The organism is Pseudomonas sp. rhizo25 (genome assembly GCF_031931935.1).
GTDB lineage: Bacteria > Pseudomonadota > Gammaproteobacteria > Pseudomonadales > Pseudomonadaceae > Aquipseudomonas > Aquipseudomonas synxantha.
Genome location: NZ_JAUJXA010000011.1, coordinates 1 through 55771, shown reverse-complemented (window position 1 = coordinate 55771; position 55771 = coordinate 1). Strand labels below are relative to the sequence as shown.

Below are 55771 nucleotides of genomic sequence, written 5' to 3'. Positions count from 1 at the left end.
CGAGCAGAAAGTCTTCGGGGCCCAGGAGTTCGGCCTTGAAGTGCTGGCATTGCGTCCGCGTTTCGTTACCGGTGCCGGCGACATGAGCATCTTCCCGCGCTTGTTGAAGATGCAGCGCAAAAATCGCCTGGCTATCGTGGGCGACGGCCTGAACAAGGTCGACTTCACCAGTGTGCATAATCTTAATGAAGCGTTGCTCAGCAGCCTGCTCGCCCCCGGTTCGGCGTTGGGCAAGGCCTACAACATCAGCAACGGTGCGCCGGTGCCGGTGTGGGACGTGGTCAACTATGTAATGCGGCAAATGGAACTGCCCCAAGTGACCCGGTATCGATCCTACGGTTTGTCCTACAGCGTGGCAGCCTTGAATGAGGCATTTTGCGCCATGTGGCCGGGGCGGCCGGAGCCGGCGTTATCGCGCCTGGGCATGCAGGTGATGAACAAGGATTTCACCCTCGATATCAGCCGCGCCAGGCATTATCTCGACTATGAGCCCAAGGTCAGCCTGTGGGCCGCGCTCGACGAGTTCTGCAGCTGGTGGAAGGCTCAGGACCCGGGCTTCAAATAAGCTCATAACCAGCAACACACCGGGAACCGAATTCCAGGTTCCGGGTCGATCCATGCGCCGGGAGTGCGGTTTATACTCCTGCCGCTCGGCTTTGCAGCCAGCCACCTCATTGATTCAGGGTAGATTCATGCGTAACGATGCAAATGACGATCTCGACAACGTTCCCACCCTGCGGGCCGACCATGGGGACGACGATGATTTCGTGTCGACCCCCGCCACGTCGGTGCGCTCGCGCGCGACGCCCGTGGTCAAGGTCAAGAGCGCCAGCACCGGCCCATTGTGGGCATTGGTCGGCGCACTGTTGATCGCCTTTGCTGGCCTCGCCTGGTGGAGCTTCCAGCAGATTTCGCTGATGGGCCAGCAGTTGGTCGCCACCCAGGAAAGCTTTGCGCGGATCAGCGAGGAAGCGGCGGGGCGCCTGCAGGCTATTTCCGGCAAGGTGGTAGCCAGTGAAGCCAACGTGAACAACGGCAGCGAAGCGTTGAAACTGCAGATTAAGCAGTTGCAGGACCAGTTGCAGGAGCAGAACAAGCAACAGCTGGGCGTGGCTGGCCAAGCCACCGAACTGGACAGCCGTTTGGCCCAGATGACCGCCAGCACCACCGAGCTGACGGCGGCGAACGCCAAGTTGCAAGGCGAGGTGCAGGCCCTGACCGATGCCGTTGCGACGCTCAAGGCGGCGCAAGGCGAGATCAAGGACCTGTCCACCGAGGTGGCGGCCTTGAAAAAGCAGGGCAACCCAAGCGCGGCCATCGCCCGCCTCGAGCAGGACGTGCTGGTACTCAAGAGCGCCCAGGAAAACCAGCCTGCCAACCTCGATGCGCCGACCAACAAGGAGTTCGACGTGTTCCGCATCCAGACCACCCGCAATATCACCACCTTGCAAAGCCAGGTGCAGAATCTGAACCAGCGCCTGAATGCGCCTGCTGCGGCCACACCGCTGGGTCAGTGACCACCAATCGTCCTCTGTAGGAGCGAGCTTGCTAGCGAAAAACGTTAACGATTACGCAGGTTATCCTGGATAAACGCGGTGCTTGTTAGCTTTTCGCGAGCAAGCTCGCTCCTACATGGATTGTCACCAAGCGGTGACATTTCTTTTCCCCTTCGTTACTTGCCCCTCCCGCGCCCTTGTTTAGACTCCGGTCATCCCACAAAAAACAATAAGGGCTACCCATGACCACCCAACCACTGCCTGCCAGCAGTTGGCTGAACGCACCTGCCCATCACGCCTGGCTCGCCGCCGAAGGCCAGCGCCTGCTGGCGTTTGCCAAGGCATCGCGTTTGCCGGACGGTTTCGGCAACCTGGACGATAAAGGCCAACTGCCGGCCGACGCCCACGCCGAGACCATGAACACCGCCCGTATGACCCACAGTTTCGCCATGGCCCATGCCATGGGCCTGCCTGGTTATGCCGAGTTGGTGGCCCATGGTGTCGAGGCCCTTGGCGGGCCGCTGCGCGACAGTGAGCACGGTGGCTGGTTCGCCGCTCCCGACGCCCTTGATGGCAACACCGGCAAGGCAGCTTACCTGCATGCCTTCGTCGCCCTGGCCGCCAGCTCTGCCGCAGTGGCCGGCGCGCCCGGTGCACAGGCCTTATTGAACGACGCCATCCATATCATCGACCAGTTTTTCTGGAGCGAGGAGGAGGGCGTCATGCTCGAATCCTTCGCCCAGGACTGGAGCGGCGTCGAAGCCTATCGCGGCGCCAACAGCAACATGCATGCGACCGAAGCCTTCCTTGCGCTGGCTGATGTGACCGGTGACAGCCGTTGGCTGGATCGTGCACTACGTATCGTCGAGCGGGTGATCCACACCCATGCCGCCGGCAACCAGTTCATGGTGATCGAGCATTTCGACGCGCAGTGGAAGCCACTGCTCGACTACAACGAAGATAACCCTGCCGATGGCTTTCGCCCTTATGGCATCACCCCCGGCCACGGTTTCGAATGGGCCCGCCTGGTGTTGCACCTTGAAGCCTCGCGCCTGCAGGCAGGGCTCAGCACGCCAGACTGGCTGGTAAGCGACGCAAAAAACCTGTTTGCCAGTGCCTGTGAATACGCCTGGGCGGTGGATGGCGCTGCCGGCATCGTCTACACCCTGGACTGGAACCATCGCCCGGTGGTACGCGAGCGTCTGCACTGGACCCACGCCGAAGCCAGCGCCGCCGCGCAAGCCCTGCTCAAGCGTACCGGCGAGCTGCATTACGAAACCTGGTACCGCCGAATCTGGGAGTTCTGCGAAACCCACTTTATCGACCGCCACAACGGCAGCTGGCACCACGAGCTCAGCCCCCACAACCAGCCCAGCAGCAAGATCTGGGGTGGCAAACCGGACCTGTACCATGCCTGGCAAGCGGTGGTGCTGCCGGCGCTACCCTTGTCGCCCAGCATGACCAGCGCTTTAGCTCAGGGTGTTTATGTCACCAAGTGGTGACATTTGTACGTCCCTTTGTTACCTGCACCCTGCAAATCCATGTTTAAACTCCGTGCAGCGCAAGCTCTAGACTTGCATGCATAACAACAAGAAAAGGTACTCAGATGAACGCGATTAATCGCCTCGCCGTCGCTATTTCCATTGCCTCGTTGTTTCCCCTCAGTGCATTTGCCGCCGACTCCAAAGGTACGGTTGAAGTGGTGCATTGGTGGACCTCAGGCGGTGAGAAAGCGGCTGTGGATGTGCTGAAGGCCCAAGTTGAGAAAGACGGTTTCACCTGGAAAGACGGTGCCGTAGCAGGTGGCGGTGGCGCCACCGCGATGACCGTGCTGAAAAGCCGCGCGGTCGCCGGCAACCCACCAGGTGTTGCCCAGATCAAGGGCCCCGACATCCAGGAATGGGCGTCCACCGGTCTGCTCGATACCGACGTGCTCAAGGACGTCGCCAAAGCAGAAAAATGGGATTCTTTGCTCGACAAGAAAGTCTCCGACACCGTCAAGTACGACGGTGACTACGTTGCCGTACCGGTCAACATCCACCGGGTGAACTGGCTGTGGATCAACCCGGAAGTCTTCAAGAAAGCCGGCATCACCAAGAACCCCACCACCCTCGAAGAATTCTACGCAGCCGGCGACAAGCTAAAAGCTGCGGGCTTCATTGCGCTCGCCCACGGCGGCCAGCCTTGGCAGGACAGCACCGTGTTCGAAGCGGTGGTGCTGTCGGTGATGGGCGCCGATGGCTACAAGAAAGCCCTGGTCGACCTGGATAACGGCGCGCTGACCGGCCCGGAAATGGTCAAGGCCCTCACCGAGCTGAAGAAAGTCGCGACCTACATGGACGTCGACGGTAAAGGCCAGGACTGGAACCTCGAGGCCGGCAAGGTCATCAACGGCAAGGCCGGCATGCAGATCATGGGTGACTGGGCCAAGTCCGAGTGGACTGCGGCCAAGAAAGTCGCCGGCAAGGACTACGAGTGCGTAGCCTTCCCGGGCACCGACAAAGCCTTCACCTACAACATCGACTCCCTGGCGGTGTTCAAGCAGAAAGACAAAGGCACTGCCGCGGGTCAGCAGGACATCGCCAAAGTCGTGCTGGGTGAAAACTTCCAGAAGGTGTTCAGCATCAACAAGGGCTCGATCCCTGTGCGTAACGACATGCTGAACAAAATGGATTCCTACGGCTTCGACTCCTGCGCCCAGACCGCCGCCAAGGACTTCCTGACCGACGCCAAGACCGGCGGCCTGCAGCCAAGCATGGCGCACAACATGGCCACTACCCTGGCGGTGCAAGGTGCGTTCTTTGACGTGGTGACCAACTACATCAATGACCCGAAAGCCGACCCGGCCGACACCGCCAAGAAGCTTGGCGCGGCGATCAAGTCGGCCAAGTAACGCAGCTATCTGTAGGAGCGAGCTTGCGCGCGAAAAACTCAAGGTCACCGCGTTCATCCTGGATGCACGCGCTATCGTTGAAGTCCTTCGCGAGCAAGCTCGCCCCTACAGGGTTCGGTTCACCTGTTAGTCCTTTTTCCCTGTACTGGATTTTCCCATGAGTTCTGTTGCTGTATTCAGCAAGGCCTCGCCGTTCGATGCACTGCAACGCTGGCTGCCTAAACTGGTGCTGGCGCCGAGCATGTTCATCGTGCTGGTGGGCTTTTACGGCTACATCCTTTGGACGTTCGTGCTGTCGTTCACCACCTCCACGTTCCTGCCCAGCTACAAGTGGGCGGGCCTGGCGCAGTATGAGCGGTTGTTCGACAACGACCGTTGGTGGGTCGCGAGCAAGAACCTGGCCGTATTCGGCGGCATGTTCATTGGCATCACCCTGGTGATCGGGGTGACGCTGGCGATCTTCCTCGACCAGAAAATCCGCCGTGAAGGTTTTATCCGCACCATTTACCTGTACCCGATGGCGCTCTCGATGATCGTCACCGGTACCGCCTGGAAATGGCTGCTCAACCCGGGCATGGGCCTGGACAAACTCCTGCGTGATTGGGGCTGGGAAGGCTTCCGTCTCGATTGGCTGATCGACCCGGACCGCGTGGTCTATTGCCTGGTGATTGCTGCCGTGTGGCAAGCCTCGGGCTTTATCATGGCGATGTTCCTGGCCGGCCTGCGCGGCGTCGACCAGTCGATCATCCGCGCCGCCCAGATCGACGGTGCCAGCCTGCCGCGCATCTATTGGAGCGTGGTGCTGCCCAGCCTGCGTCCGGTGTTTTTCAGTGCGGTAATGATCCTGGCGCACATTGCGATCAAGAGCTTTGACCTGGTGGCCGCCATGACTGCCGGCGGCCCGGGCTATTCGTCCGACCTGCCGGCCATGTTCATGTACTCGTTCACCTTCAGTCGTGGCCAGATGGGCATGGGCTCGGCCAGTGCAATCCTGATGCTCGGTGCGATCCTCGCGATCATCGTGCCGTACCTGTATTCCGAGCTGAGGACCAAGCGTAATGACTAGTCTCGTTGCCAAACCTGCCATCAGCCTGAGCCGCATCGCGATCTACGCGGTGCTGATCCTGGCGGTGCTGCTGTACCTGGTACCGCTGGTGGTGATGCTGCTCACCAGCTTCAAGACCCCTGAAGACATCAGCACCGGCAACCTGCTGAGCTGGCCGACCGTGGTCAGCGGCATCGGCTGGGTCAAGGCCTGGGCCACTGTGGATGGCTACTTCTGGAACTCGATCAAGATCACCGTGCCGGCGGTACTGATTTCCACCGCCATCGGTGCCTTGAACGGCTATGTGCTGTCGTTCTGGCGCTTCAAGGGGTCGCAGCTGTTCTTCGGGCTGTTGCTGTTCGGCTGCTTCCTGCCGTTCCAGACCGTGCTGCTGCCGGCGTCGTTCACCCTCGGCAAGATGGGCCTGGCCAGCACCACCACCGGCCTGGTGTTTGTGCACGTGGTCTACGGCCTGGCGTTTACCACGCTGTTTTTCCGTAACTACTACGTAAGCATCCCGGATGCGCTGATCAAGGCAGCACGCCTGGACGGTGCGGGGTTCTTCACTATCTTCCGCCAGATCATCCTGCCGATGTCGACACCGATCATCATGGTCTGCCTGATCTGGCAGTTCACCCAGATCTGGAACGACTTCCTGTTCGGCGTGGTGTTCTCCAGCGGCGACTCCCAGCCCATTACGGTGGCGCTGAACAACCTGGTCAATACCAGCACCGGGGCCAAGGAATATAACGTGGATATGGCGGCGGCGATGATCGCCGGGCTGCCGACCCTGCTGGTCTATGTGATCGCAGGCAAGTATTTCGTGCGCGGCCTTACGGCCGGCGCGGTCAAGGGGTAATCATGGCTACGCTTGAACTTCGCAATGTAAACAAGACCTATGGCGCCGGCCTGCCCGACACCTTGAAGAACATCGAACTGTCGATCAAGGAAGGCGAGTTCCTGATCCTGGTCGGTCCGTCGGGTTGCGGCAAATCCACGCTGATGAACTGCATCGCCGGCCTTGAGACCATCAGCGGCGGCGCGATCATGATCGGTGATCAAGACGTGAGCGGCATGAGCCCCAAGGACCGTGACATCGCCATGGTGTTCCAGTCCTACGCGTTGTACCCGACCATGAGCGTGCGCGAGAACATCGAGTTCGGCCTGAAAATCCGCAAGATGCCCCAGGCCGATATCGACACCGAAGTAGCACGGGTGGCCAAGCTGTTGCAGATCGAACACCTGCTCAACCGCAAGCCCGGCCAGTTGTCCGGCGGCCAGCAACAGCGTGTGGCCATGGGCCGTGCCCTGGCGCGTCGGCCGAAGATCTACCTGTTCGACGAACCACTGTCCAACCTCGACGCCAAGCTGCGCGTCGAGATGCGCACCGAAATGAAACTGATGCACCAGCGCCTGAAAACCACCACCGTCTACGTCACCCACGACCAGATCGAAGCGATGACCCTGGGCGACAAGGTGGCAGTGATGAAGGACGGCATCATCCAGCAGTTCGGTACGCCGAAAGAGATCTACAACAACCCTGCCAACCAGTTCGTTGCGAGTTTTATCGGTTCGCCGCCGATGAACTTCGTGCCTCTGCGCTTGCAACGCAAGGACGGTCGCCTGGTGGCGCTGCTCGACAGCGGCCAGGCCCGTTGCGAACTGGCGCTGAACGTGACGGACGCCGGCCTTGAAGACCGCGATGTGATCCTGGGCCTGCGCCCGGAGCAAATCATGTTGGCGGCGGGTGAGGGCAGCAGTGCATCGAGCATTCGTGCCGAAGTCCAGGTTACCGAGCCGACCGGCCCGGACACCCTGGTATTCGTGCAGCTCAACGACACCAAGGTCTGCTGCCGCCTGGCGCCGGACGTGGCGCCGCAGGTAGGCGAGACCCTGACCCTGCAATTCGACCCGGCCAAGGTGTTGCTGTTTGACGCCAAGACCGGTGAGCGACTGGGTACCGCTGCTTCACTGCCGGCACAGGGGCATGCCGACAACGTGACCCAGTTCAAGGGTCGCTGAAGCAGATAAGCAGTTGTTTTAGTTAAAAAATGTAACCCGCGTTAGATAAAAACAGTTTAATAACAATAAAGACGAGGATGTAGGGATGAAAAAGCAACACAACAACACTCGGCTGATCTGCCAACTGTCAGCAGCAGCAGCCCTTGTATTGTCCGCCAATGCGATGGCGGCCGATGCGTTCAGCGCCGATTCCAAGTGGATGACCGGCGATTGGGGCGGCGAGCGTACCAAGCTGATCGAGCAAGGTATCGACATCAAGGCCGACTACGTTGGGGAAATGGGCTACAACGCCCACGGCGGCTACAACGACGACAAGACCGGTCGCTACTCTGACCAGTTTGGTCTTGGCGTGGCACTGGACCTGCAAAAACTGTGGGGCTGGGATAACACTCAGGCCAAGATCCAGTTGACCAATCGTAATGGTCAGAACATCTCCAATGACCGTATTGGTGACCCGCGTGCCGGCACCTTGAGCTCGTCCCAGGAAGTCTACGGTCGTGGCCACATGGTACGTCTGACCCAGTTCTGGATTCAGCACCAGATGTTCGACAACAAGTTGGACGTGAAACTCGGCTACTTTGGTGAAGGCGAAGACTTCAACACCTTCCCGTGCGACTTCCAGAACCTGTCGTTCTGTGGCTCCCAGGTGGGTAACTACGTCAACACCTGGTACAACTGGCCGGTTGCCCAGGCCGCGATCCGCGTGAAGTACAACATCACGCCTGAGCTGTATGCGCAAATCGGCGCCTACAACCAGAACCCATCGCAGCTGGAGCACGGCAACGGCTTCAAACTCAGCGGTAGCGGTACCAAAGGTACTGTGATTCCGGTTGAATTGGTCTGGTCGCCGAAGGTTAATAACCTGCCGGGCGAATACCGTGTGGGCTTCTACAAGAGCGCCGCCGATGCCCCGGATGTCCGTGAAGACGTCAACGGCGGCGATGCTGTCCTTTCTGGCGCAGACTTCCGTACCCGTAGCAGCAAGAAAGGTTACTGGTTCGTTGCGCAACAGCAACTGACCACGCATAACGGCGACGCTTCCCGTGGCTTGAACATCGCTGCCAACGCGACCTTCCACGACAAGGAAACCAACCTGGTCGACAACTACCAGTCGTTGATGCTGGTGTACAAAGGCCCATTCGACGCGCGTCCAAAAGATGACGTCGGCATTGGCGTTGCTCGCCTGCATGTCAACGATGACGTGAAGAAGAACTCCCAGCTGCTCAACGCCGCCAATGGTGTCAGCGACTATGACAATCCGCTGTACACGCCCATTCGTGAGACCGAGTACAACGTCGAACTCAACTACGGTTTCCATGTCACCAACTGGCTGACCGTGCGTCCTAACCTGCAATACGTAGTCCAGCCTGGCGGCGTGGATAAAGTCGACAACGCCTTGGTCGCCGGCCTGAAAATTCAGTCTACGTTCTAACGCTGTTGCGATAAGCTCCTCTCTCTGTGCGCATTTGCGGGTAGCCATGGCTATCCGCTTTTTTTTGGGTTGCACTGTGATATTCGGGACCTGGGCACATGCATGAGCAACCGCTGCAACGCTTTTTCAAATCCCTGCGCGAACGTCCAGTGTTCGCCTGGGAACGCTTTCAGATGCGCGACGTGTTGGTGATCGACCATCCCCTGTGCCAGGCGGTGTTCAGTCGTCAGGGCGCGCAATTGCTGCACTTTCAACCCACGGGCCAGAAGCCCTGGCTGTGGTGCGCCGCCAAATGGCCGCAAGTCGGTGCCATTCGTGGTGGCGTGCCGGTGTGCTGGCCCTGGTATGGCCGCCATCCCAGCGAAAACGCCTGGCCTTCCCATGGTTGGGCGCGCTTGATCGACTGGAAGCTGCTCGACAGCAGTACCGACGACGACGGCGTGCGCCTGCACTGGCAATTGCAGCTGTGTGACTGGCAGGTTGACTTGCACGCGCACCTGGGCGAAACCCTGGACCTGCGCCTGAGCACTGAGCATCAGGACGAACTGCCGTGCCAGCTGAGCCATGCATTGCACGCCTACTGGCGTATTGGTCACGTTGATGAGGTAGCGCTGTCTGGACTCGACGGCGCGCAAGGTTATGATCAGCTCAACCGTCAGGTTTGCCAGCAGGAAGGCGAACTAAGGGTCGATGGCGGTTGCCAGCGGGTGTTCCAGCATGAGGGCGAATTGCAGCTCAAGGACCATGCCTGGCAGCGCGAACTGTGCATCGACACCGGCGACAGCGCCGACACGGTGGTGTGGCACCCAGGTAGCCGACCGCTGTTGGGCGTGAGCTTTAACGAGGCGTCGGGGTTTGTGTGCGTAGAGTCGGCGATGGCCGGGGCCAGCCTGGCGCCGGGGGAGAGGGCGCATTTGAGTTTGCAGGCCAGGGCTGGGGTTTAGGTGTATGGCTGAGGGCCCTATCGGGAGCAAGCCCCCTCCCACAGTTTGATTTGTGAATACCTTCAAATGTGGGAGGGGGCTTGCTCCCGATGAGGCCAGTGCAGCCAACACAAGTCCAGGCCTAGTTGAACTCGTCCCCCACCGGATACCGGCTGTCATTCAAGCTCTCTTTGATCTTGCGCAAATGCGGCTGGAAATCCACCCCGCGGCGCAGGGTCATGCCGGTCGCCAGCACATCCAGCACCGTCAACTGGATGATCCGCGAAGTCATCGGCATATAGATGTCGGTATCTTCGGGCAAGGGGATGTTCAGGCTCACTGTACTGGCCTTGGCCAGCGGCGAGTTCTCGGCGGTGACACCCAGTACCGAAGCACCGTTTTCCCGGGCAATACGCGCTACTTCTACCAGTTCACGGGTACGCCCGGTGTAGGAAATGATCACGAACAACTCACCGGTGTGGGCCACCGAAGCGATCATGCGCTGCATCAGCACATCCGCATGAGCGGTCACCGCCAGGTTGAAACGGAAAAACTTGTGCAGCGCATCCATCGCCACCGGTGCCGAAGCCCCGAGGCCGAAGAAGTGGATCTGCCGCGCCTGGATCAACAAGTCCACGGCCTTGCTGATCAGGGCCGGGTCCAGGGCCTGGCACGCGCTGTCCAGGGACGCAATGGCGCTGCCAAAGATCTTCTGGGTGTAGGCTTCGGGGTTATCATCAGCCTCCACGGCCCGGCTGACATACGCAGCGCCGCTGGCCAGGCTTTGCGCCAGCTGCAATTTAAGTTCAGGGTAACCGCTGACGCCGAACGAACGGCAGAAGCGGTTGACCGTCGGTTCACTGACCGAGGCGGCCTGGGCGAGGGCGGCAATCGAGAAGCGGGTGGCCTGCTGCGGGTTGAGCAGGATGACTTCAGCGACTTTGCGCTCGGCCTTGTTCAATTCTTCGAGGCGGTTCCGGATCTGTTCCAGAAGATTTCGCACGCGGTCCATTCAGTCTTTCCTTCGGGCGACGATGCAAATAAGGGGCAGTGACCAATCGATGAGTGGCCGTTTGCGGTGGCCTATCCTACTGAGGGTAGCTGAACACCACCACTCGGAATGCGTTTTTCGGGAAAATGTTGTGGTTATTACTACATTTTTCCTTGAGTGATGCCTTGAAAAAAGGTATTTGTAGCTTAACTTGATAAAAGAACAAACATCATGCCTTCGATAACCGTAGAACCCTGCACCTTTGCCCTGTTTGGCGCCTTGGGTGATCTGGCGCTGCGCAAGTTATTTCCTGCTCTCTATCAACTCGATGGTGCCGGGTTGCTGCACGACGACACGCGCATCCTGGCCCTGGCCCGTGAAGCCGGTAGCGAGCAGCAACACTTGGCCCATATCGAAACACAATTGCGTAAGTACGTCGGCAAGGAACTCGACGAAGCCGTGACCACGCGCTTCCTCGCGCGCCTGGCCTATGTGCATGTCGACTTCATGAAGGCTGACGACTACGTCGCCCTGGCCGAGAACGTTGGCAGCGAACAACGCCTGATTGCCTATTTCGCTACCCCGGCGGCGGTGTACGGCGCGATCTGCGAGAACCTGGCCAAGGTCGGCCTGGCGGACAACACCCGTGTGGTGCTGGAAAAGCCCATCGGTTCGGACCTGGAGTCCTCGCGCAAGGTCAACGACGCCGTGGCGCAGTTTTTCCCGGAAAACCGCACCTATCGCATCGACCACTACCTGGGCAAAGAGACCGTCCAGAACCTGATCGCCCTGCGTTTCGCCAATAGCCTGTTCGAAACCCAGTGGAACCAGAACTACATCTCCCATGTGGAAATTACCGTGGCCGAGCAGGTCGGCATCGAAGGCCGTTGGGGCTACTTCGACAAGGCTGGCCAGCTGCGGGACATGATCCAGAACCACTTGTTGCAACTGCTTTGCCTGATTGCCATGGACCCGCCGGCCGACCTGTCCGCCGACAGCATCCGTGACGAGAAGGTCAAGGTGCTCAAGGCCCTGGCGCCGATCAGCCCCGAGGGCCTGACCACCCAGGTGGTGCGCGGCCAGTACATCGCCGGCTACAGCGCCGGCAAAGCCGTGCCGGGCTACCTGGAAGAAGACAATTCCAACACCCAGAGCGACACCGAGACTTTCGTCGCCCTGCGTGCCGATATCCGCAACTGGCGTTGGGCCGGGGTGCCGTTCTACCTGCGCACCGGCAAGCGCATGCCGCAAAAGCTGTCGCAGATCGTCATCCATTTCAAGGAACCGTCCCACTACATCTTCGCTCCCGAGCAGCGCCTGCAGATCAGCAACAAGCTGATCATCCGCCTGCAGCCGGACGAAGGTATTTCCTTACGAGTGATGACCAAGGAGCAAGGCCTGGACAAGGGCATGCAACTGCGCAGCGGGCCACTGCAACTGAATTTTTCCGACACCTATCGCAGCGCACGGATCCCCGATGCCTACGAGCGTTTGCTGTTGGAAGTAATGCGCGGCAATCAGAACCTGTTTGTTCGCAAAGATGAAATCGAAGCCGCGTGGAAGTGGTGCGACCAGTTGATCGCCGGCTGGAAGAAGTCCGGCGATGCGCCCAAGCCGTATGCGGCGGGGTCCTGGGGGCCGATGAGCTCGATTGCACTGATCACGCGGGATGGGAGGTCGTGGTATGGCGATATCTGAATTGAAACTGCCTCAGGGCGTGACTGCCCATGAGTATCGTACGCCTGTGCTGCTGGCCGATGGCCTGGCCAATGACGTGGCCGAGCAACTGCGCGCGGCCATCAGTGCCCGTGGCGAGGCGACCTTGGTGGTGTCCGGTGGCCGCAGCCCTGTGGCGTTTTTCCAGAACCTGGCCAAGCAGGGCCTGGACTGGTCCAAGGTCACCGTCACCCTGGCTGATGAACGCTGGGTGCCGGTAGAGCACGCCGACAGCAACGCCGGCCTGTTAAAGCAACACCTGCTGCAAGGCCCGGCGGCCAAGGCCAGGTTCATCAGTCTGTACAGCGCTGCCGCTAATCTTGAAGACGCTGCCGAGCAGGCTGATCGCCTGCTGGCCGAATTGCCAGCTATTGATGTGCTGGTATTGGGCATGGGCGATGACGGCCACACCGCATCGCTGTTCCCCAACAGTCCGAACCTGGGCGAGGCGCTTAAGGCCGACGGAACCCGCCGTTGCTGGCCGATGCTGGCGCCCACCGTGCCACATCAGCGCCTGACCATGAGTCGCGCCTTGCTGGCCACGGCCAACTACACCGTGCTGTCGATTTCCGGCAGTTCGAAATTGACCACCTTGAGCGCCGCCCTGGCCAGTGACGATGTTGCTGCCATGCCGATTCGCGCGTTTTTGCAACCTACTCTAGAGATTTACTGGTGCCCATGAGCCAAGGATCAGCCGCTATGAAAAGCCCTCAACCGACCGTGTCCATGGCGGATAAAGTTGCCTTGATCGACAGCCTCTGCGCCAAGGCGCGGATCCTGCCGGTGATCACTATTGCCCGCGAACAGGACATCCTGCCGCTGGCCGACGCCCTGGCAGCCGGCGGTTTGACCGCATTGGAAGTGACCTTGCGTTCGGAATTTGGCCTCAAGGCCATTCAGGTATTGCGTGAACAGCGTCCTGAGCTGTGCACCGGCGCCGGCACCGTGCTTGACCGCCATATGCTCGAAGCGGCTGAAGTGGCCGGCTCGCAATTTATCGTTACCCCCGGCATCACCCGCGACCTGCTGGAAGCCTCGGTACACAGCCCGATCCCGCTGCTGCCTGGGATCAGCAACGCTTCGGGCATCATGGAAGGCTATGGCCTGGGTTATCGCCGCTTCAAGCTGTTCCCAGCCGAAGTCAGCGGCGGCGTCGCGGCCATCAAGGCCCTTGGCGGCCCGTTTGGCGAAGTGAAGTTCTGCCCGACCGGCGGCGTCGGCCCGGCCAATATCAAGAGCTACATGGCGTTGAAAAACGTGATGTGCGTGGGCGGTAGCTGGATGCTTGACCCTGAGTGGATCAAGAACGGCGACTGGGCGCGCATCCAGGAAGTCACCGCCGAGGCGCTGGCGCTGCTGGATTGAGTTGATTTACCGAATCGTTGTTGCTGTGCTTTAACGGCATTTTTGCGGTGCACTTGGTCGGTGCGCCGCTTTTTTTTGCCCGTAGAAAATCTTCAGGCTCACCGAAAAACTGTGGGAGGGGGCTTGCTCCCGATAGCGGTAGATCAGCCACAGCGTCTGGTAACTGACACACCGCAATCGGGAGCAAGCCCCCTCCCACAGTTTAATCTTTGCTTAGCTCGGTAATGGCGTTGACCAGTACGCCGATATCCACTGCCGACGTCAGCAACCCCGGCGTCACCCGGATACAGGTGCCAAACGCAGCCCCCGTGCGCGTGGTGACAAACAGATCGTGTTCCTTGAGCAACCTGTCCACCATCACCTGCTGATCCCGCCCGATGAACTTGAACGCTGTGATCCCGCAATACAGTCGCGGATCATCCGGCGTCAGCACTTCGATCCCCGGCAATGGCCTTACCTGGCTTACCCACAGATCGCGCAGGTAATTCACCCGTGCGCCCTTGGCGGCAGCGCCGCCCAATTGTCGATGTTCTTCAAACACTAATGGCAAGGTCATCAGCGCGGGAAAATTCGGCGTGCTGTAGGACGTACGCGCGCGCACATCTGTGGCCGGGTAGTGAAACTCGCCCATGTCCGGATCGATATCGGCCAGGCGTTCCGGGGCGATATACATAAAGCCCAGGGTCAGCGGCGCGCCGATCCATTTATGCAGGTTGAAACCGGCGAATTGAATGCCCAGTTCGGCCAGGTTGAACTCGATCTGGCCAAGCGCGTGCGCGCCGTCGAGGATCACATCGATAGCCTGTTCACGTGCAGCCCCGGCAATGGCTGCAACGGGCATTACCAGGCCGGTGCGATGGGTGACATGGGTCAGGGCCATCAGCTTGATGCGCGGGTACTGCAAGAACGCTTCGCGATAAGTCCGTACCAGGCTGTCGAAGCTGGCCGGATGGGTGTGTGATACCTCGATCACCTCCACGCCACGGACGCTTGCAAGCCAGCGCATGGCCCCCTTGACCGTGTCGTACTCCAAATCACTGATCAATACCTGATCGCCTGGTTGCAGGCGGTTGTAGTTGCGGATCAGCGATTGCAAGGCTTCGGTGGCGTTGCGGGTGAAGGCGAGCGCCTGCGGATCGACATCGATCAGTGCGGCCAATTGGCGGCGGATCTGGATATTTTCACCCTGCTCAAAGCGCTGGCGCACATACACCGAGTTGCTGCGGTTGATATAGCTGATGTGTTCAAGGTACTGCGCCTGTACTGCACGGCTCATGCGCCCGAAATAACCATTTTCCAGGTTGATCGGCCCAGGCTCCAGGTCAAAGCGCTCGGCGATGGCGCGCCAGTGGGGTTCGTTATCAGCATTCCTTGGCATGGCGAGTCTCTTAATGACGAGGGGCGGGTTTACCGTGTTTAGCACGCAGCGGTTCGAGCAGTTCAGACAAGCCGTTGTGGTCGATTTCCTGCATCAGGGCCAGCAAGCTGCCCAATTCACCGTGCGGGAAACCTTCGCGGGCGAACCAGTTCAGGTAAGGCCCGGGCAAGTCGGCGATGATCCGGCCCTTGTATTTGCCGAAGGGCATTTCACGGGTGATCAGCAATTCGAGTTTTTCGGGGTTCATAAGCATCATGCAGTTGAGGCGACGTCTTCGAAAATACAGGCATTCTGCATGAAGGCCAAATGACAGATCATGCAAATAACGTCAATACAGATGGTTCAATAAATCGTAACTTATTGAAATTTAACATTATTTTTGTTTTTAAAAACCTGGCACGGGCACTGCAATAACCAAGACAACCTTCTAACCCGTATAAGGAATTGAAAAATGACTGACATCAATAAAGAATCGATCTCCGTACTCAACGACCTGATCGAGACCAGCATCGACGGCCAAAAGGGTTTCAAGGAATGTGCTGAAGATATCAAGCATCCAGAACTCAAGGCCCTGTTCGCCAAGCGCTCCGCTGATTGCGCAACTGCCGCCGCTGAACTGAAAACTGCAGTGCGTGCCCTGGGCGGCGATCCGGAAGATTCCGGCAGCGTGGCCGGTGCTCTGCACCGTGGTTGGGTCGACGTGAAGTCGATGGTTACCGGCAAAGACGAAGAGGCCGTGCTGAACGAAGCTGAACGCGGTGAAGACCACGCACTCAAGGCTTACCGTGAAGCGATCGAGAAGATCAACAAGCACAACCTGCTGGGCATTCGTGACCTGGTAGAGCGTCAGTACCATGGCGTACAGCGCAACCACGACCAAGTGAAAGCCCTGCGTAACCAGGCTCGCGCTCAGTCGTAAGACCTGCACTGTAACGACTGTGGGAGGGGGCTTGCTCCCGATTGCGGTGAGTCAATCACTCAATAGGTGACTGATTTACCGCCATCGGGGGCAAGCCCCCTGCCACATTTTTGCATTGTGCAGATTCTAAAATTGCAGTCAGCCTCAGCCGATGCTGATCGGCGGCAACTCAGTCAGGGTCACAACCTGCTGTTTGCGCGGCGCCAGAATCTCCGCTTCGCCATCCACCACCAGTTCATCACGCTGGTTGAACACCCGAGTGGCAATGCGCACACGAAACTTTGGCAGCTTTTCGAGGATTTCCAGGCGCACGGTCAGGGTGTCGCCGATCTTGACCGGCTTTTGGAAGGTCATCTGCTGGCCGATGTAGATAGTGCCCGGCCCAGGCAGCTCGCAGGCCACGGCTGCACTGATCAACGCGCCGCTGAACATGCCGTGGGCAATACGCTCCTTGAACATGGTCGCCTTGGCGTATTCGGCATCCAGGTGCACGGGGTTGTGGTCGCCGGACATGGCGGCGAACAGCTGGATATCGCGCTCTTCTACCAACTTGCTGTAGCTGGCCGTCTGACCGACTTCGAGGGCTTCATACGGGGTGTTGGTTACCTGGGTCATCTAAAGCTGCATCCTGTGGCTAAGCGGTAATTAATTAACTGATTTTAAACGAAAAATTATTCGCAGCGGGCCGGCCTGCGCAGGGCCAGGGCCTGGTCGAGCCAGGTCAATACATCCGCTGTGACTTCAGCGCGGTTGGTTTCGTTGAACACTTCGTGCCGCGCCTGCGGGTAGAGATTCAACTGCACGTTCTGGCAGCCGGCTTCACGCAGGGCATGGGCCAGATCCTTGAGACGCTTGCCTTCGCTCACCGGATCACATTCGCCGCCTATCACCAGGATCGGCAGGCCCGGGTCGATCTGGGCGAGATTGGACGCTTTACTGATTTGCTGCAAGCCGCCGAGCAGGTCGATCCACAGCTGGTTGGTGCAACGGAAGCCGCACAGTGGGTCGTTGATGTACTTGTCGACTTCATCAGGGTCGCGGCTGAGCCAGTCGAATGCCGTGCGGGTGGGCTTGAACGCTTTGTTGAACGAGCCGAACGACAGGAACTCGATCAGCGCACTGCGGCCGCGCGCACCCTGGCGCAGGCGTTCGATACGAGCGATCAACCGCGCTGCGGTGTACAACGCCACCGGCTGGAAATTCGAACCGCTAAGAATCGCTCCATGCAGGCTGGCACTGTGGTGCAGCAGATAACCCTGGGCGATGTAGCTGCCCATGCTGTGGCCAAGCAAAATAATCGGCAGGCCAGGTTGTTGCTGGCCAATGTGCTGGTTGAGGCTGGCCAGGTCGCCCACCACCTTGTTCCAGCCATCCTTTTCGGCGTAGAGCCCCAAGGTACCCTCGTCAGCAGTACGGCCATGGCCGCGCTGGTCCAGCGCATACACGCCATAGCCTGCGCTGCACAGGGCTTCGGCCAGGCGAGCATAACGACCACTATGCTCGGCCATGCCATGGGCGAGCATCAGCACGGCCTTGGGCAGCCCGTCGGGTATCCATTGATTGACGTACAGGCGGCTGCGGTCGTTCGCGGTCAGCCAGAAGGTGCTGTGGTTCATGGCGACTCCATTTGCTCAGAATCATTGCAGTGTATCGCTCATTGGCAGAGGGACGCAGTATCTGCCTACACGTTAGCCGCAAGATTCATACAATCAATGACACGATTAAGCATATTTGCCTGTTTGGCCATAGCTGCTAACGTCCCCAAGGCTCCGCTTCTTATAAATGGATAGAGCGGCCGGACACATTCAGGTAAGAGGACAAGAATAATGCAACCTGATTTCTGGAATGACAAACGCGCGGCGGGCGTCCCCAATGCCATCGACCTCAGCACCTACAAGTCGGTGATCGAGGTCTTCGAGCGTTCCTGCAAGACTTTTGCCGACCGTCCGGCGTTCAGCAACATGGGCATTACCCTGACCTACGCTGAGCTTGAGCGCCAAAGTGCGGCGTTTGCCGGTTACCTGCAGCAGCACACCGACCTTAAGCCTGGCGAGCGTATCGCGGTGCAGATGCCCAACGTGCTGCATTACCCGGTGGCGGTATTCGGCGCTCTGCGCGCCGGGCTGATCGTGGTCAATACCAACCCGCTGTACACTCCGCGCGAAATGCGTCACCAGTTCAAGGACGCGGGCGTGCGGGCGCTGGTCTACCTCAACCTGTTCGGTTCGCGGGTACAGGAGGTTTGCACCGACACCGAGATCGACTACCTGATCGAAGCCAGGATGGGCGACTTCATGCCCGCCGCCAAGGGTTGGCTGGTCAATACCGTCGTCGACAAGGTGAAGAAGATGGTCCCGGCCTACCACCTGCCACGGGCGGTGTCGTTCAAGCGCGCCTTGCGCATGGGCGCGGGGCTTGGCGTGACGCGGCATCCGGTGAGCCTGGACGATATCGCCGTGCTGCAATACACCGGTGGCACCACTGGCCTTGCCAAGGGCGCGATGCTCACCCACGGCAACCTGGTGGCGAACATGCAGCAAGTGCGCGCATGCATGTCGCAACTGGGCGAGGACGGCCACCCGCTGGTCAAGGAAGGGCAGGAGGTGATGATTGCCCCGCTGCCGCTGTACCACATCTACGCATTCACCGCGAACTGCATGTGCATGATGGTGTCAGGCAACCACAATGTGCTGATTACCAACCCTCGAGACATTGGCGGTTTTATCAAGGAACTCAAGCAGTGGCGATTTTCTTGCCTCTTGGGGCTCAACACCCTGTTTGTGGCGCTGATGGATCACCCTGACTTCAAGAACCTGGATTTCTCCCACCTCAAGATCACCAATTCCGGCGGCACCGCCCTGGTCAAGGCCACGGCTGAACGCTGGAAGGCGTTGACCGGCTGCTCCATTGGTGAAGGCTACGGCCTCACGGAAACCTCACCGGTGGCCAGCACCAACCCCTACGGCGGCCTGGCACGCCTGGGCACCGTGGGCATTCCGGTGCCCGGTACGGCAATAAAAGTCATTGATGATGAGGGGCACGAACTGCCGCTGGGCGAACGCGGCGAGCTGTGCATCCAAGGGCCGCAGGTGATGAAGGGCTATTGGCAGCAACCGGTCGCCACCGCCGAGACCCTGGACGCCGAAGGCTGGCTCAAGACCGGCGACATTGCGGTGATCGATACCGATGGCTACGTCAGTATTGTGGATCGCAAGAAGGATTTGATCATCGTCTCGGGTTTCAACGTGTACCCCAACGAAATCGAAGACGTGGTGATGGCCCACCCGGCCGTAGCCAACTGCGCGGTGATCGGCGTGCCGGATGAGCGTACGGGTGAGGCGGTGAAATTGTTCGTGGTGGCACGGGCCCAGGGGGTGAGCCTTGAGGAGTTGAAGGCGTACTGCAAGACCAACTTCACGGGCTACAAGGTGCCCAAGCATATTGTGCTGAGGGAGTCGTTGCCGATGACGCCGGTGGGCAAGATTCTGCGGCGGGAGCTACGCGACATAGCCTGAATTGAAATAGGGTCAAAATGTGGGAGGGGGCTTGCCCCCGATTGCGCAGTGTCAGTCACCTGGTTAATTGACTGGCCCACCGCTATCGGGAGCTAGCCTCCTCCCACAATTGTTATTTGTCACCCGTGAGGCCCATTCCAGAGCGGATTTCAGCGATATAGAATCTTTGCTCTAAAAATGACCATTAGATGTTCTTGAGTCATGTTTATGACTGTAGGGCCCTCTTTTGGCTCTAGGCGGCCCTTGGCAAAGCTGCTACTCTCGGCGCGCTTTGTGACGTCTCGGCCTGCTTGAAAGCGCCAGATTCACCTTAAAAAGACATACACCAATAATAATCGCATCAAATGCGATGATGAATTCGCGTCGCTGAGGAGTGGGCTTCCATGAATGAAGACTTTTGGAAGGATAAGTACCCCGCCGGGATTGCTGCACAAATCAATCCAGACGAGTATCCGAATATTCAGGCGGTACTGAAGCAGTCCTGCCAGCGCTTCGCCAACAAACCGGCTTTCAGCAACCTGGGCAAGACAATCACCTACGGTGAACTGTACGAATTGTCCGGCGCCTTCGCCGCGTACCTGCAACAGCATACCGACTTGAAGCCCGGCGATCGAATCGCCGTGCAACTGCCCAACGTCCTGCAATACCCGGTCGCCGTGTTTGGTGCCATCCGTGCCGGCCTGATCGTGGTCAACACCAACCCGCTGTACACCGCGCGGGAAATGGAACATCAATTCAATGACTCCGGGGCCAAGGCTCTGGTCTGCCTGGCCAACATGGCGCACCTGGCTGAAAAGGTCGTGCCCAAGACCGCCGTCAAGCATGTAATCGTCACCGAAGTTGCCGACCTGCTGTCGCCGTTCAAGCGTCTGCTGATCAACAGCGTGATCAAGTACGTGAAGAAGATGGTCCCGGCCTATCACTTGCCCCAGGCGATCAAGTTCAACGACGTGCTGGCCAAGGGGCATGGCCAGGCGGTCAACGACGCCAGTCCGGCCAGCAGCGATGTGGCGGTGTTGCAATACACCGGCGGCACCACCGGCGTGGCCAAGGGCGCGATGCTGACCCATCGCAACCTCGTCGCCAACATGCTGCAGTGCAAGGCGCTGATGGGCTCGAACCTCAATGAAGGTTGCGAGATCCTGATCACGCCGCTGCCGCTGTATCACATCTATGCGTTCACCTTTCATTGCATGGCGATGATGCTGATCGGCAACCACAACATCCTGATCAGCAACCCGCGTGACCTGCCGGCGATGGTCAAGGAACTGTCGAAGTGGAAGTTCAGCGGTTTTGTCGGCCTCAACACGCTGTTTGTAGCGCTGTGCAACAACGAAGGCTTCCGCAAGCTGGATTTCTCAGCGCTGAAAGTCACCCTGTCGGGCGGCATGGCGTTGCAACTGGCAGCGGCAGAGCGCTGGAAGGCGGTGACCGGCTGCAGCATCTGCGAAGGCTACGGCATGACCGAAACCAGCCCGGTGGCCACGGTCAACCCGATCCAGAATATCCAGATCGGTACCATCGGCATTCCGGTGCCGTCCACGGTGTGCAAAGTCATCGCCGACGACGGTACCGAGCTGGCGCTGGGCGAAACCGGCGAGCTGTGCGTCAAGGGCCCGCAAGTGATGAAGGGCTACTGGCAGCGCGAAGACGCCACGGCCGAGATGCTCGACAGTGAAGGCTGGTTGAAGACTGGCGACATCGCGATCATCCAGCCCGATGGCTATATGCGCATTGTCGACCGCAAGAAAGACATGATCCTGGTCTCCGGCTTCAACGTCTACCCCAACGAGCTGGAGGACGTGCTGGCCGGTTTGCCGGGGGTACTGCAATGCGCAGCCATCGGCGTACCGGATGAGAAATCCGGGGAGCACATCAAGCTCTTCATCGTGGTCAAGCCAGGGGCCACCCTGACCAAGGACCAAGTCATGGAGCACATGCGCGCCAACGTCACCGGCTACAAGGTGCCCAAGGCCGTGGAGTTCCGCGATGCACTGCCGACCACCAACGTGGGCAAGATCCTGCGTCGCGAACTGCGTGATGAAGAGTTGAAAAAACTGGGCGTTAAAAAATAGCTCAGTCAAGCGTCCTGCCGCACTTGAACAATACCCCTCACTGAGGGGTATTTTTTTGCTTCTCTATAGGCGAAATACCCTGCTTGTTTCTCTGCGGACATCTGTGATATCGAATGGACAAGTGCGGGTTTTTAATACCCGGGTTTGCAAGATGAACCACTGATCGAGGAGTGATGATGGACTTAGGGATTCGAGGCAAATGGGCAGTCGTCTGTGCGGCCAGTAAAGGCTTGGGTTATAGCTGTGCGCAGGCGCTTGCGGACGAAGGTGTAAACATCGTGATCAACGCGCGAGGCGCGGTTGACTTGCAAGCCGCCACGCAACGCTTGAAGCAAAGAAATCCGGAGGTCGAAGTCATCTCGGTTATCGGAGATATTACGGATCCATCGATTCGCCAATCATTGGTCGATGCCGCGCCGCAAGTTGATATTTTGATTAATAATGCCGGGGGGCCCAAGCCGGGAAACTTTCGCGAATGGACAGGTGACGAGTGGCGTTCAGCAATTGACACAAATATGTTGGCGCCTATCGAGCTGATAAAGTTGGTGATCGACGCAATGGCAAGTCGAGGCTTCGGCCGCATCATTAATATAACGTCTGGTGCGGTCAAGTCGCCCCTGGATGCCTTGGGGCTTTCAACATCGGTACGGTGTGGGCTCACAGGCTTCGTTGCCGGCCTGGCACGCCAAAAGGACTTCGCTGCAAAAAACACCACGATCAATAATATTTTACCTGGAGCGTTCAAGACGCAACGCCTGGAGCACACGCTTCAAGCGACAGCAGAGCGTTCAGGAAAAACCTTCGACGCGGTGGCTGGAAGTCGTCTAGCGAGCATTCCCATGGGGCGCTTTGGTGACCCCGCTGAGTTCGCTGCATTGTGCGCATTTTTATGCAGTCATCAGGCTGCCTATATGACGGGGCAGAACCTCCTTATTGATGGTGGAGCATACCCTGGTATCTTCTAATGAACAGCAATATGTGTCGTTGTGCCATCTGCCTTATTCAAGATTTCCAATTTTAAACCGCCTGCAATGGCGGTTTTTTTATGAGTTTTGTCTTTTTTTTGTGGTTCGTAATGCCCTGAAAATAAAGAATAAAATAAAACACGTCATAGATTGGATCCAATCTTATTCCTTTTTGTTATTTGAAACGTTCCAATCCCTAGGTTAGGTTTTTAAGCGGTTGTAACAAGATGTTTCAGCCTAGCCGGTGAGTGTTATGCCCACTCGCCGATCACGTTGGATCTACTGTCTTAGGGAGCAACGCATGTCGACCCAAAAACGCTTGAAAGTCTTTCCTACTGCATCGATCGGCAACATCGCTACCATCCCCTCCTCAAAACCTGAAACGCAGCGGGCAATTATTGCCGCGAGCTTGGCATCAGGAACTTCCTATATTTACAACGACCTTCGTTGTCTCGAAACCGAAACAATGAAAAAGGCCTGTCGTAGTATCGGCGCAGTGATTGAAGAGCAACCAGGGCGGTTAGTGGTGACGGGCACCGGCGGCTTGATCAAGCCCGAAAAGAAAGTGATCGACGCGCTGGGTTCCGGGTTGGTATTTCGAGTGTTTGCCGCGCTGACCTGCTTTACAACGACCCCGGCCGTTATTACCGGGGATGATGTACTGCGCGGACGTGTCATGGAGCCCTTGTTTGTAGCGCTGGAAGGGCTGGGCGCACACATTTCATGCATCAACCACAGTGGCAAGGCGCCTATCGTCAATTGGGGTGGCTATCAGGGTGGGGAATGCACGATTGAGGGCAACATCAGTTCGCAATTCATCACCGCTATTCTTTTCTGCGCGCCTCTGGCCAAACAACCTACGGTGGTCAATATCCGTGGTGAAATTCTGTCGCTGTCGTATATCAAGCAAACCCTGGAAACACTCGGTACAGCGGGGATTGCCTTTGAGGTGAACGCGGACTATTCGCGGATCAAGGTATACCCAGGTCAGTACCAGAGTGCAAACTACACGATAGTCGGTGATTACACTTCCTCGTCCTACTTGATTGCGGCTGGAATAATATTCCCCGGTACGTTGACCCTGAAAAACATGAACAGCAAGAGTTTGCAGGGGGAGCGTGCAATTCTTAAGGTGGCCGAGGCGCTGGGGGTAAAGGTCGAATTTAATGACGCTACCAATGAAGTGCGCATTATTAATAACTTGGCCGAATTGAAAGGCGAATATCATTTTGATGCGAGTGATTATCCTAATATTGTGCCAACGCTGGCGGCGATAGGTGCTTATGTGCAAGGCGAGTTCAAGGTCACTGGCGGCTCCATTACCCGCTTGCACAAGTCGCCACGCATCGAAGCGATGGTGACTGAGCTGGTAAAAATGGGCGTGGCCATAGAGCCGTTATTTAAAAACGGCGTTTACGACGGCTTCGTTATTCGTGGAGAACCGAGTTACGCCGGTGACGCAGTGTTGTCGGCCTGGGGTGACCATCGAATCTTCATGTCGCTGTTTGTCGCCTCCCTGCGGTGCCAACAGATCAACGAGTTGGATGGCTATCAGGATGTTCACTGTTCCTTTCCGGACTTCTTCCAGGAGTTTGAACGCCTGGGCGTGTCATTTGAAGAGTCTTCGACAGCAGCCAAACATGTTGAGGTCTGATTGATCATCCATGAAATAAAGTGAGGGTGACCGGGTTACCCTCTTTATAACGGACTATAAAACATGAATTATCGAGAAAAGCTTCAACAAGAAGGGTATGTCGTTATTCCGAAAGTTCTTTCCAGCGATCAAGTGGCCACATTGCGTGAGACTTATACTCGCAGTTTGGCGCAGACTCAGCAAAGCACGCTGCTGCCAACGGCCTTTCTACAATTCAGTGACATGATCAACGCGCTGTTCGAGCCCCGAGCCGTCGACGCTATCAAGGAGATATTCCAGTCGGATTTCTCTTTGTTGCCCAATTTTACGGTGCGTGAAAGTGTTTATATACCTTGGCATAACGATGCTTATTTTCTGCCTGAAGAAGTAATTGAGCCCAGTGCATCTCCTGAGTTTTTGCAGTGTGCCTATTATCTTCAAGATAATGACTCAGTCGCGGGCGGCGGTATTACGTTATTACCCGGTTCGCATAAACTCAGCAAGGATGAAGTCAAACTCAGGCTTGCCGACCCTGCGACCTTTGAGCGCACCGTCATGAGTAAGGCTGGCGACTTGGTCATTTGGGATAATCGAGTTACTCACCGCAGCAGCGCACCCGATGAAACACCCGTGGCGACGAAGTTGGCCATTCAATGGACTGTCTCCGCGTCGACCAAGCATAACGCTTCCTATATTACCTACTTGCGCGCACGGGCAGAACGCAGTCTGCATGTGTCCGACTATTTGCCGAATAGCCCTAAGCCGTATTTTGCCGATATGCCCAATGTGCGATACCCATCCTCTTTTTCTCAGGATGCCGTATTGAAGATGAAGCGCGAAAGCATCGCTTTTATTGAAATCTGAACAGGGGATTGCAATGGACTTGCAAAGTACTGGCGAAACCGGTGCACATTACATTCTTCGCCAACTTCAGTCTTTTGGCGTCACGCACTTCTTCATGGTGCCCGGCAAACTGATCAATGCTTTTATGCGTTGTTATCCCAATGATGGTTCCGGAACGCTGGAGATTGAGCCGGTCGTCACTGCCTGCGAAACAGGTGCGTCTTATATGGCGGAAGGTTATGCCCGGGCCAGTGAAAAAATCGGGGTGTGCCTGGTCATCGGCGGCCCGGGAGTCACCAATGCGTTAACTGGGATAGTGTCTGCCTATACCGATCACCAACCGGTCTTGCTGCTGTCAGGCCAGATTGCTTCCTCCCTGGAAATGCAGAACGTGCTCCAGGACGGCAGCCAAACGGGCGTCAATCTGTGCGATGTGTTCAAACCCATCACCCGCAGTGCCCTTGAAGTCAAGGCCGGGCAACCCTTGCCGGCCTTTCTGCGCGAATCGGTCCGGCTATTGAGGGGCGTGGAAAAAGGCCCGACTTACCTGGCTGTCAGCAAAGAAGCGCTGTATGAAAAGTCCATGACTCGCGTTGATATCGCTCCAAGCGTACTGGAGTCGTGGAGCAATCAAGCGCTTGCCGTCGAAAAGATCAAAAGTGCTGCGATCAAGGCAGTCTTCAAGCGCTCGACCAATCTCGTCATTCTCGCGGGGCTGCGTTGCAAGAACGCCAAGGTGGCAGCCGCGCTCGTGGCGTTTTCCGATCGTTTTTCGATCCCGGTCGCCACCACCTTGAGCGCCAAAGGCCTGTTTCCGGAAGACCACCCCAATGCACTCGGGGTTTACGGTTATTCAGGAAATAAACGCGCCATTGAAGCCTTCAAGAACGGTGTGGATGGCGTAATTTTACTGGGGCTCGACACCACTCAATGGAGCACCATGCTGTGGTCCCATGAGTTAAGGCCGGCATGTGGTGCTATCCAGGTGGACGAGAGCCCGGATTACCTGGGGCGTTTTCTCGATATCGATCACGGCGTGGTGGCGACGGGGGATGGGTTCTTGCGCCTGGTTTGCGAGGTTCATGCAGAGGAGCTGGCCGCCACACAGGAAAGTCGTTCCAAGTGGTCGAATGATCTTCAGCGGGTGCCTTTGCATTATCCGGTCGATGCCAAGGCCACAGGCAATATCGCAGACCATCCCGCGGCCTATATCCCCGTGCTGCAGTCGTATTTCCCCAGTGATGGCGTGGTGTGTGTCGACTCGGGATCGCATCGCTCGTTCTTCGGTCACTATTGGACCGCCCGCGGCCCCAGCGCTTATTTATCGGCAACCACCCTGGGCCCGATGGGCTGGAGTATCCCTGCGGGCATAGGTGCAAGTTTCGCCCGTGCCCATGGCAAGACCATGGTGGTTACCGGTGACGGCTGCATGTTGATGCAAGGGCTTGAGCTGTCCACCGCCGCCAAACATGGGTTGAATATCGTCTTTGTCGTGTTCAACAACAGGTCGTATTCGGCAAGTTACTTCAATAACAAAGATAACTTGCCTGCGCTGACGCAAATCCCTGACTACAACTGGTGCCTGTTTGCCGAGAGCCTGGGCGTGAGCGCGACATGCGTCAGTACCCCAGAGGCATTGCACGATTGTATTGAAAGCATCATGAGCGCGGCTCGGCCTCATCTCATTGAAATCAAGTGCGACGGGCGACATGCCACGCCCAACAGCGAATACAGCTCACGCCTGAAAGATCACCCCTTACTGTGAGGAGCCTGTTGTGAATTCAAAAATGGTCATCACCAACTCCTGCCTGATCCTGGTATTGGGATTGTTTTCAATCGACCTGTACAACCCGGCCTTGCCCGAAATCGCACGGGTATTTTCGGTGACGGACGCACAGTCCCAAAGCCTGGTGGTTTTCTATCTTGCGGGCTTTGCACTGTCGCAACTGGTGTATGGGCCGATCTCCGATAGAAAAGGGCGGGTGCCGGTGATTATGGTGTCCCTGGCCCTTGGCGCCTTGGGCAATTACTTGACGTCGACGGCAGACAGTATCCAGGCGCTCTATCTATTTCGTTTGTTGACCGGCATCGGTGCTGGCGGTTGCCCCGTAATAAGCCGGGCAATCTTGAGCGATACGTTCAAGGATAAAACCGAACTGTCCAAGTCACTGACGGTTTTTTCCATGGCGTCCCAGGTTTCGCCAGCGATTGCGCCCGTGCTGGGTGGCTTTATTACTGCAGCGCTACCCTGGCAATACAACTTCTACGCCCTCACCTTGATCACGCTGCTTGGCGCGGTATTTATCAAAGCTACATTGGTTGAAACGGCTCCACTCCACGGTGTGCCTGCCAAGCGGCTCGAGGGCTTCAAGGTGCTGCTACGGGACTTCAACTTCATGGTCTACAGCCTGGTTTCCGCGGTGCTGTTTGCGATCACCATCGGCTATTTCACCGCGAGTCCGTTTATTTATCAGCTGCAGTTCCATCTGGAGAGCCAGGAGAACGGCCTGCTATTCGTTGGCTACTCTGCGGGTATTGTCCTGGGGTCTTACCTGACCAAGCGTTTCTTGAATCGCTACTCGCCTGAGCGGATCCTGATGGCGTCCCTGGTTGCGCTGACGGGGTTGGCAGCGCTTGCGCCGCTGGTGCTCCAGGCATTCAACCTGGTCACGGCGCCGGCGATAGTGGTGTACGGCTTTTTGGTCGCCCTTGGCTGTGGGTTGTCCTCACCGCTGCTGTTGGGGATCAGTTTGCATGGCCAGGCCAAACACGCCGGCACCGGGAGTGCACTGCAGGGGGCTATCAAGATGGCCGGTGCTGCATTGGCGCTGTACTTTTTCTCTGAGGGGCACACCAGCACGGCGATGGGACTGATGCTGGGAATTTTGGTCATGGCGTTGTTTTGCCTGTTCGCCATCGCCCTGGCCCAGCGTATTGCCAGCCGGTCCGTGGCAACCGCCTGAAAAGGAGCGAAGGTGCGAGGGCGTAACGCTCTCGCCCACGGCCCTTTACCTGCCAGGTTACAGCGCGAACTGCGCGAAGTTCACGCCCGCACCCGCCGGGCGCACATCCTTGAGGAACGAATCTTTGTCGGCGCTCAGCTCCAGGGTAATCTCCGGCTTGCGCTTGCCGGCATTACGTACCACCAGGCCTTCGAGTTTTTCGCGCAGGAACACGGTCGGCACCTTGAGGTGCAGCAACTGGTCGGTCTCGGCGTTGTGCATCAACAGGTGGATCCACTCGTACTGGCCCACGGCAATCCGCGCCACTGGCAGGTCGAACCACCAGATGTTGCGTTTGCGGTCCAGGTCGGTGAAGTGGCAGTTGTTGACGCCGAGTACGGCACCGCCCAGTTCCTGGTTTCTACGTGCAATGGCCTGCGCTTTATTGAGTTTCATAACCTTCCTACGGGATCTGTTATTCAGCCGTGTAGCCTGAATGTGCCGGGCATTCTCGTGGGTTGGGGGCAAAACATAAAGCCAAACCTGCGGCCTGCGATGAAATGCCTGCCGAAAATAATTGAAACTCTGCCACATGGCCCCGGGTCAACCTCTACGTAATGACCGAAACCCTCGATTGTTCCAGGAGAAATACCATGAGCAGTGCATCGGATAAGGCAAAAGGTTTGGCTAACGAAGCAGTCGGCAACGTCAAGCAAGGTGTCGGCAAAGTCACCGGCAACGACAAGTTGCGCGCTGAAGGCGTGGTTCAAGAGAAGAAAGGCGAAGTGCAGAAAGCGGTCGGCGATACCAAGGACGCGGTAAAGAAAGCCACCAAATAATCCTGTTTCGCCGGCTGGTTTCTCGCAGCCCTGCGGCCATCCACGGATGGCCGTTTTTATGTGAGCGGTTGCAACTAAACTTTGGAAATTGTTTCAAAGTCGCCAAATGGGCTACTTTGATGTAGAAAACGGCCCTTGAGTCGCCCACGAACTCAACCTCTTTGCGGCGAAAGGAGACGCTATGATTTTTCCGGTACTCGAAGGTCTCAAGCTGCACAAGGTGCTGGTACGCACCGTCAAGGAATTCGTCGATGACGAGATGCCTACCTACGCCTCGGCACTGGCTTACCAGATGCTGTTCTCACTGTTTCCCTTCCTGCTGTTCCTCATTGCCCTGATCGGTTTCCTGCACCTGCCGGACTTCTTTACCTGGCTGCGACTGCAATCGGAACTGGTGTTGCCTCCCCAGGCGCTGGAGCAGGTCAACCCGGTGATCGACCAGTTGCAGCAGTCCAAGGGCGGCCTGCTCTCGGTGGGTATTGTCATCGCGCTGTGGACCGCCTCTGCGGGCGTACGCCTGATGATGAGTGCGATGAACGCGGCCTACGACGTGGTCGAGGGGCGGCCGATCTGGAAGCGCTTCCCCCTGTCGATTTTCTACACCGTGGGTATCGCCGGCATGTTGCTGGCCGCCGCGGCGTTGATGGTGCTTGGCCCGCAGGTCATGGAATGGCTCGCCGGGCAGATCGGCATGCAGGAATTCGTGGTCACCTTGTGGACTATTCTGCGCTGGCCGTTGATCGTGATCCTGCTGATGTTCGCCGTGGCGCTTATGTACTACGTGATGCCTGACGTGGAGCAGAAGTTTCGCTTTATCACTCCAGGCTCGGTATTGGCCGTGGTGGTGTGGATCGTGGCTTCCCTTGGCTTTGGCTATTACGTCAAGACATTCGCCGACTACAACGCCATGTATGGCAGTATCGGCGCGATTATCGTCCTGCTCCTGTACTTCTATATTTCCGCCGCCGTGTTGCTGCTGGGCGCGGAGATGAATGCCGTGATCGAACACATGTCCGCCGAAGGCAAGGAGCCCGGTGAAAAGGAATTCGACGAACCCAGTGACACCAGTGAAAAACAGCACGTCTCGGGCCTAGGCCGGGACCACTCCAAGCCCACCCCTGATGAAGTGCCAGAGCGATGATCCGTGAAATCCTGAAAATGGGCGACGAGCGCCTGCTGCGTATCGCCTCGCCGGTGCCGCCGGAAATGTTCGACAGCCCGGAGCTGTGGCAACTGATCGACGACATGTTCCAGACCATGGAACATGTAGGTGGAGTTGGCCTGGCCGCGCCGCAGATTGGCGTTGACCTGCAGCTGGTGATCTTTGGTTTCGAAGCCAGCGAGCGCTACCCGGACGCGCCGCCGGTGGCGCAGACCATCCTGATCAACCCGCTGATTACCCCGTTGAGCCCGGTGCTGGAAGAGGGCTACGAAGGTTGCCTGTCTGTGCCGGGTTTACGTGGAGCGGTGGACCGTTACCAGCAAATTCGCTACGAAGGTTTCGATCCCAAAGGCGAACCGATTGTACGATTTGCCGATGGCTTCCACGCGCGAGTGGTACAGCATGAGTGCGATCATTTGATTGGCCGGTTATACCCATCGCGGATCACCGATTTCAGCAAATTCGGGTTTATCGAAGTCATGTTCCCGGAAATGGCCCCAACAGCTGACGAATAAACACCAGGCTACCTGAGATCCCAATGTGGGAGGGGGCTTGCTCCCGATAGCGGTGGACCGGTCGATATTTCAGCGACGGACACTCCGCCATCGGGAGCAAGCCCCCTCCCACATTTTTGTCCTGCATCATTCAGGTGATTGAGAACCCCATCGCAATCATCGGCTTGTTGCGTTTGTAGCGCACCAGGCGCTCACTGAGAGACTGTGGCAGGACGGTGTCCTGTGAAAAACCCATACGCTGATACAGCCCCTCCAGATCCGGATGGCACAGCAGCCACACCGTACCCTCCACTCCGGCTACCGCCTGCTCAATCAAGCGTGCCGCCAACCCCTGGCCGCGATAGGCCGGATCGACAAACACCCCCGTCAGCCACTGCCCACCCACCACCGGGCTCAAGCACAAACCGGCCACGATCTCGCCGTCGCGAGCTACCCACAAGCGTCCACCCTTGAGGGCCTTCATCGAGGAATTGTGGCTGCGGTAAAACTTGTTCAACAGTGGCCACAGGGGCTCTGCCAGCGGTTCGATGTGCAATTCGGGCATGGTCTTCTGGCCAGCATTATCAAGGGCCGGGGATTATAAGCGCCTTCTGCCGGGCAATAGGTGGTATACCCAGTGCTACATCCCCTTTCAGTTGAGCATGCATCATGGCCAAAGGTATGGATTCAAAGAAAGCCGCGAAGAAAAAACCGGCAAAGACCGCCGATGAAAAACGCGCGGACAAGAAAGCCAAGAAGTCCGAGACCGGCCTGTTCGGTCACTGAGTTACAAGCTTAGTACCAAAGGATCTGCAAGATTTGCGCGCTTCGCGGCACAGAGTGGGAAACACCTGCTCTGAGCTGCCGATGGCCAACTACCTTGACCTGACCCACCGCCGGGAAATCCAGGCCCTGGCTGCAAGTTTTACCGCGAAGACCGAATGGCCCACCTGGCTGTTGGTGCTCGGCGTGTATATCGGCTGGTTCGGTGTGTTGCTTGCCAGCCACTGGCTGGGCCTATGGTGCAGCACTCTGTTGCTGATCCCGTTGGTGACCCTTTGGCTGTCGCTGCAACACGAGTTGCTGCACGGCCATCCCACCCGTTTCCCGTTGGTGAACAAACTGCTCGGCTACGCGCCGTTTGCCGTGTGGTACCCCTACACCCTGTACCGCGACAGCCACCTGTTGCATCACCACGACGAAGACCTGACCCTGCCCGGCATCGACCCCGAAAGCCGCTACCTTAACCAACAGCAGTGGGACGCCAGCTCGCGCTTGCAACGCAGCGTGCATTGGTTGACCAAGACGGTAGTCGGTCGCTTGCTGCTGGCGGCACCCTTGGCCATCAGCCGGTTGGTGCACGATCAATGGCAACGCCTGCCAGAGGTTTGGCCGATGTGGTTGGCCCACGGCGTCGTGACCCTGTTGATGCTGGGGTTTATCACCCATTACAGCGTTCTGCCGGTGTGGCATTACCTGCTGCTGGTCAGCGTACCGGCCATGTCCTTGGCGTCGATCCGTTCCTACTATGAACACCGCCCGCATCCCCGGCCGGAACAACGCACGGTGCTCAACGAAGCGTCCTGGCCCTGGCGTTGGTTGTTCCTCAACAACAATCTGCACCTGGTGCACCACGACCTGCCCAAACTTCCCTGGTACCTGCTACCCACGGTATATCGCGCCCGTCGCGAGCAATGGCTGGCGCGTAGCGGTGGGTTCCTGGTGCAAGGCTACGGCCAGTTGATCAGTCGCCACGGCCTCAAGGCCATCGACAGCCCTCGGCACCCCTTTGCCTGAGATATGCCCATGAGTAAGCACTACGCCGAGTTGCGCATGTATGTCGCGCCGGAGCCCATCGAGCGGGCCAATCAACAGTGGCTTGCGCGCATCCTTGAACGCCTGGGCCTGCGTCGTCTCAACGCCGACCACCTCGACTTGCCAAGCCTGTGGCTGGCGCCTGAATTGCTGGTCGCCCAAACCTGCGGCTACCCGCTGATGACCCAACTGCGCGGCCAGGTACGCGTTATCGGTCGCCCCCGCTACGAGCTACCCCATAGCAGCAATGGCGAACACTGCAGCCTGTTGCTGAGCCGCGCTGACAACCCACGTACTATGCTGGCGCAGTTTTACAACAGCCGCGGGGTGATCAACGGCCACGACTCCAACAGTGGCATGAACCTACTGCGCCACTGCCTGGCACCGTTGCAGCGCGATGGGCGTTTCTTCGCCAGCATCGCCATCAGCGGCGCCCACCGTGAGAGCCTGCGCTGGCTGCGCGAAGACCGCGCTGACCTCGCCGCCATCGACAGCATTACCTATGACTACCTGGCGCGTTTCGCGCCCGAAGAGGTCGCGGGTTTGCGCATCGTTACCCGCAGCGCGTCGAGCCCGACCTTGCCCTATATCGGCCCGCTGGGCTTGAGCGATGCGCAGCAGGAGCAGGTTCGCGAAGCCATGAACCTGGCGTTGCAAGACCTGCCGCAGGTGGTGCAAACCCTCGGTGTGCAAGCCGTGCTCCCCGCCAGCGAGGACGACTATCAGGTGTTGTTGGATTACCAACGGCAAGCCGCAAGCCTTGGTTACACGAATATTCAATAAAGCTATATTAAAATGCATTTTTAATATTATTAAAGAATAAGCGGCTTTGCTAGGATTGCTCCACCGGAACACCGGACATAACGCGCAACCTACTCGACAGGAGCCACTATGTCCGGCGCCGACACCTCTCACCGCGACTACGTGGGCGCACTGTTCCGCAGCCATTACGCCTGGCTGTGCAGCCGCCTGTATCGTCAACTCGATTCCCGTGCACACGCCGAAGACATCGCCGCCGACACCTTTGTCCAGCTCCTGAGCGCACTCGACGTCGCCCCGATCCGCCAGCCTCGCGCCTTGCTCACTACCATTGCCCAGCGCCTGATGTATCAGCTATGGCGGCGACGTGACCTGGAGCGCGCCTATCTCGATGTCCTGGATAACGATGAAGCCTTCAGCGTTCCGTCCCCCGAAAACCTGGCCCAGACGTGCGAGGCGCTGAAAGTCGTCGACCAGTGGCTCGACGGCCTGCCGGCCAAGGTCAGGGCGACGTTCCTGTTGTCCCGACTCAATGGCCTGACGTATCCCGCGATCGCCGCCGAATTGGGAATTTCCCCGCGCTCGGTCAGTGATTACATGGCCCGCGCGCTTAACGGTCGCCTGCGGTTGCGCCTGGAATGAACACCACGCCTGACTCACTGCACACGGCTAACTCGCCCACGATCACGACCATGAGGCAACCATGAAAAAACTGAAAAACCTGCTAGGTGGTTCACTGCTGGCGCTCACCGTCCTGGCCCAGCCTGCGCTCGCCGCCGAACCTCCCACCCTGCGAATCGGCTACCAGAAAAGTTCGGTAAGCATGGTGCTCGCCCGCGAGCACAAGCTCTTCGAAGCCGCGCTGCCCGGCACCCAGGTGCAATGGACCGAATTCCTCGGTGGCCCGCCGTTGATCGAGGCGCTCAATGCGGGCAGCCTGGATATCGGCAATATCGGCGACATCCCGCCGATCTTTGCCCAGGCGGCTGGCATCGACTTGCAGTACTTTGCCGTCGAGCCCAACGACGGCAAGACCGAAGCCGTGCTGGTCCCCAAGGCCAGCACGGTGCAGAACGTCGCCGAGCTCAAGGGCAAGCGCGTGGCGTTGCTCAAGGGGTCCAGCGCACACAACCTGTTCCTCAAGAGCCTGCTGCGCGCCGGCTTGCAATGGAAGGACGTTAACGTGGTGTACCTGTCACCTTCCGACGGCCGTGCCGCCTTCGAACAAGGCAAGGTCGATGCCTGGGTGGTTTGGGACCCGTACTACTCGGCCGCGGTGGTCGACGGCTCCGCTCGCGTGCTGGGTGATGGTCAGGGTCTTAACCCGGCTGGGAGTTTCTTTGTGGTCAACGGTCCGTTCGCCCAGCAACATCCCCAAGCCATTGCCACCATTATCCAGACCCTCGGCAAGGCGCAGCGACTATCACTCGACCAACCCGATGAAAGCATTGCATTGATGGCCGGCACCCTTGGCCTGCCACCGGCGGTGGTCAAAAGCTACTTCGAGCATCGCTCGCCCGCGCCGATCCGTCCTTTGCAGGCGATCGACGTCGCCAATCAGCAGCGCACGGCGGACCTGTTTTTTGCCAACGGCCTGATCCCGAAAAAGGTCGATGTGCAGCAAGTCGTCTTAAAGCCCCAATAGCGCCTACAGGTCGGCATCAGGTCATGGATCCCCTGGGCGACTAGATCGCAGCCAGGGTCTCTTTCACGGTCTGCGCCTGTGGGTCAGCCGTCTTTGCTGCAACCTGCTGCTGTTGCTGTTGCTGGAGCCGCTCGGACACTGCCTTGGCAAAGGCATTTTGCTCTTCCACCGGCAGGGTGTTCAGTTGCTCCAGTGTCAGGCCGCGTTCTTTGAGCAACTGATCGCGAATGCGCTCGGCCGGGGTCTTGGTCATGTAATCGGTGAACTCACTGCGTGCTGAACCGGCGACACTGGTGGCCGGCACATCGCTGTTCGGCGCAGTGGCTTGCAGCTGCACACGGGTCTTGGCAAACGCTTCGTCAATGCGATCGCTGGCCTTGTCCAGTTCCTTCTGCGCAACTGGCACTGTGATGTTCTGCTGCGCAGTCTGAAGGGCACCACTGTACAACGCGCTGGCGGCGGCGTTGGCGGGGTCCATGTCGGGTCGCTTGATCTGTTGGACGGTCGACATGGCTTGGGTGTTGTTGTTAACCAGCATGATCGGTCACCTGTGCAAATGGTCGGTGCCACAGCTGGAGCAAATAGCGTGCCGTGTGTGCAAATCCCAATGTTTACTGAGAATGGCTTGGCTGCCGCGGCAAGCATGCTGCCGCTGGCGGCCAAGCATTGCCGTCAGTGGGCGATATTTTCCAGCGCCAGGTTACGCGTACGCGGCCCGAACCAGCTGATGGTGATCATCACGATCAGCATGCTGCTGGCGATAAACGCCAACACCCCTGGCGTGCCCAGGTGTTCGAGAATAAAGCCGATCAACAGGCTGCTGAACACCGTAGATAGGCGGCTGAACGAATAGCAGAACCCCACGGCCCGTGCGCGGATATTGGTGGGGAACAATTCGCTCTGGTACGAGTGATAACTGAAGCTCAGCCAGGCATTGCAGAAGGTGATCATCACCCCGCAGGACACCAGCCCCAATGCGCTGGTTTGCAGGGCGAACAGGCTGCCGAAGATCATCGCGCCCATGGCGGAACCGACGATCTGCCATTTGTTTTCAAAGCGGTTGGCCACCTTCACAAACAGCAACGGCCCCAGCGGGTAGGCGAGGGTGATGATAAAGGCGTACATCAAGCTGTGGGTCACGCTGACACCCTGGCCCGACAGCAGCGCCGGCAACCAATTGCCGAAGCCGAAAAAACCGATGGCCTGGAACACATGGAACACGATGAGCATCAAGGCGCGGCGCCGGTACGGTGGTTGCCAGATATCGGCAAAACGCCCGCGGCCTTGAACGCTGACGGCTTCGGGCTCCGGCTCATCCAAGGGCTTGCCGTGATCTTTCAGGCAGCGTGTTTCCAGGTTGTCCATGATCGCACCGGCTTCTTCGAAACGGCCCTTCTGTGCCAGCCAACGCGGCGATTCCGGCAAGCGCTTGCGCAATTGCCAGATAAACAGCGCAAATACCGCACTGCTCAGCACCACCCAGCGCCAGCCGGAGACGCCGAATGGCGCCTGGGGCACCAGCCACCACGACATCAAGGCCACGGCGGGCACCGACAGAAACTGAATGAAAAACGCAAAGGCAAACGCCGAACTGCGCATGCGCTTGGGCACCAGTTCCGAGAGGTAGGCATCAATAGTCACCAGTTCGATGCCCAGGCCGATGCCCACCAGAAAGCGCATGCAGATGATGCCCAGGGCGGAGGTTTGAATACCCATCAGCACCGTGGCGACGGTGTACCAGATCAATGCAAAGGTGAAGATCGCCCGGCGCCCGAAGCGGTCGGCGATGGGGCTGAGCAGGCTGGCACCGAGGAACAGGCCGAGGAAGGTCGCCGAGGCGAACGCGGCCTGGTCCGAGAAGCCAAACACGCCCTGGCTGCCGGTATGGAAAATGCCGTCGCTGATCAGGCCGGGGCTGATATAGGCGGTCTGGAACAGGTCATACAGCTCGAAAAAACCCCCGATAGACAGCAGCGCCACCAGGCGCCAGATGGTGGCCACGGCGGGCAGGCGGTCGATGCGTGCGCTGATATGGGCGGCGCGGAGCGGGTCGAGGCCGTCTTTGGTGGCGTGTGCAGGCATGGTGAAAACTCAGTAAGTGACGGGAATTTCGAATACCTGGAACGCGTCGTCCAACGGTTGGTAGCCCAGCACACGCGTGGTTTCGCTCAAATCCAGACGCTTGAAGCGGTTGTTGGAAATGCCGTGGGCAATCAGGTGCTTCACGCCGACGGTTTCCACCGAGCGTTGCAACAGCTGCACGGCATCCCGCGGGCTGAGCCACGCGCTGAGGTCGCGGGCGTTGTTCAGGTCGTGGGTTTCGGGGAATTCAAAAGCGCCGATGCGCAGGGCGATGGTCGACAGCGGCGTCTTGGCCGCGTAGTAGCCACACAACGCCTCGCCATAGCATTTGCTCACGCCATACAGGTTGGCGGGCATCACCTGCATGCCGGGGGTGATCTGCCGGTCGACCGGATAGCCTTCGATGGTTTGTGCGCTGCTGGCGAACACCAGGCGCTGCACGCCGGCAGCCACGGCGGCTTCGAAGAGGTAGGTGGTGGCGAGGATGTTGTTGGGCAGCAATTCGTCGAACGAGGCACTGGCGTGGGGGATGCCCGACAGATGCACGATCACGTCGATGCCTTCGAGCAGGGTCGCCAGGCTGGATTTATCGCTGAGGTCGGCGTGTACGAAGCGGTGTCCACCCAGGTCGAAATCCGGCGCGATGCGGTCGGTGAGGGTGAAGCGGTAGCGGTCTTGCGAGGCTTGGAAAAATGTCTTGCCGATTCTGCCGCAGGCGCCGGTGAGTAGTACGTTGAGTCCGTTCACGTGGGGTCCCTGTGCTTAGTTGTGGCCGTCGAGGGCGAAGGTCTTGAAACCGGCGTGCTGGCTGAGCCGCTGATAGTAGGCGGCAATGGCTGGGTAGGGCGGACGCTGCATGGGGGTTGCCTGCCAGCGGTGTACCGAGAGGCCGATCAAAATGTCGGCGAGGGAGAATTCCTCGCCGGCCACATAGGCTCCGGTCTTGGCCAGCTGCTGTTCGAGAATCCCCATCTTGTCGTTCCATACCTGCACCGCGGCGGCGATCTGCGCAGCGTCGAGGCCGTCCGGGTTATTGCGTACCAGGGCGGTAAAGGCATCGCTCCAGGCGCGGTTGAGTTCCGTGGCTTGCCAGTCAATCCACTGCTCGACACGGGCCCGTGGCGCCGGTTCGACAGGCAGCAGGTCGTGGCGTTGGTAAAGGCCGACGAGGTAGCGGCAGATGGTGTTGGACTCCCACAGCACGCCGTGGTCGTCGATCAGCACAGGTATTTGCGCGTTGGGGTTCAGGGCGAGGAATTCGGTGGACTGCGTGGGCTTGAAGCCGATGCCCCAGTCCTCGCGCACATAGTCGATGCCCAGTTCCTGGCAGGTCCACAACACTTTGCGCACGTTGATGGAGGAAGTGCGGCCCAAGATTTTCAGTGAATGTCCCATGGTTCTTCCCTGGCGATGGAAAGTGGTCAATCTAGCAGGGCGCAAGCGGGCATGGTTAAAAAATGTGGGAGGGGGCTTGCTCCCGATAGCGGTGGGTCAGTCAACTTACAGATAGCTGACCCACTGCAATCGGGAGCAAGCCCCCTCCCACATTTGGACCGAGTAAGGTCTCAGCAGCGTGGTGTGTGCTGGTCCATGGCCTTGCCGAGCAGCGAGTTAAACGAGGGTGGCAGCTGTACGCAGGTTAGTAGACCGGTGGACACTCAAAGCCGGCGCACCCGAAAGTGTCCTACGCACAGCCGCCATTAACACAGGCAGACTTCTGATCGTTCCCACGCAGAGCGTGGGAACGAGCGGGTCAGGTGCTCTCCCGCACCTGCAACTCAAACCCCATATCCACCACCGGCTTGGCGATCTTGTTGCCCGCCATGATGGTCAACAAATGCTCCGCCGCCCTGCGGCCAATGGCTTCTCGTGGCGTGCTGATGCTGCTCAGGCGCGGCACCATGAATGACGATGCAGGCAAGTCGTTGAAGCCCAGCACTGCCACGCGTTCAGGCACCTTGATGCCATGGCGCAGGGCTTCGAGCAGGGCGCCCTGGGCCAGGTCGTCGTTACCGAAGAAGATCGCATCCACATCCGGATGCGCTGCCAGCAATTGCAGGAACAGTTCGCCGCCCAGGCCCACTGAGGAGGGGCGGGGTGTCAAAAGCTCCAGCGCCGGGTCGTACATGCCCGCCTGCTGCAAGGCGCGGCGGAAACCTTCACCGCGCAACAACGTGCGCTGATCCAACTGCGCGCCAATGTAGGCCAGGCGCTTACGCCCCCGGGACAGCAAATGCGCCGCCGCCGTCTCGCCTGCTGCCAACTGTGAGAAACCCACGCAGTTCACCCCGGCATTGGGGTCCAGATCCATCATGTACACGCACGGCACATTGCTGGTCTCGACCATTCGTCGCGCGCTTTCGGTGCGGTCGAATCCGGTCAACAGCAACCCCCGTGGCTGGTAAGACATGTAGTTGCGCAGCAGGTTTTCTTCTTCATCACGCGAATAATGAGAGTTGCCGATCAGCACTTCAAAGCCCTTGGGCCGCAGTACCTGATGGATAGCTTCCAGGGTTTCGATAAACAGCAGGTTGGACAACGATGGCACCAGCACCACCACCGAATGGCTCTGGGCCGAGGCCAGGGCACGGGCAGCGGGGTTGACCACGTAGCTGAGTTCGGCGGCGGCCTGCTGGACTTTTTCCACCAGTTCGGTGGCGACGCTGCTGATACCGCGCAGGGCGCGTGAGGCGGTGATCGGGCTGACCCCGGCCAGCCGTGCAACTTCATTGAGGGTAGGGCGGCCCGTCGTGCGGGTATTTTTATCGTTCTTGGAGGTCATCAGGCGGCTTGCCAAACAAAAATCGAGGCACTAAGGTAGCGCTGTCTCCAAAGGGCTGCAAATTATTGAACCTAGGGTTGCCTGATCCGGTTCGAATGATTGGAGCAGATGCACGCGTCACTCCATAAAAATGACAAGTCGGCGCGGGAAAAGCCTGTTTTTGCACTAGCCTTATGCTGTGCAAAGGTAGCGCTATCTGCGTCCTGAGGTGTTTCATGAGTCAACCTGTTACCGCCCTGGTCATCATGGGTGTTTCCGGCTGTGGCAAGTCCAGCGTCAGCGAAGCCCTGTGCCGCCTGAACGGCGCCACTGCCATTGAAGGCGACAGCTTTCACCCCGCCGCGAACATCGAAAAGATGAGCGCCGGCCACCCCCTTAACGACGACGACCGCGCCGGCTGGCTCGACATCCTGTGCGATGAACTGCGCCGCTCGCTCAAGGCGGGCGAGCATCCGGTGCTCACCTGTTCGGCCCTGAAAAAGAAATACCGCGACCACCTGCGCGAAGCCGCGCCGGGCCTGGGCTTTGTATTCCTGGAGCTGACCCGTGAAGTCGCCGCCGACCGTGTGTCCCACCGGCCCGGCCATTTCATGCCGGCCAGCCTGATCGACAGCCAGTTCGCCACCCTGGAGTCGCCCAAGGGCGAGCCGCTGACCCTGGCGCTTAACGCCAGTGAAGACAGCGTTGAGGAACTGGCCGAGCAGACCAACGCCTGGTGGCTCAAGCACGGCTTTGAACCAACTCATTAATTTTTTGCCGGAAAAGATAGCGCTATCCCCGGCAGGAAATTCAACACCCGCTTTAATAACAACAACAAACAGGAGAGACCCCCCATGTTTGGCATGTCCCACGAGTCTTACCTGCTGCTAGATGCAGTGGTCACTATCATCGGGTTGATCGTTCTGATCACCAAGTTCAAGGTGCACCCGTTCATTGCACTGATCATCGCGGCCGGCTTCCTCGGCCTGACCTCGGGCATGCCCGTGGACAAGATCATCAAGGCATTCCAGGACGGTTTCGGCGGGGTGCTCGGCTTTGTCGGCATCATCCTCGCGCTGGGCACGATGCTCGGCAAGATGATGGCCGAATCCGGCGGTGCCGACCAGATCGCCCAGACCCTGATTCGCGCCTTCGGCAAAGAGAAGGTTCAGTGGGCCATGATGTTCGCCGCGTTCCTGGTGGGCATCCCGCTGTTCTTCGAGATCGGCTTTGTATTGCTGATCCCGCTGGTGTTTATCGTGGCGCGGCGTACCGGTGTGTCGCTGATCAAGATCGGGATCCCGCTGCTCGCCGGCCTCTCGGCGGTGCACGGCCTGGTGCCGCCGCACCCGGGCCCGTTGCTGGCCATCGGCGTGTTCGGTGCGGACATCGGCAAGACCATCCTGTACGGCCTGATCGTTGCGCTGCCGACGGCCATCATCGCTGGCCCGATCTTCGGTACTTTTATCGCCAAGTACATCCCGGGCAACCCGTCCCAGGAGCTGGTCGATCAACTGGCCCGCGAGCCTGAAAACAAAAACCTGCCGAGCTTCAGCATCACCCTGGTCACCGTGCTGCTGCCGGTGTTCCTGATGCTGCTGAAAACCTTCGCCGACATCGCCTTTGCCGAAGGCAATGTGGTGCGCAACTGGATGGACATGATCGGCCACCCGATCACCGCGCTGTTGCTGGCCTTGTTGTTGTCGCTGTACACCTTTGGCCATCGCCAGGGCATCCATTCCAAGCAGATCCTCAAGCTGCTCGACGCCAGCCTTGCGCCGACCGCGGCGATCATCCTGATCATCGGTGCCGGTGGTGGCTTCAAGCAGATGCTGGTCACGAGCGGCGTGGGTGACGTGATCGGCCATATGGCCGTGAACGCGCAGATCAACCCGATCCTGCTAGCATGGCTGGTGGCGGCGGTGATTCGGATTGCCACGGGCTCAGCGACCGTCGCGACCATTACCGGCGCGGGCATTGTGGTGCCGGTGGTGGGGATGATCCCGGGGGTTAACCGCGAGTTGCTGGTGCTGGCGACGGGGGCGGGGTCGTTGATCCTGTCGCACGTCAACGATGCCGGGTTCTGGCTGGTCAAGCAGTACTTCAACATGACCGTGGCCGAGACGTTCAAGACCTGGACGGCGATGGAGACCATTCTGTCGATCGTGGCGCTGATCTTCATCATGTTGCTGTCGTTGGTGGTGTAAGCCACACCGCACAGTCTGGGGTGAAAACCCAATCAAATGTGGGAGGGGGCTTGCTCCCGATGGCGGTGGATCAGTCACCAGATGTATCGACTGAACCACTGCTATCGGGAGCAAGCCCCCTCCCACATTTTGACCGAGTTAGACGCTGGCTTTGGGTACTAGCCCATCCGCCCTGAACATGCCACGAATCCCCCGCACTGCCTGGCGGATCCGGTCCTGGTTTTCGATCAGCGCAAAGCGCACGTGATCATCGCCATACTCGCCAAAGCCAATCCCAGGCGATACACACACCTTGGCCTCCAGCAGCAGTTTCTTGGCAAATTCCAGCGAGCCCATGGCGGCGTACTGCTCGGGAATCTTCGCCCAGACATACATCGACGCCTTCGGGTTCTCCACCATCCAGCCCAGTTCATGCAGCCCCTTGACCAGCACATTGCGGCGCTGGCGGTACTGCTCGGCGATGTCTTTGACGCACTGCTGGTCGCCTTCCAGCGCCGCAATCGCCGCCACCTGCAGCGGGGTGAAGGTGCCGTAGTCATGGTAGCTCTTGATCCGCGCCAAGGCGTTGACCAGTTCCGGGTTGCCCACCATGAACCCGATGCGCCAGCCGGCCATGTTGTAGCTCTTGGACAGGGTGAAAAACTCCACCGCGATGTCCTTGGCGCCCGGCACTTGCATGATCGACGGGGCTTTCCAGCCGTCGTAGACGATGTCGGCGTAGGCCAGGTCGTGAACCACGAGCACGTCGTACTGTTTGGCCAGGGCGATGACCCGTTCGAAGAAATCCAGCTCCACGCACTGCGCGGTGGGGTTGGACGGGAAACCGAGGATCATCATCTTCGGCTTGGGGATCGAGCCACGAATCGCCCGTTCCAGCTCATCGAAGAAGTCCACGCCCGGCACCAGCGGCACCGAACGTACCTGGGCGCCGGCAATCACGGCACCGTAGATATGAATCGGGTAGCTGGGGTTGGGCACCAACACGGTGTCGCCCTGGTCCAGGGTGGCCAGCATCAGGTGCGCCAGACCCTCTTTGGAACCGATGGTGACGATGGCTTCCGACTCGGGGTCGATATCCACTTCATAACGGTCCTTGTACCAGCGCGAAATCGCCCGGCGCAGGCGCGGGATGCCTTTGGAGGTGGAGTAGCCGTGGGTGTCTTCACGCTGGGCGACGGTGACCATTTTTTCCACAATGTGCGGTGGCGTGGCGCCGTCGGGGTTACCCATGCTCAAGTCGATGATGTCTTCGCCGCGCCGACGCGCAGCCATCTTCAGCTCGGCAGTGATATTGAAAACGTAAGGGGGGAGTCGATCTATGCGCGCAAAGCGGCGCGGCGAACCTTGGTCGGCCATTGTTGCCTCGAGAGTACGTAAGCGCCCGGAACCGTCCGAGCGACGTCGGCCACTGCGGTGGCCTGCGGGGCAGACAATACGGGCGATGATGGCGTGTTGTCCAGATGGCGCGGGAAAAAATTGTACATGGAGCGCGACCGGGATATGCCCCTATACTCGATGCGGGTTTGTTCCCTCATAAGAAGGAGACTGTTCGTATGGATCAGCAGACAAAACAACCGTTGGAGCCACGCATGGAAGCCGGCAAAGCCCTGGTGATCGCCGGTGTACAAGGGCGTTATTCGAAGGCCACCGTGGGCGATATCCCCAAGTTATGGGAGTTGTTTGACACGTGCATTAAAGACATCAAGAAGCGCGTTGGCCGCGTGACCTACGGCGTTTGCCACAACCCCCACCACGGCGAGTTTGATTACATGGCCGGGGTAGAAGTCCCAGGCAAGGGCGATGTGCCGAGCAACTTTGAGTTCATCGAAATCCCGCCGCTCAACTATGCGGTGTTCCCGCATTACGGGCCGGTGCAGGCGCTTGAGCAAACCTACGAGCGCATTATGTTCGAATGGCTGCCGCACTCGGGTTACAAGGTGATGGGCGCGGATTTCGAGCGCTATAGCGCAGATTTTGACGCGAGAAAGGGCACGGGAGCGGTGGAGATCTGGTTGCCGGTTGGAGAGCGGGGCTGACGCTCGCCGATGTCATGTAAACACGACAGGCACGCGTCAACGTCGTGTTTGCGTGACATTACCGTTATGAATTGAAGATCCAACTCAACCGGCGCTCATACCCAACCTGTCCCTTGTACGCTTCGCCGCTGTCCACCCATCCAGCCCCCAGATACAGCCCCATTGCCGCCGGGTTGTGCGTGTCCACAGACAACTCCAACCCTTTGATCTGCGGCCACACCTCAAGCGCCAGGGTTGGCAGTGCCTGCAAACACGCCTTGCCGAACCCACGCCCTTGCTGATGCCGATCTACTTGCAACGCATGCAGTGTGGCGCAGTGTTCATCGGCCCAATGGGGCAGGCAGGGTGGGCGCTTGAGTAGGAGAAAGGCCACGGGGATATCATCGGCCAACAGCGCAAAACCTTTGACGCCAGGGCTCGGGTTGACCAGCAGCGTATTGAGGGCGCAATACATATCGCCGCAAAACGGCAGTTGTTCAGGATGAACTTCGATGGCGCTGACTTGCTGTTGTTGCACAGCATTGAGCGCCTCATAGGCAACAAGGCGGGTTTGCATCGGATTATCCGAACGGCTGCAATGAAGACTGCAGTCTATCGGGTTTGTGGCGGGGTAAATTATTTTTCCATGGCCTGTCGATTTGCCACAAGGCCGTTCGACTAAGGGTGTCTTCCGTGATTTTACAACCCAGGAGTCATCGCCATGAGCACTGCAATCAACACTCTGATCGAGCAATGGAAACAAGCCGTGGTATCCCAGGATATCGACAAGATTGTCAGCTTTTACGCCGACGATATCGTCGCATTCGATGCGGTTGGCGCGCTGCAATTCAAGGGCAGGGAGGCCTATCGTGCACACTGGAAGACGTGCATGGAACATTGCCCGGGCCCAGGCGTTTTTGAGTTTCATGAGTTGCGCATCATTCAGGCCCAGGACAGCGCCTTCGCCCACTGGCTGGCGCACTGCGGTGGCACCGGTCCGGATGGTGTACTCAAGACCTGCTGGATGCGCGTCACCGCCGCTTACCAGCGTATCGATGGCCAATGGAAAGTGGTGCATGAGCACTGGTCGACGCCGTTCGATATGCAAAGCGGCACGGCGCTGTTCGACCTGAAACCTTGAGCACTGCGAACTATAGTCAGGAGGCCGAAAACGGAGAACATCATGAAATACCTGTGCCTGATCTACAGCGACGAACAGCTGTTACACACCTCGCCCGACAGCCCCAAGGACCCGGAGTGTCTTGCCTACGCCGAGGCCGTCCAGGCCAGCGGACGCATGCTCGCCGCCGAGCCGCTGCAGCCGGTCAATACTGCCACCACCGTGCGTATGCGCAATGGCAAGGTGTCGATCACCGACGGGCCATTTGCCGAAACCAAGGAGCAGCTCGCCGGCTTCTACCTGATCGAAGCCAGGGACCTCAACGAAGCGCTCCAGGTAGCCGGCGGCATCCCGGCAGCCCGGGTCGGCAGTGTGGAAGTACGCCCCGTACGTGAATTGAAACTAGCTTAATGACGCTCAATGGCCAGGTCGAAGCGGTTTACCGCAGCGAGTCACGGCGTGTGCTTGCAACGCTGATTCGTGTGCTGGGTGATTTCGACCTGGCCGAGGAGGCGCTGCACGAGGCATTTTTCGTCGCCGTGCAGCGCTGGCCCGAGGACGGTGTGCCGGATAATCCACGGGCCTGGCTGGTATCAACCGGTCGCTTCAAAGCCATCGACCGTCTACGTCGCCAGGCGCGGTTTACCCCGTTGCTGCAAGAGCAGGCCGACACACTGGAAGCAGCGCAGTGGAGTGATGAAGACGTGGAAGACGATCGCCTGCGCCTGATCTTCACCTGCTGCCACCCGGCGTTGGCGCCCGATGCCCAGGCGGCGCTGACCTTGCGCGAGATCTGCGACCTGAGTACCGAGGCCATTGCCCACGCGTTTCTCGCCACACCCACCACCATCGCCCAGCGCATCGTGCGTGCCAAGGGCAAGATCCGTGAAGCGAAAATCCCCTATCAAGTGCCGTCCCGTGGCGAGTTGCCCGAGCGCCTGGACAGCGTGCTGCGGGTGATTTACCTGGTGTTCAACGAAGGCTACTCGGCCTCCACAGGCACCGATCTCACCCGTGAAGACTTGACCGCGGAGGCCATTCGCCTGGGCCGCTTGCTGATGGAGTTGCTACCGGAGCCGGAAGTCATGGGCTTGCTGGCGTTGATGTTGCTGCACGAATCGCGCCGCCCGGCACGCACCTCGGCCAATGGTGAATTGGTGCTGTTGGATGCTCAGGATCGTGGGCTGTGGGATACGTCCTTGATGGCTGAAGGCTGCGCATTGGTGGAGCAGGCGCTGACCACGCGACGCTTCGGGCCATATTGCCTGCAAGCAGCGATTGCGGCGGTGCACGCCGAGGCGCCGAGTGCCGAGCAGACTGATTGGCGGCAGATTGTCGGGCTCTACGATGTATTGCTCAGGGCCATGCCATCGCCGGTGGTCGAGTTGAACCGTGCGGTAGCGGTGGCGATGGAACAGGGACCGACGGCTGGATTGACATTGGTGGACAGCATTTTGCAACGCGGTGAGTTGCAGGATTACCACTTGGCGCATTCGGCGCGGGGGGAATTCTGCCGGCAGTTGGGACGGGTTGGAGAGGCCCGTGCAGCTTACGAAAAAGCCCTGTCGCTGACCCAGCAAACCCCGGAAAAACGCTTCCTGGAGCGACGCCTGACCGAACTCAAATCCCCCAGACAATGAAGCTCCAAATGTGGGAGGGGGCTTCATTGTTCTCACTGGCTCATTCGAGCATCTGCCCCAGCAACCAACTCCCCGCCGGCCCCGGCGGATGCTGGCGCGACCACAACGCATCCACCGTCACCGACCGCGGCCAGCCACGCACCCTCAGTTCCTGCAGGCTGCCATTGCCAAAACGTTCCACCAGCCAGCGTGGCAGGGGCGCCCAGCCGAAACCCAACTGCGCCATTTCCATCAGCATCAGGTAACTGGCTGCCGACCAGACCCGCCCGGCAGCGCGATTGTCATAGGGTTTGACGATGCTCGCCAGGCGCAATTCCCGATGCTGTTTCAATGCCTGCTGGTCAACCTTTTCCAGCGTGGCCAAGGCATGCTGGGGGGAAACGAACAGGGCCGTTTCGGTACGTTCCTCGACCGGCGAATGGGTCAAGTCCGGCGGGTACTCCTCCTGCTGCTCGATAAATGCGATTTGCGCTCGGCCACTTTGTACAAGGTCGATCAGGTCATCGCACTCGGCAATCAGCCATTCCAGTTCCAGGTCCGGATAACGTTCGGCAAACGCGATGATGGTGGTTTCGAAGCGCTGCGATTGGTAGGTGTCTGACATGGCGATGGTCAGCTTCGGTTCCAACCCCGTGGCCAATTGGCTCGCCGTCAATTCCAGGCGGCTGCTGGCCTCCAGCACCTGCTCGGCGCGTTGCAGCAGTACATGGCCTGCCGGGGTCAAGGTCGGTTTGCGGCTGCTGCGGTCAAACAGCACTACATCCAAGTCTATCTCAAGGCTGGCCACCGCCGCGCTGACGGTGGACTGGCTCTTGCCCAGCTTGCGCGCCGCGGCGGAAAACGAACCTTGGGTTGCGGCCTGGACGAACGCCTGGAGCACTTCATGGGACGCCATGACTATCGCCTTGATCGATGGTTATTGGTTATGAAGTATCGAGTCAAAGCCTGATCATGGCAACCCTCGTCACTCACGGAGCCGGGTCATGAACCCTACCAAATCCATTACTGAACGTATTTTACAAGCCCTTGGGTTCGAAGGGCTGGCCTTGTTGATCTGTACGCCGTTGCTGGTGTGGATCACCGGCAGGCCGGCGCTGGAGATGGGCGCCGTGACCCTGGGCATCAGCCTGCTGGCCCTGAGCTGGAACGTTATTTTCAACAGCCTGTTCGACCGCCTCAGAACACGCTTGCAGCTGGCCAACGACGGGTGGACCCGGGTGGTGCACGCGCTGCTGTTCGAAGGCGGCCTGATTCTGATGGCGGTGCCGTTGATTGCCGCCTTGATGAAGATCAGCCTGCTGGAGGCGTTCATACTCGACATCGGCGTGCTGTTGTTCTTCCTGCCGTATACCTATGTGTATCACTGGGGTTATGACGTACTGCGTGAAAAAATCGTCAACAAAACCCCAGTCACCCAATAGGCGCCGCTGCCTACAGGAACATCCCCCCCGACGCCTCGATCCGCTGGCCGGTGATCCAGTTGCTGCCATCGGCCAGCAAGCTCGAAATCGCCCCGCCAATATCGTCCGGCAAGCCGACACGGCCCAGGGCGGTATTGTTGGCGACCATCGTATTCAGATCGGTGTTATCGCGCACTGCGCCGCCGCCGAAGTCAGTGGCAATCGCGCCCGGTGCCAGGGTGTTCACGGTAATACCGCGTGGGCCCAGCTCCTTGGCCTGGTAGCGCGACAGCACTTCAATGGCGCCCTTCATCGACGCGTACGCGGCATAGCCCGGCAGGCTGAACCGCGCCAGGCCGCTGGAAATATTGATGATGCGCCCACCATCGCTGATCAGCGTCAGCAGTTTCTGCGTGAGGAAAAACGGCGCCTTCAAGTGGATCGCCACCAACTGGTCGAACTGTGCTTCGGTGGTCTCGGCAAAGCTGGCGTGGGCGCCGATCCCGGCGTTGTTGATCAGGAAGTTGAAGTGATCCTGGGCGAACACCTCCTTGAGCAGCGCGCCGACCTGGGCGACGAAGCCATCGAAGCCTGCGCTTTGGCTGACGTCCAGTTGCAGCATGGCGGCGCGGCCACCCAATGCCTGCACTTGGGCAATCACCGCTTGGGCTTCGGCCGCTGCGCTGTGGTAAGTGCCGATGATGTCTACGCCTTGCGCAGCCAGGTGCAGTGCGGCGCTTTTGCCCAGGCCGCGGCTGGCGCCGGTAATAAGTGCGATTTTACGGGTCATGGTGCAGTCCTCAGGTGGGGTCAGTGGGACTGAGTGTATTTGTCCGGTCATAACGTGATAAACAGGCGGATATCGGAATCACTGGCCGGATAAGGCGAACAATCCCATGAACAAGCTTGAGTTACTGCGCACCTTCGTGCGCGTCACTGAGTTGTCGAGTTTTACCCAGGCCGGCCAGAGCCTGGGCCTGCCGCGCTCTACGGTGTCTGAGCACGTGCAGGCGTTGGAGGAACTGCTCGGTGCGCGGCTGCTGCAACGCACCACACGCAAGGTGCAGGCGACCCAGGATGGTCGTGTGTTGTACGAGCGCAGCAAGGATCTGCTGGCGCATATGGAAGAGCTGGAAGGTTTGTTCCGCCAGGACGAAGCCCAATTGGCCGGGCGCATACGGGTAGACATGCCCAATGTCATGGCGCGGGGCTTGATCCTGCCGAACTTGCCCACGTTCATGGCACGCCATCCTCTTATCGACATGGAGATCAGCGGCTCGGATCGCCAGGTGGACCTGATCGCCGAAGGTTTCGACTGTGTTGTGCGCGTCGGGGCCCAGCCCGATCAAACCGTGGTGGCGCGACGGGTGTGCAGCATGCCGATGGTCAACTGCGTCAGCCCGGTGTACCTGCAACGTTATGGCGTGCCGCAGACTCTGGCTGACCTGGCAAATCACCAGTTGGTGCACTACGTACGGCCCCTGGGCGCACGCTCGGCAGGGTTTGAATACATGGTGGGCAACAAGGTGCAACGGTTGCCGATGGCAGGAAGGGTGACCGTCAACAGCACCGATGCTTACCAGTCGGCGTGCCTGGGTGGGTTTGGCATTACCCAGGTGCCCCATCTGGGGATCCGCGATCTATTGGCCAGCGGCGACTTGGTGGCGGTGCTGCCGGATTACCAGGCACCGCCCCTTGACGTATATTTACTGTACGCCGGCCAGCGGCATTTGCCGCTGCGGGTGCGGGTGTTCATGGACTGGTTGACTGCCACCCTGCAAGCCCATCTTTAACGGCGCGCCGACAACTGCTGCGGCGCCAGGAATGCATCGTGGAAGTAATCGCGGAACGCCTGCATCGCCGGGGTGAATGCGCGCTCGCGGTGCCAGGCCAGGCCGACGCTCATGGGCGTCACCGGGTCGGTCACGGTCAGTGTCTCGATACGCTTGCCTTCCAGGGACCAGGGCCGGTGTACCAGGTCCGACAGGATCGCCACGCCGCTGCCATTGGCAACCATGCTGCGTACCGCCTCTACCGAGCTGGTGCGCAGGCGCACCTTGGGTGTTTGCCCGGCCTGTTCCCAATAGCGCATGGCGCTGTGTTCGGCCTCATCGACGGTCAGCAGGATGTACGGTTCTTGCGCCACATCCGCCAGGCTCACGGCACCGCGTTCGCACAATGGGTGATGGCTGGGCAGCCATAGGCGGCGTTCGGAGTTGAATAGGATTTCAGAGACGATATCCGCGTGGGTGAGGTTGGCGGTGAGCACCACGGCCATGTCGAACTGGCCGTCAAGCAGGCCGTGTTCGATGGCCTGGCGTTCCTGCTCGAACACTTCGATGGTCACGTCCGGATGCCAATGTTCCATGCGCTGCAAATGGTGCGGCAGGAAATAACCCAGCACCGTGTAGCTGGCCGCTACGCGCAATACGCCGCTGGCGCGGTAGTCCGGTAACGGGCTGTTGAGGGCATCATCCACGCTGCGCACAATCACGTAGGCGCGGTTGAGAAAATGCCGCCCGGCGTCGGTGAGGTTCATGCCCTGGGCCGAGCGCACGAACAACTGTACGCCAAGCATGGCTTCCAGCTCCTTGATCGCCGTGGTCACCGCCGACTGGGAAATATTCAAGTGAATCGCCGCCTGGGAAATCTGGCCAATTTCCGCAGTGGCGACGAAGTAGCGAACTTGGCGCAAGGTGAGGGACATGGGTGATATCTGATTTTCAGAAGATGGGTCATCTGATAATAGATCTTCCCAAGGGGTCAAGCCCCAGCCTACTTTCCTGGCATCACCTTTGGCGGAGCAACCTCGATGCAGGCAGTGGATTTCAATTCGGACATGGGCGAAGGCTTTGGCCCCTGGACCATCGGCGACGGCGTCGATGCAGAACTGATGGCCTATATCAGCTCGGCCAACATCGCCACCGGCTTTCACGCCGGCGATCCCGGCACCATGCGCCGCACCGTCGAGCGCGCCAGGCAACTGGGGGTGGCCATCGGCGCGCACCCGGGCTTTCGTGACCTGGTGGGTTTCGGTCGTCGGCATATCAATGCACCGGCCCAGGAGTTGGTGGACGACATGCTCTACCAGCTCGGCGCCCTGCGCGAAATCGCTCGTGCCCAAGGCGTCCACTTGCAACATATCAAGCCCCACGGCGCGCTCTACATGCACCTGGCTCGCGATGAAGAAGCCGCACGGCTGCTGGTGCAGAACCTGCAGATCCTCGAGCCGACGCTGTTGCTGTATTGCATGCCCAACTCGGTGATCTGGCGCATTGCCAAGGAACTGGGCCAGCCTGTGGTACGCGAGTTCTATGCCGACCGTGAGTACGATTTGAGCGGCTCCATCGTCTTTACCCGCCAGGTTCGGGCGCTGGACCCTGCCACTGTCGCAGCGCGTGTCCTGCGTGCCTGTCAGACCGGGCTTGTACGTACCGTGGAAGGCGAAGACCTGTTCATCGAATTCGACTCCATCTGCCTGCACAGCGACACCCCAGGTGCCCTGGAACTTGTGGAAGCGACCCGAGAAGTCTTGGACCGTGCGGGCATCGACGTCAGGCCACCCCAATAAGAACGCCTCATCACTTTTTTGCCTGCCTTTCTACAATGATTCCAAGAGGAACAGACATGGCTGAAATGTCCCCCATCCGCTACAGCTTCGGCGCTGATGAACACCTGTTTGCCGAGGTCAGCGACAGCATGTCCCTGCAGGCCTTTTTCAAGGGCATGGCGGTAACCCGCGCCGTGGAGCGTATGGCACTGGAAGGCGTGCTGGATGTGTGCCTGGCCAATGCATCGTTCCAGATTCGTTTTGACCCCGACCGCATCGCGCCCCATGTACTGCTCGACGCGGTACAAAGCGCCGAGGCCCAGGCCGTGACCGAGCGCACCTTGCACACGCGCATCATCGAAATCCCGGTGCTCTATAACGACCCCTGGACCCACGAAACCCTGATGCGCTTTCGTGACCGCCACCAAGACCCCAGCAGCACCGACCTGGAGTACGCCGCACGCATCAATGGCCTGGCCGACGTGGACGCGTTTATCACCGCCCACAGTGGCGCACCGTGGTTTGTGTCGATGGTCGGCTTTGTCGCGGGCTTGCCGTTCATGTTCCAAATGGTCGAGCGCGAGCGACAATTGCAAGTGCCCAAGTATTTGCGGCCACGCACCGACACGCCCAAGTTGACCCTGGGCCATGGCGGCTGCTTTGGGTGTATCTACTCGGTGCGCGGCGCGGGGGGCTACCAGATGTTTGGCGTCACCCCTGCACCGATCTACGACCCGGCCCAGCAACTGGCGTACCTCAAGGAACACATGGTGTTTTTCCGGCCCGGCGATATCGTGCAGTTCAAGCCGATGGACCGTGAGGCTTACGACCTGGCCGTCGCCGAGGTGGAAGCAGGGCGTTTCGATTTGCGCATCCGCCCGGTGGAGTTTTCCCTCGATGCGTTTCTTGCCGACCCCATCGGCTATCCGAAAACCCTGCAGGAGGCGCTGGCATGATCAAGGTCCTCAAACCCGGCCTCGCCACCTCCGTGCAGGACCTCGGCCGCGAAGGCTATTACCACCTGGGCATTCCGCCCTCGGGGGCGCTGGACCAGTACGCGCTGAGCGCGGCCAACCACCTGGTGGGTAACCCCGTGGGTGCGGCTGGCCTGGAATGCACGCTGATCGGGCCTGAGCTGGAGTTCCAGCAGGACGCGTTGGTGGCGTTGAGCGGCGCCTTGATGTCGCCGCGCCTGGACGGTGAAGTTGTGCACCAGGACACCGCCTTCGCCGTGCGTGCCGGGCAGGTGCTGCGCTTTGAGTTTCCCAAGGCCGGCGCGCGTACTTACCTCGCCGTTGCCGGAGGCATCGACGTGCCGTTGGTGCTCGGCAGTCGCTCCACTTATACCCTTGGCGCCCTCGGTGGGTTTCACGGGCGGCGCTTGCAGGAGGGTGACCAGTTGCCCATCGGCAAGGCCAGCGGTAATGGACGTGCGGGTAACAGCTTGCCGATGGCGTTGCGTCGTTCGGTGGGCGGCGATGTGACCTTGCGCGTGGTGCCGGGCCTGTATTACGAGCGTTTGACCGACGGGGCGAAAAGCAGTTTTTTTGCCGAACCGTGGACGGTCGGCTCTGAGGCGGATCGCATTGGCTATCGCTTCAAGGGCGGCAGCGCGTTGAGTTTTCAGCCGCGGGAGCAGCCGTTTGGCGCCGGTTCCGACCCATCGAACATCGTCGACAGTTGCTACCCGATTGGCTCGATTCAAGTGCCTGCTGGGCTTGAACCCATTGTGCTGCACCGCGATGCGGTGTCGGGCGGTGGCTACGCGATGATTGGCACGGTGATCAGCGCCGACCTGGATTTGATCGGGCAGATGCAGCCTAACCAGCGGGCGGGGTTTGTGGCGGTGACACTGGAGCAAGCGTTGGAGGCGCGGCGGGTCTACAAGAAGCGCCTGAAGGCGATGGCTGGACTCTTTACACCCTGAAGAAGCACAAAACCAAGGGGGGGCACGCCCTACTACCTGTAGGAGCGAGCTTGCTCGCGAAAAACTCACAGTTGCCGTGTTCATTCAGAAAACACGCGTTATCGTTGGCGTTTTTCGCGAGCGAGCTCGCTCCTACAGAGAGCAAGCCCCCCACATTTTGACCTTCTGTGTGTGTCAGAACAGTTGGGTGAACAGCCAGTACAGGCTACCCGACAGTAAAATCGCCGCCGGCAAGGTCAGCACCCACGCCATCAGCAAATTGCGGATGGTCTTCATCTGCAACCCCCCGCCGTTGGCCACCATGGTTCCGGCCACACCCGAAGACAGCACATGGGTTGTCGATACCGGCAGCCCGAACATATCCGCCGCGCCGATGGTGAGCATCGCCACCGTCTCGGCCGACGCGCCCTGTGCGTAAGTCAGGTGGGTCTTGCCGATCTTCTCGCCCACCGTCACCACGATGCGCCGCCAGCCGACCATGGTGCCCAGGCCCAGGGCAATGGCCACGGCGATCTTCACCCACAGCGGGATAAAGCGCGTGGCGTTGTCGATCTGTTGCTTGAACAGTTGCAGCTTGCCTTGGGTATCGGCGTCGAAGTTGCCGACTTTGCCCTTGTCCATCAGGCGAATGGTTTCGCTGGTCAGGTACATGTCGTTACGCACGTTGCCGACGGCTTCGGCCGGTACGGCGGCGAGGGAGCCATAGCTTTTTACTTCTTCGCCGATATGGCCGGTGAGGGCGGCGAGGGCGGGCACCAGTTCCGGCGTGGCTTCCTTGGTGCGCACGTAGGTCGACAAGGTGGCGCGAGAGTCACCCGTTGCCGGCTGCGGTGCTGCTTTGACCAGTGCAACTTGAGTGACTTCCGCGACCGCTGCGAACTGCAGCGACTGGTCGGCCGGCATGGTGCGGTTCAGCGCGTAGGCCATCGGCAAAGTGCCCACCAGGATCAGCATGATCAGGCCCATGCCTTTTTGCCCATCGTTGGAGCCGTGGGCGAACGACACACCAGTGCAGGTGGCGATCAGCATGCCGCGAATCCACCAGGGCGGCGGCGTGTCGCCTTTGGGTGCCTTGTACAGCGCGCGGTTTTTCACGAAGGCGCGCAGGGCCAGTAACAGCAAGGCGGCAAACGCGAAGCCGATCAACGGCGACAACAGCAAGGCATAGCCGATCTTGATCGCCTGGCTCCAATCCACACCGCTGGTGCCGTCACGCCCGTGCATCAGGGCATTGGCCACGCCGACGCCGATGATCGAGCCGATCAGGGTGTGGGACGACGAGGCCGGCAGCCCCAGCCACCAGGTGCCCAGGTTCCACAGGATCGCGGCGATTAGTAAGGCGAAGATCATGGCGAAACCGGCGGAGGAACCCACCTGCAAAATCAGCTCCACCGGCAGCAGGGCAATGATGCCGAACGCCACCGCGCCACTGGAAAGCAACACTCCGAGAAAGTTGAAAAAGCCCGACCACACCACCGCAAACTGCGGCGGCAACGAGTTGGTGTAGATCACCGTCGCCACCGCATTGGCGGTGTCGTGGAAACCGTTGACGAATTCAAAACCCAAGGCGATCAACAGCGCCACGCCGAGCAACAGGAACGGCGTCCAGGTAGTGAGCTGGGCGCCCATTTCGTGCATATCGTGCATCAGGCTGTAAGCGGTGAACAACAGACCCATGGCAAGTACGGCGAAGAACATGATCACCGTCAACAAGCCTGGTTTTGTGTCCAGCCGGGGTTTGGAGGAGGGTGAAGCGTGGGGGGAGGCAGTCAGGGAAGGGGTGGCCATGCCGGAGCATCCAGTGTGAGGAGGATGGCCTTAATGATCATTGCAAAATATTACAGCGATGCTGCGGCAGGTCAGTGTTTTCGGAAATTGAGTGCACCGCCGGTCTACCAAACGCAGAAGAACCAATGTGGGAGGGGGCTTGCTCTCGATGGCGCAGTGTCAGTTAATAAATTATTGACGGACCCACCGCTATCGGGAGCAAGCCCCCTCCCACATTTTGACCGCATTTCAGGTCAGTAGTCTTTGCGTTTTCGGAACGCCCAACGCCCGGCAATCAAGGTAAAAGTCGCGACCAGCGCAACCAATATCCAGAAACCTTCCGGGTCTTGGGACAGCGGCACCCCACCCACATTCATGCCAAAAAAGCCGGCGATGATATTGATCGGCAGCGCCAGCACCGTTACCACCGTCAGA

Annotated in this window: 57 protein-coding genes (1 of these 57 cut by a window edge); 38 read left to right on the top strand and 19 right to left on the bottom strand. The window is 59.1% G+C overall.

The features are described 5' to 3' along the window. The 9 genes from QZR30_RS21280 to QZR30_RS21240 form a co-directional block, all read left to right on the top strand. Positions 1 to 565: the 3' portion of an NAD-dependent epimerase/dehydratase family protein gene (locus QZR30_RS21280; RefSeq protein WP_046069266.1), read on the top strand. The gene continues 434 nt to the left of window position 1, outside the view; only the last 565 of its 999 coding nucleotides appear in the window; its start codon lies off the left edge, out of view; the stop codon is at positions 563 to 565. Positions 566 to 692: 127 nt separating this feature from the next. After that, a complete protein-coding gene (locus QZR30_RS21275) occupies positions 693 to 1517 on the top strand; it encodes an ATPase (protein ID WP_046069265.1) in 825 nt (274 codons plus the stop codon). Between the two features lie 221 nt (positions 1518 to 1738). Beyond that, positions 1739 to 2998 carry a D-mannose isomerase gene (locus tag QZR30_RS21270; RefSeq protein WP_059397462.1) on the top strand — a complete coding sequence of 420 codons (1260 nt, stop codon included), beginning with the start codon at positions 1739 to 1741 and terminating at the stop codon, positions 2996 to 2998. A 104-nt stretch (positions 2999 to 3102) separates the two neighbouring features. Next, positions 3103 to 4389, top strand: coding sequence for an ABC transporter substrate-binding protein (locus tag QZR30_RS21265; protein WP_046069263.1), 1287 nt, complete (start codon positions 3103 to 3105; stop codon positions 4387 to 4389). 157 nt (positions 4390 to 4546) lie between these two features. Continuing rightward, a complete protein-coding gene (locus QZR30_RS21260; RefSeq protein ID WP_034115703.1) occupies positions 4547 to 5455 on the top strand; it encodes a carbohydrate ABC transporter permease in 909 nt (302 codons plus the stop codon). Beyond that, entirely contained in the window at positions 5448 to 6293 is an 846-nt protein-coding gene (locus tag QZR30_RS21255; RefSeq protein WP_046069262.1) for a carbohydrate ABC transporter permease, read from the top strand. The genes QZR30_RS21260 and QZR30_RS21255 overlap by 8 nt, the downstream gene beginning before the upstream one ends. Before the next feature lie 2 nt (positions 6294 to 6295). After that, positions 6296 to 7456: an ABC transporter ATP-binding protein gene (locus QZR30_RS21250; RefSeq protein WP_046069261.1), complete on the top strand. Its 1161-nt coding sequence runs from the start codon at positions 6296 to 6298 to the stop codon at positions 7454 to 7456. 85 nt (positions 7457 to 7541) lie between these two features. Further along, positions 7542 to 8888 (top strand): carbohydrate porin, encoded by a 1347-nt coding sequence (locus QZR30_RS21245; protein WP_043049030.1) that lies wholly within the window; start codon positions 7542 to 7544, stop codon positions 8886 to 8888. A 98-nt stretch (positions 8889 to 8986) separates the two neighbouring features. Next, positions 8987 to 9832: a D-hexose-6-phosphate mutarotase gene (locus QZR30_RS21240; protein WP_068967629.1), complete on the top strand. Its 846-nt coding sequence runs from the start codon at positions 8987 to 8989 to the stop codon at positions 9830 to 9832. A 121-nt stretch (positions 9833 to 9953) separates the two neighbouring features. Here the strand turns inward: QZR30_RS21240 and QZR30_RS21235 are convergent, their stop codons facing one another. Beyond that, positions 9954 to 10814, bottom strand: coding sequence for a MurR/RpiR family transcriptional regulator (locus tag QZR30_RS21235; RefSeq protein WP_169856377.1), 861 nt, complete (start codon positions 10812 to 10814; stop codon positions 9954 to 9956). A 219-nt stretch (positions 10815 to 11033) separates the two neighbouring features. On the opposite strand from QZR30_RS21235, the gene zwf reads away from it, so the two are divergent. The 3 genes from zwf to QZR30_RS21220 are packed head-to-tail and all read left to right on the top strand — an operon-like array spanning position 11034 to position 13883. Continuing rightward, the gene (gene zwf, locus QZR30_RS21230) at positions 11034 to 12500 is read left to right on the top strand and encodes a glucose-6-phosphate dehydrogenase (RefSeq protein ID WP_046069259.1); all 1467 of its coding nucleotides are present in this window, start codon (positions 11034 to 11036) and stop codon (positions 12498 to 12500) included. After that, the gene (pgl, locus tag QZR30_RS21225) at positions 12487 to 13200 is read left to right on the top strand and encodes a 6-phosphogluconolactonase (protein ID WP_046069258.1); all 714 of its coding nucleotides are present in this window, start codon (positions 12487 to 12489) and stop codon (positions 13198 to 13200) included. The genes zwf and pgl overlap by 14 nt, the downstream gene beginning before the upstream one ends. Positions 13201 to 13217: 17 nt before the next feature. Beyond that, positions 13218 to 13883: a bifunctional 4-hydroxy-2-oxoglutarate aldolase/2-dehydro-3-deoxy-phosphogluconate aldolase gene (locus tag QZR30_RS21220; RefSeq protein ID WP_017735662.1), complete on the top strand. Its 666-nt coding sequence runs from the start codon at positions 13218 to 13220 to the stop codon at positions 13881 to 13883. A 202-nt stretch (positions 13884 to 14085) separates the two neighbouring features. Here the strand turns inward: QZR30_RS21220 and QZR30_RS21215 are convergent, their stop codons facing one another. Both QZR30_RS21215 and QZR30_RS21210 read right to left on the bottom strand, forming a co-directional pair. After that, the gene (locus tag QZR30_RS21215) at positions 14086 to 15261 is read right to left on the bottom strand and encodes an aminotransferase class V-fold PLP-dependent enzyme (protein ID WP_046069256.1); all 1176 of its coding nucleotides are present in this window, start codon (positions 15259 to 15261) and stop codon (positions 14086 to 14088) included. A 10-nt stretch (positions 15262 to 15271) separates the two neighbouring features. Next, positions 15272 to 15508 (bottom strand): DUF3820 family protein, encoded by a 237-nt coding sequence (locus tag QZR30_RS21210; RefSeq protein WP_311904092.1) that lies wholly within the window; start codon positions 15506 to 15508, stop codon positions 15272 to 15274. 204 nt (positions 15509 to 15712) lie between these two features. Between QZR30_RS21210 and QZR30_RS21205 the strand changes: the two genes are divergently transcribed. Further along, positions 15713 to 16180 (top strand): ferritin-like domain-containing protein, encoded by a 468-nt coding sequence (locus QZR30_RS21205; protein WP_003175720.1) that lies wholly within the window; start codon positions 15713 to 15715, stop codon positions 16178 to 16180. Between the two features lie 144 nt (positions 16181 to 16324). Here the strand turns inward: QZR30_RS21205 and QZR30_RS21200 are convergent, their stop codons facing one another. Together QZR30_RS21200 and QZR30_RS21195 are read right to left on the bottom strand one after the other, a co-directional pair. Beyond that, positions 16325 to 16795 (bottom strand): MaoC family dehydratase, encoded by a 471-nt coding sequence (locus QZR30_RS21200; RefSeq protein ID WP_015885544.1) that lies wholly within the window; start codon positions 16793 to 16795, stop codon positions 16325 to 16327. A gap of 56 nt (positions 16796 to 16851) precedes the next feature. Beyond that, positions 16852 to 17796 carry an alpha/beta hydrolase gene (locus QZR30_RS21195; RefSeq protein WP_046069255.1) on the bottom strand — a complete coding sequence of 315 codons (945 nt, stop codon included), beginning with the start codon at positions 17794 to 17796 and terminating at the stop codon, positions 16852 to 16854. Between the two features lie 210 nt (positions 17797 to 18006). On the opposite strand from QZR30_RS21195, the gene fadD2 reads away from it, so the two are divergent. The 7 genes from fadD2 to QZR30_RS21160 all read left to right on the top strand — a co-directional run bounded on the left by fadD2 (position 18007) and on the right by QZR30_RS21160 (position 28174). After that, entirely contained in the window at positions 18007 to 19695 is a 1689-nt protein-coding gene (fadD2, locus tag QZR30_RS21190) for a long-chain-fatty-acid--CoA ligase FadD2 (protein WP_311904091.1), read from the top strand. A gap of 383 nt (positions 19696 to 20078) precedes the next feature. Further along, a complete protein-coding gene (fadD1, locus tag QZR30_RS21185) occupies positions 20079 to 21770 on the top strand; it encodes a long-chain-fatty-acid--CoA ligase FadD1 (RefSeq protein ID WP_046069253.1) in 1692 nt (563 codons plus the stop codon). A gap of 176 nt (positions 21771 to 21946) precedes the next feature. Continuing rightward, positions 21947 to 22735 carry an SDR family oxidoreductase gene (locus tag QZR30_RS21180; protein ID WP_046069252.1) on the top strand — a complete coding sequence of 263 codons (789 nt, stop codon included), beginning with the start codon at positions 21947 to 21949 and terminating at the stop codon, positions 22733 to 22735. Positions 22736 to 23036: 301 nt separating this feature from the next. Continuing rightward, positions 23037 to 24389 (top strand): 3-phosphoshikimate 1-carboxyvinyltransferase, encoded by a 1353-nt coding sequence (aroA, locus tag QZR30_RS21175; protein ID WP_046069251.1) that lies wholly within the window; start codon positions 23037 to 23039, stop codon positions 24387 to 24389. A 63-nt stretch (positions 24390 to 24452) separates the two neighbouring features. After that, a complete protein-coding gene (locus QZR30_RS21170; RefSeq protein WP_059397456.1) occupies positions 24453 to 25232 on the top strand; it encodes a phytanoyl-CoA dioxygenase family protein in 780 nt (259 codons plus the stop codon). Between the two features lie 13 nt (positions 25233 to 25245). Continuing rightward, complete coding sequence (locus QZR30_RS21165; RefSeq protein ID WP_311904089.1) at positions 25246 to 26976, top strand: thiamine pyrophosphate-binding protein; 1731 nt, start codon at positions 25246 to 25248, stop codon at positions 26974 to 26976. A 10-nt stretch (positions 26977 to 26986) separates the two neighbouring features. Beyond that, a complete protein-coding gene (locus tag QZR30_RS21160) occupies positions 26987 to 28174 on the top strand; it encodes a multidrug effflux MFS transporter (RefSeq protein ID WP_057023847.1) in 1188 nt (395 codons plus the stop codon). A gap of 57 nt (positions 28175 to 28231) precedes the next feature. Here QZR30_RS21160 and QZR30_RS21155 read toward each other — a convergent pair whose 3' ends face one another. Next, the gene (locus tag QZR30_RS21155) at positions 28232 to 28609 is read right to left on the bottom strand and encodes a hypothetical protein (protein WP_024077075.1); all 378 of its coding nucleotides are present in this window, start codon (positions 28607 to 28609) and stop codon (positions 28232 to 28234) included. Positions 28610 to 28806: 197 nt separating this feature from the next. Here QZR30_RS21155 and QZR30_RS21150 point away from each other — a divergent pair, with 197 nt between their 5' ends. From QZR30_RS21150 to def, 3 genes are all read left to right on the top strand, one after another. Continuing rightward, entirely contained in the window at positions 28807 to 28992 is a 186-nt protein-coding gene (locus tag QZR30_RS21150) for a CsbD family protein (protein ID WP_046069246.1), read from the top strand. 181 nt (positions 28993 to 29173) lie between these two features. Continuing rightward, the gene (locus QZR30_RS21145; RefSeq protein WP_046069245.1) at positions 29174 to 30133 is read left to right on the top strand and encodes a YihY/virulence factor BrkB family protein; all 960 of its coding nucleotides are present in this window, start codon (positions 29174 to 29176) and stop codon (positions 30131 to 30133) included. Beyond that, positions 30130 to 30669 carry a peptide deformylase gene (gene def, locus QZR30_RS21140; RefSeq protein ID WP_046069244.1) on the top strand — a complete coding sequence of 180 codons (540 nt, stop codon included), beginning with the start codon at positions 30130 to 30132 and terminating at the stop codon, positions 30667 to 30669. Before QZR30_RS21145 ends, def begins: the two co-directional genes overlap by 4 nt. A 130-nt stretch (positions 30670 to 30799) precedes the next feature. Here the strand turns inward: def and QZR30_RS21135 are convergent, their stop codons facing one another. Continuing rightward, positions 30800 to 31213, bottom strand: a complete 414-nt coding sequence (locus QZR30_RS21135) for a GNAT family N-acetyltransferase (protein WP_311904087.1) — start codon at positions 31211 to 31213, stop codon at positions 30800 to 30802. Between the two features lie 302 nt (positions 31214 to 31515). Here QZR30_RS21135 and QZR30_RS21130 point away from each other — a divergent pair, with 302 nt between their 5' ends. The 4 genes from QZR30_RS21130 to QZR30_RS21115 all read left to right on the top strand — a co-directional run bounded on the left by QZR30_RS21130 (position 31516) and on the right by QZR30_RS21115 (position 34867). Continuing rightward, on the top strand, positions 31516 to 32445 hold the full coding sequence (locus QZR30_RS21130) for a fatty acid desaturase (protein ID WP_311904086.1): 930 nt from the start codon (positions 31516 to 31518) through the stop codon (positions 32443 to 32445). A 9-nt stretch (positions 32446 to 32454) separates the two neighbouring features. Next, entirely contained in the window at positions 32455 to 33246 is a 792-nt protein-coding gene (locus QZR30_RS21125; protein ID WP_311904085.1) for a phosphate/phosphite/phosphonate ABC transporter substrate-binding protein, read from the top strand. 108 nt (positions 33247 to 33354) lie between these two features. Further along, on the top strand, positions 33355 to 33864 hold the full coding sequence (locus QZR30_RS21120; RefSeq protein ID WP_046069240.1) for a sigma-70 family RNA polymerase sigma factor: 510 nt from the start codon (positions 33355 to 33357) through the stop codon (positions 33862 to 33864). Between the two features lie 61 nt (positions 33865 to 33925). After that, complete coding sequence (locus tag QZR30_RS21115; protein WP_311904084.1) at positions 33926 to 34867, top strand: aliphatic sulfonate ABC transporter substrate-binding protein; 942 nt, start codon at positions 33926 to 33928, stop codon at positions 34865 to 34867. 40 nt (positions 34868 to 34907) lie between these two features. Here QZR30_RS21115 and QZR30_RS21110 read toward each other — a convergent pair whose 3' ends face one another. The 5 genes from QZR30_RS21110 to QZR30_RS21090 all read right to left on the bottom strand — a co-directional run bounded on the left by QZR30_RS21110 (position 34908) and on the right by QZR30_RS21090 (position 39734). Next, complete coding sequence (locus QZR30_RS21110) at positions 34908 to 35405, bottom strand: hypothetical protein (RefSeq protein ID WP_311904082.1); 498 nt, start codon at positions 35403 to 35405, stop codon at positions 34908 to 34910. A 134-nt stretch (positions 35406 to 35539) separates the two neighbouring features. Then, the gene (locus QZR30_RS21105; RefSeq protein ID WP_046069237.1) at positions 35540 to 36949 is read right to left on the bottom strand and encodes an MFS transporter; all 1410 of its coding nucleotides are present in this window, start codon (positions 36947 to 36949) and stop codon (positions 35540 to 35542) included. Positions 36950 to 36958: 9 nt separating this feature from the next. Next, positions 36959 to 37696, bottom strand: coding sequence for an NAD-dependent epimerase/dehydratase family protein (locus tag QZR30_RS21100; RefSeq protein WP_046069236.1), 738 nt, complete (start codon positions 37694 to 37696; stop codon positions 36959 to 36961). A gap of 15 nt (positions 37697 to 37711) precedes the next feature. Further along, entirely contained in the window at positions 37712 to 38344 is a 633-nt protein-coding gene (locus QZR30_RS21095; RefSeq protein ID WP_046069235.1) for a glutathione S-transferase family protein, read from the bottom strand. Positions 38345 to 38702: 358 nt separating this feature from the next. After that, entirely contained in the window at positions 38703 to 39734 is a 1032-nt protein-coding gene (locus QZR30_RS21090) for a LacI family DNA-binding transcriptional regulator (protein WP_162252763.1), read from the bottom strand. 212 nt (positions 39735 to 39946) lie between these two features. On the opposite strand from QZR30_RS21090, the gene QZR30_RS21085 reads away from it, so the two are divergent. Together QZR30_RS21085 and QZR30_RS21080 are read left to right on the top strand one after the other, a co-directional pair. Beyond that, positions 39947 to 40480: a gluconokinase gene (locus tag QZR30_RS21085; RefSeq protein ID WP_043051282.1), complete on the top strand. Its 534-nt coding sequence runs from the start codon at positions 39947 to 39949 to the stop codon at positions 40478 to 40480. A gap of 84 nt (positions 40481 to 40564) precedes the next feature. Beyond that, positions 40565 to 41917: a GntP family permease gene (locus QZR30_RS21080; RefSeq protein WP_034115677.1), complete on the top strand. Its 1353-nt coding sequence runs from the start codon at positions 40565 to 40567 to the stop codon at positions 41915 to 41917. Between the two features lie 138 nt (positions 41918 to 42055). Here QZR30_RS21080 and alaC read toward each other — a convergent pair whose 3' ends face one another. Next, the gene (alaC, locus tag QZR30_RS21075; protein ID WP_046069233.1) at positions 42056 to 43273 is read right to left on the bottom strand and encodes an alanine transaminase; all 1218 of its coding nucleotides are present in this window, start codon (positions 43271 to 43273) and stop codon (positions 42056 to 42058) included. Positions 43274 to 43470: 197 nt separating this feature from the next. On the opposite strand from alaC, the gene QZR30_RS21070 reads away from it, so the two are divergent. Further along, a complete protein-coding gene (locus QZR30_RS21070; RefSeq protein WP_046069232.1) occupies positions 43471 to 43953 on the top strand; it encodes a GyrI-like domain-containing protein in 483 nt (160 codons plus the stop codon). Positions 43954 to 44017: 64 nt separating this feature from the next. On the opposite strand, the gene QZR30_RS21065 is transcribed toward QZR30_RS21070, so the two are convergent. Continuing rightward, positions 44018 to 44509 (bottom strand): GNAT family N-acetyltransferase, encoded by a 492-nt coding sequence (locus tag QZR30_RS21065; protein WP_046069231.1) that lies wholly within the window; start codon positions 44507 to 44509, stop codon positions 44018 to 44020. Between the two features lie 144 nt (positions 44510 to 44653). On the opposite strand from QZR30_RS21065, the gene QZR30_RS21060 reads away from it, so the two are divergent. The 3 genes from QZR30_RS21060 to QZR30_RS21050 are packed head-to-tail and all read left to right on the top strand — an operon-like array spanning position 44654 to position 46692. Continuing rightward, positions 44654 to 45073 (top strand): YybH family protein, encoded by a 420-nt coding sequence (locus QZR30_RS21060; RefSeq protein WP_046069230.1) that lies wholly within the window; start codon positions 44654 to 44656, stop codon positions 45071 to 45073. Positions 45074 to 45115: 42 nt separating this feature from the next. Continuing rightward, entirely contained in the window at positions 45116 to 45463 is a 348-nt protein-coding gene (locus QZR30_RS21055) for a YciI family protein (protein ID WP_046069229.1), read from the top strand. After that, positions 45463 to 46692, top strand: coding sequence for an RNA polymerase sigma factor (locus QZR30_RS21050; RefSeq protein WP_068967625.1), 1230 nt, complete (start codon positions 45463 to 45465; stop codon positions 46690 to 46692). Before QZR30_RS21055 ends, QZR30_RS21050 begins: the two co-directional genes overlap by 1 nt. Positions 46693 to 46732: 40 nt before the next feature. Here QZR30_RS21050 and QZR30_RS21045 read toward each other — a convergent pair whose 3' ends face one another. Further along, entirely contained in the window at positions 46733 to 47587 is an 855-nt protein-coding gene (locus tag QZR30_RS21045) for a LysR family transcriptional regulator (protein WP_311904081.1), read from the bottom strand. Between the two features lie 88 nt (positions 47588 to 47675). Between QZR30_RS21045 and QZR30_RS21040 the strand changes: the two genes are divergently transcribed. After that, positions 47676 to 48113, top strand: a complete 438-nt coding sequence (locus QZR30_RS21040; RefSeq protein ID WP_311904080.1) for a multidrug/biocide efflux PACE transporter — start codon at positions 47676 to 47678, stop codon at positions 48111 to 48113. Between the two features lie 10 nt (positions 48114 to 48123). On the opposite strand, the gene QZR30_RS21035 is transcribed toward QZR30_RS21040, so the two are convergent. Next, positions 48124 to 48882 carry an SDR family NAD(P)-dependent oxidoreductase gene (locus tag QZR30_RS21035; protein ID WP_311904079.1) on the bottom strand — a complete coding sequence of 253 codons (759 nt, stop codon included), beginning with the start codon at positions 48880 to 48882 and terminating at the stop codon, positions 48124 to 48126. Between the two features lie 106 nt (positions 48883 to 48988). On the opposite strand from QZR30_RS21035, the gene QZR30_RS21030 reads away from it, so the two are divergent. After that, positions 48989 to 49885: a LysR family transcriptional regulator gene (locus QZR30_RS21030; protein ID WP_311904078.1), complete on the top strand. Its 897-nt coding sequence runs from the start codon at positions 48989 to 48991 to the stop codon at positions 49883 to 49885. Here QZR30_RS21030 and QZR30_RS21025 read toward each other — a convergent pair. Further along, entirely contained in the window at positions 49882 to 50799 is a 918-nt protein-coding gene (locus QZR30_RS21025) for a LysR family transcriptional regulator (RefSeq protein WP_056847672.1), read from the bottom strand. The genes QZR30_RS21030 and QZR30_RS21025 overlap by 4 nt on opposite strands. A gap of 105 nt (positions 50800 to 50904) precedes the next feature. Here QZR30_RS21025 and QZR30_RS21020 point away from each other — a divergent pair, with 105 nt between their 5' ends. Genes QZR30_RS21020 through QZR30_RS21010 form a run of 3 tightly spaced genes read left to right on the top strand, consistent with a single transcriptional unit; the run spans position 50905 to position 53569 of the window. Then, positions 50905 to 51663, top strand: a complete 759-nt coding sequence (locus QZR30_RS21020; protein WP_311904076.1) for a 5-oxoprolinase subunit PxpA — start codon at positions 50905 to 50907, stop codon at positions 51661 to 51663. A gap of 56 nt (positions 51664 to 51719) precedes the next feature. Continuing rightward, on the top strand, positions 51720 to 52598 hold the full coding sequence (locus QZR30_RS21015) for a 5-oxoprolinase subunit B family protein (protein WP_311904074.1): 879 nt from the start codon (positions 51720 to 51722) through the stop codon (positions 52596 to 52598). After that, positions 52595 to 53569, top strand: coding sequence for a biotin-dependent carboxyltransferase family protein (locus QZR30_RS21010; protein ID WP_059397446.1), 975 nt, complete (start codon positions 52595 to 52597; stop codon positions 53567 to 53569). The genes QZR30_RS21015 and QZR30_RS21010 overlap by 4 nt, the downstream gene beginning before the upstream one ends. Positions 53570 to 53743: 174 nt before the next feature. On the opposite strand, the gene QZR30_RS21005 is transcribed toward QZR30_RS21010, so the two are convergent. Next, positions 53744 to 55357: an inorganic phosphate transporter gene (locus tag QZR30_RS21005; protein ID WP_046069219.1), complete on the bottom strand. Its 1614-nt coding sequence runs from the start codon at positions 55355 to 55357 to the stop codon at positions 53744 to 53746. A gap of 233 nt (positions 55358 to 55590) precedes the next feature. After that, on the bottom strand, positions 55591 to 55771 hold a 181-nt coding region (locus QZR30_RS21000), incomplete at its 5' end, for a CorA family divalent cation transporter (RefSeq protein ID WP_311904073.1).

Excerpts from the sequence above, each read along its gene's own strand:
- QZR30_RS21275 (WP_046069265.1), top strand. The coding sequence starts at position 693 with ATGCGTAACGATGCAAATGACGATCTCGACAACGTTCCCACCCTGCGG.
- QZR30_RS21270 (WP_059397462.1), top strand. The coding sequence starts at position 1,739 with ATGACCACCCAACCACTGCCTGCCAGCAGTTGGCTGAACGCACCTGCC.
- QZR30_RS21265 (WP_046069263.1), top strand. The coding sequence starts at position 3,103 with ATGAACGCGATTAATCGCCTCGCCGTCGCTATTTCCATTGCCTCGTTG.
- QZR30_RS21260 (WP_034115703.1), top strand. The coding sequence starts at position 4,547 with ATGAGTTCTGTTGCTGTATTCAGCAAGGCCTCGCCGTTCGATGCACTG.
- QZR30_RS21255 (WP_046069262.1), top strand. The coding sequence starts at position 5,448 with ATGACTAGTCTCGTTGCCAAACCTGCCATCAGCCTGAGCCGCATCGCG.
- QZR30_RS21250 (WP_046069261.1), top strand. The coding sequence starts at position 6,296 with ATGGCTACGCTTGAACTTCGCAATGTAAACAAGACCTATGGCGCCGGC.
- QZR30_RS21245 (WP_043049030.1), top strand. The coding sequence starts at position 7,542 with ATGAAAAAGCAACACAACAACACTCGGCTGATCTGCCAACTGTCAGCA.
- QZR30_RS21240 (WP_068967629.1), top strand. The coding sequence starts at position 8,987 with ATGCATGAGCAACCGCTGCAACGCTTTTTCAAATCCCTGCGCGAACGT.
- zwf (WP_046069259.1), top strand. The coding sequence starts at position 11,034 with ATGCCTTCGATAACCGTAGAACCCTGCACCTTTGCCCTGTTTGGCGCC.
- pgl (WP_046069258.1), top strand. The coding sequence starts at position 12,487 with ATGGCGATATCTGAATTGAAACTGCCTCAGGGCGTGACTGCCCATGAG.
- QZR30_RS21220 (WP_017735662.1), top strand. The coding sequence starts at position 13,218 with ATGAAAAGCCCTCAACCGACCGTGTCCATGGCGGATAAAGTTGCCTTG.
- QZR30_RS21215 (WP_046069256.1), bottom strand. The coding sequence starts at position 15,261 with ATGCCAAGGAATGCTGATAACGAACCCCACTGGCGCGCCATCGCCGAG.
- QZR30_RS21210 (WP_311904092.1), bottom strand. The coding sequence starts at position 15,508 with ATGAACCCCGAAAAACTCGAATTGCTGATCACCCGTGAAATGCCCTTC.
- QZR30_RS21205 (WP_003175720.1), top strand. The coding sequence starts at position 15,713 with ATGACTGACATCAATAAAGAATCGATCTCCGTACTCAACGACCTGATC.
- QZR30_RS21200 (WP_015885544.1), bottom strand. The coding sequence starts at position 16,795 with ATGACCCAGGTAACCAACACCCCGTATGAAGCCCTCGAAGTCGGTCAG.
- QZR30_RS21195 (WP_046069255.1), bottom strand. The coding sequence starts at position 17,796 with ATGAACCACAGCACCTTCTGGCTGACCGCGAACGACCGCAGCCGCCTG.
- fadD2 (WP_311904091.1), top strand. The coding sequence starts at position 18,007 with ATGCAACCTGATTTCTGGAATGACAAACGCGCGGCGGGCGTCCCCAAT.
- fadD1 (WP_046069253.1), top strand. The coding sequence starts at position 20,079 with ATGAATGAAGACTTTTGGAAGGATAAGTACCCCGCCGGGATTGCTGCA.
- QZR30_RS21180 (WP_046069252.1), top strand. The coding sequence starts at position 21,947 with ATGGACTTAGGGATTCGAGGCAAATGGGCAGTCGTCTGTGCGGCCAGT.
- aroA (WP_046069251.1), top strand. The coding sequence starts at position 23,037 with ATGTCGACCCAAAAACGCTTGAAAGTCTTTCCTACTGCATCGATCGGC.
- QZR30_RS21170 (WP_059397456.1), top strand. The coding sequence starts at position 24,453 with ATGAATTATCGAGAAAAGCTTCAACAAGAAGGGTATGTCGTTATTCCG.
- QZR30_RS21165 (WP_311904089.1), top strand. The coding sequence starts at position 25,246 with ATGGACTTGCAAAGTACTGGCGAAACCGGTGCACATTACATTCTTCGC.
- QZR30_RS21155 (WP_024077075.1), bottom strand. The coding sequence starts at position 28,609 with ATGAAACTCAATAAAGCGCAGGCCATTGCACGTAGAAACCAGGAACTG.
- QZR30_RS21150 (WP_046069246.1), top strand. The coding sequence starts at position 28,807 with ATGAGCAGTGCATCGGATAAGGCAAAAGGTTTGGCTAACGAAGCAGTC.
- QZR30_RS21145 (WP_046069245.1), top strand. The coding sequence starts at position 29,174 with ATGATTTTTCCGGTACTCGAAGGTCTCAAGCTGCACAAGGTGCTGGTA.
- def (WP_046069244.1), top strand. The coding sequence starts at position 30,130 with ATGATCCGTGAAATCCTGAAAATGGGCGACGAGCGCCTGCTGCGTATC.
- QZR30_RS21135 (WP_311904087.1), bottom strand. The coding sequence starts at position 31,213 with ATGCCCGAATTGCACATCGAACCGCTGGCAGAGCCCCTGTGGCCACTG.
- QZR30_RS21130 (WP_311904086.1), top strand. The coding sequence starts at position 31,516 with ATGGCCAACTACCTTGACCTGACCCACCGCCGGGAAATCCAGGCCCTG.
- QZR30_RS21125 (WP_311904085.1), top strand. The coding sequence starts at position 32,455 with ATGAGTAAGCACTACGCCGAGTTGCGCATGTATGTCGCGCCGGAGCCC.
- QZR30_RS21120 (WP_046069240.1), top strand. The coding sequence starts at position 33,355 with ATGTCCGGCGCCGACACCTCTCACCGCGACTACGTGGGCGCACTGTTC.
- QZR30_RS21115 (WP_311904084.1), top strand. The coding sequence starts at position 33,926 with ATGAAAAAACTGAAAAACCTGCTAGGTGGTTCACTGCTGGCGCTCACC.
- QZR30_RS21110 (WP_311904082.1), bottom strand. The coding sequence starts at position 35,405 with ATGCTGGTTAACAACAACACCCAAGCCATGTCGACCGTCCAACAGATC.
- QZR30_RS21105 (WP_046069237.1), bottom strand. The coding sequence starts at position 36,949 with ATGCCTGCACACGCCACCAAAGACGGCCTCGACCCGCTCCGCGCCGCC.
- QZR30_RS21095 (WP_046069235.1), bottom strand. The coding sequence starts at position 38,344 with ATGGGACATTCACTGAAAATCTTGGGCCGCACTTCCTCCATCAACGTG.
- QZR30_RS21085 (WP_043051282.1), top strand. The coding sequence starts at position 39,947 with ATGAGTCAACCTGTTACCGCCCTGGTCATCATGGGTGTTTCCGGCTGT.
- QZR30_RS21080 (WP_034115677.1), top strand. The coding sequence starts at position 40,565 with ATGTTTGGCATGTCCCACGAGTCTTACCTGCTGCTAGATGCAGTGGTC.
- alaC (WP_046069233.1), bottom strand. The coding sequence starts at position 43,273 with ATGGCCGACCAAGGTTCGCCGCGCCGCTTTGCGCGCATAGATCGACTC.
- QZR30_RS21070 (WP_046069232.1), top strand. The coding sequence starts at position 43,471 with ATGGATCAGCAGACAAAACAACCGTTGGAGCCACGCATGGAAGCCGGC.
- QZR30_RS21065 (WP_046069231.1), bottom strand. The coding sequence starts at position 44,509 with ATGCAAACCCGCCTTGTTGCCTATGAGGCGCTCAATGCTGTGCAACAA.
- QZR30_RS21060 (WP_046069230.1), top strand. The coding sequence starts at position 44,654 with ATGAGCACTGCAATCAACACTCTGATCGAGCAATGGAAACAAGCCGTG.
- QZR30_RS21055 (WP_046069229.1), top strand. The coding sequence starts at position 45,116 with ATGAAATACCTGTGCCTGATCTACAGCGACGAACAGCTGTTACACACC.
- QZR30_RS21050 (WP_068967625.1), top strand. The coding sequence starts at position 45,463 with ATGACGCTCAATGGCCAGGTCGAAGCGGTTTACCGCAGCGAGTCACGG.
- QZR30_RS21045 (WP_311904081.1), bottom strand. The coding sequence starts at position 47,587 with ATGGCGTCCCATGAAGTGCTCCAGGCGTTCGTCCAGGCCGCAACCCAA.
- QZR30_RS21040 (WP_311904080.1), top strand. The coding sequence starts at position 47,676 with ATGAACCCTACCAAATCCATTACTGAACGTATTTTACAAGCCCTTGGG.
- QZR30_RS21035 (WP_311904079.1), bottom strand. The coding sequence starts at position 48,882 with ATGACCCGTAAAATCGCACTTATTACCGGCGCCAGCCGCGGCCTGGGC.
- QZR30_RS21030 (WP_311904078.1), top strand. The coding sequence starts at position 48,989 with ATGAACAAGCTTGAGTTACTGCGCACCTTCGTGCGCGTCACTGAGTTG.
- QZR30_RS21025 (WP_056847672.1), bottom strand. The coding sequence starts at position 50,799 with ATGTCCCTCACCTTGCGCCAAGTTCGCTACTTCGTCGCCACTGCGGAA.
- QZR30_RS21020 (WP_311904076.1), top strand. The coding sequence starts at position 50,905 with ATGCAGGCAGTGGATTTCAATTCGGACATGGGCGAAGGCTTTGGCCCC.
- QZR30_RS21015 (WP_311904074.1), top strand. The coding sequence starts at position 51,720 with ATGGCTGAAATGTCCCCCATCCGCTACAGCTTCGGCGCTGATGAACAC.
- QZR30_RS21010 (WP_059397446.1), top strand. The coding sequence starts at position 52,595 with ATGATCAAGGTCCTCAAACCCGGCCTCGCCACCTCCGTGCAGGACCTC.
- QZR30_RS21005 (WP_046069219.1), bottom strand. The coding sequence starts at position 55,357 with ATGGCCACCCCTTCCCTGACTGCCTCCCCCCACGCTTCACCCTCCTCC.